General features: G+C 72.6%; 45 protein-coding genes and 1 tRNA gene (1 of these 46 running past the window's edge). 20 read left to right on the top strand and 26 right to left on the bottom strand.

Translation table 11 applies throughout. From position 1 onward, the window contains the following. The 6 genes from BXY45_RS00245 to BXY45_RS00220 form a co-directional block, all read left to right on the top strand. Nucleotides 1–448, top strand: the 3' end of a protein-coding gene (locus BXY45_RS00245; protein WP_109772299.1) for a glycosyltransferase family 2 protein. 554 nt of this gene lie to the left of the window's left edge; the window shows 448 of its 1,002 coding nt (coding positions 555–1,002); its start codon lies beyond the left edge, outside the window; the stop codon is at nt 446–448. A 146-nt stretch (nt 449–594) separates the two neighbouring features. Continuing rightward, nucleotides 595–1,620 (top strand): NAD-dependent epimerase/dehydratase family protein, encoded by a 1,026-nt coding sequence (locus BXY45_RS00240; protein ID WP_109772298.1) that lies wholly within the window; start codon nt 595–597, stop codon nt 1,618–1,620. Then, nucleotides 1,617–2,168: a dTDP-4-dehydrorhamnose 3,5-epimerase gene (gene rfbC / locus BXY45_RS00235; protein ID WP_109772297.1), complete on the top strand. Its 552-nt coding sequence runs from the start codon at nt 1,617–1,619 to the stop codon at nt 2,166–2,168. Before BXY45_RS00240 ends, rfbC begins: the two co-directional genes overlap by 4 nt. Then, entirely contained in the window at nt 2,165–3,454 is a 1,290-nt protein-coding gene (locus tag BXY45_RS00230) for an NAD(P)H-dependent oxidoreductase (RefSeq protein ID WP_109772296.1), read from the top strand. Before rfbC ends, BXY45_RS00230 begins: the two co-directional genes overlap by 4 nt. Before the next feature lie 73 nt (nt 3,455–3,527). Then, on the top strand, nt 3,528–4,685 hold the full coding sequence (locus tag BXY45_RS00225) for a glycosyltransferase (protein WP_146211023.1): 1,158 nt from the start codon (nt 3,528–3,530) through the stop codon (nt 4,683–4,685). Nucleotides 4,686–4,745: 60 nt separating this feature from the next. Continuing rightward, a complete protein-coding gene (locus tag BXY45_RS00220; RefSeq protein WP_146211022.1) occupies nt 4,746–5,900 on the top strand; it encodes a glycoside hydrolase family 26 protein in 1,155 nt (384 codons plus the stop codon). Between the two features lie 55 nt (nt 5,901–5,955). Here BXY45_RS00220 and BXY45_RS00215 read toward each other — a convergent pair whose 3' ends face one another. The 9 genes from BXY45_RS00215 to BXY45_RS00175 form a co-directional block, all read right to left on the bottom strand. Further along, nucleotides 5,956–6,909, bottom strand: coding sequence for a hypothetical protein (locus BXY45_RS00215; RefSeq protein ID WP_146211021.1), 954 nt, complete (start codon nt 6,907–6,909; stop codon nt 5,956–5,958). Between the two features lie 7 nt (nt 6,910–6,916). After that, nucleotides 6,917–8,179, bottom strand: coding sequence for a DegT/DnrJ/EryC1/StrS family aminotransferase (locus BXY45_RS00210; RefSeq protein WP_109772292.1), 1,263 nt, complete (start codon nt 8,177–8,179; stop codon nt 6,917–6,919). Further along, nucleotides 8,176–9,150 carry a hypothetical protein gene (locus BXY45_RS00205; protein WP_146211020.1) on the bottom strand — a complete coding sequence of 325 codons (975 nt, stop codon included), beginning with the start codon at nt 9,148–9,150 and terminating at the stop codon, nt 8,176–8,178. The genes BXY45_RS00210 and BXY45_RS00205 overlap by 4 nt, the downstream gene beginning before the upstream one ends. Before the next feature lie 220 nt (nt 9,151–9,370). Next, a complete protein-coding gene (locus tag BXY45_RS00200; RefSeq protein ID WP_146211019.1) occupies nt 9,371–10,216 on the bottom strand; it encodes a hypothetical protein in 846 nt (281 codons plus the stop codon). A gap of 90 nt (nt 10,217–10,306) precedes the next feature. Further along, a complete protein-coding gene (gene mfd, locus BXY45_RS00195) occupies nt 10,307–13,936 on the bottom strand; it encodes a transcription-repair coupling factor (protein ID WP_109772644.1) in 3,630 nt (1,209 codons plus the stop codon). 67 nt (nt 13,937–14,003) lie between these two features. After that, the gene (locus BXY45_RS00190; RefSeq protein ID WP_211319106.1) at nt 14,004–15,836 is read right to left on the bottom strand and encodes a GMC family oxidoreductase N-terminal domain-containing protein; all 1,833 of its coding nucleotides are present in this window, start codon (nt 15,834–15,836) and stop codon (nt 14,004–14,006) included. A gap of 197 nt (nt 15,837–16,033) precedes the next feature. Continuing rightward, nucleotides 16,034–17,203 carry an alpha-hydroxy acid oxidase gene (locus tag BXY45_RS00185; protein ID WP_211319105.1) on the bottom strand — a complete coding sequence of 390 codons (1,170 nt, stop codon included), beginning with the start codon at nt 17,201–17,203 and terminating at the stop codon, nt 16,034–16,036. 5 nt (nt 17,204–17,208) lie between these two features. Then, nucleotides 17,209–18,048, bottom strand: a complete 840-nt coding sequence (locus tag BXY45_RS00180; protein ID WP_245961563.1) for a sugar phosphate nucleotidyltransferase — start codon at nt 18,046–18,048, stop codon at nt 17,209–17,211. Nucleotides 18,049–18,180: 132 nt separating this feature from the next. Continuing rightward, nucleotides 18,181–18,462, bottom strand: coding sequence for an isoamylase early set domain-containing protein (locus BXY45_RS00175; protein WP_170131235.1), 282 nt, complete (start codon nt 18,460–18,462; stop codon nt 18,181–18,183). 267 nt (nt 18,463–18,729) lie between these two features. Here BXY45_RS00175 and BXY45_RS00170 point away from each other — a divergent pair, with 267 nt between their 5' ends. The 3 genes from BXY45_RS00170 (at nt 18,730) to BXY45_RS00160 (ending at nt 22,469) form a co-directional block, all read left to right on the top strand. After that, complete coding sequence (locus BXY45_RS00170) at nt 18,730–20,241, top strand: tyrosine-protein kinase domain-containing protein (protein WP_109772289.1); 1,512 nt, start codon at nt 18,730–18,732, stop codon at nt 20,239–20,241. Between the two features lie 29 nt (nt 20,242–20,270). Beyond that, the gene (locus BXY45_RS00165) at nt 20,271–22,034 is read left to right on the top strand and encodes a DUF4012 domain-containing protein (protein ID WP_146211018.1); all 1,764 of its coding nucleotides are present in this window, start codon (nt 20,271–20,273) and stop codon (nt 22,032–22,034) included. Nucleotides 22,035–22,124: 90 nt separating this feature from the next. Beyond that, nucleotides 22,125–22,469, top strand: a complete 345-nt coding sequence (locus tag BXY45_RS00160; protein WP_109772287.1) for a hypothetical protein — start codon at nt 22,125–22,127, stop codon at nt 22,467–22,469. A 73-nt stretch (nt 22,470–22,542) separates the two neighbouring features. On the opposite strand, the gene BXY45_RS00155 is transcribed toward BXY45_RS00160, so the two are convergent. The 6 genes from BXY45_RS00155 to BXY45_RS00130 all read right to left on the bottom strand — a co-directional run bounded on the left by BXY45_RS00155 (nt 22,543) and on the right by BXY45_RS00130 (nt 27,417). Further along, nucleotides 22,543–23,181 carry an arsenate reductase/protein-tyrosine-phosphatase family protein gene (locus tag BXY45_RS00155; protein WP_211319104.1) on the bottom strand — a complete coding sequence of 213 codons (639 nt, stop codon included), beginning with the start codon at nt 23,179–23,181 and terminating at the stop codon, nt 22,543–22,545. A 16-nt stretch (nt 23,182–23,197) separates the two neighbouring features. After that, the gene (gene pth, locus BXY45_RS00150) at nt 23,198–23,770 is read right to left on the bottom strand and encodes an aminoacyl-tRNA hydrolase (protein ID WP_342799489.1); all 573 of its coding nucleotides are present in this window, start codon (nt 23,768–23,770) and stop codon (nt 23,198–23,200) included. A 98-nt stretch (nt 23,771–23,868) separates the two neighbouring features. Further along, on the bottom strand, nt 23,869–24,519 hold the full coding sequence (locus tag BXY45_RS00145) for a 50S ribosomal protein L25/general stress protein Ctc (protein ID WP_109772284.1): 651 nt from the start codon (nt 24,517–24,519) through the stop codon (nt 23,869–23,871). 222 nt (nt 24,520–24,741) lie between these two features. Continuing rightward, nucleotides 24,742–25,722 carry a ribose-phosphate diphosphokinase gene (locus BXY45_RS00140; protein WP_109772283.1) on the bottom strand — a complete coding sequence of 327 codons (981 nt, stop codon included), beginning with the start codon at nt 25,720–25,722 and terminating at the stop codon, nt 24,742–24,744. Beyond that, entirely contained in the window at nt 25,719–27,218 is a 1,500-nt protein-coding gene (glmU, locus tag BXY45_RS00135) for a bifunctional UDP-N-acetylglucosamine diphosphorylase/glucosamine-1-phosphate N-acetyltransferase GlmU (protein WP_109772639.1), read from the bottom strand. The genes BXY45_RS00140 and glmU overlap by 4 nt, the downstream gene beginning before the upstream one ends. Nucleotides 27,219–27,346: 128 nt before the next feature. Further along, a tRNA-Gln gene (locus BXY45_RS00130) sits at nt 27,347–27,417 on the bottom strand. A 240-nt stretch (nt 27,418–27,657) separates the two neighbouring features. Between BXY45_RS00130 and BXY45_RS00125 the strand changes: the two genes are divergently transcribed. From BXY45_RS00125 to BXY45_RS00110, 4 genes are read left to right on the top strand one after another with little or no spacing between them, the layout of a single operon-like run. Next, entirely contained in the window at nt 27,658–28,491 is an 834-nt protein-coding gene (locus BXY45_RS00125; protein WP_109772282.1) for a CDP-alcohol phosphatidyltransferase family protein, read from the top strand. Continuing rightward, nucleotides 28,488–28,907: an FAD synthase family protein gene (locus BXY45_RS00120; RefSeq protein WP_109772281.1), complete on the top strand. Its 420-nt coding sequence runs from the start codon at nt 28,488–28,490 to the stop codon at nt 28,905–28,907. The genes BXY45_RS00125 and BXY45_RS00120 overlap by 4 nt, the downstream gene beginning before the upstream one ends. 2 nt (nt 28,908–28,909) lie before the next feature. Next, a complete protein-coding gene (locus tag BXY45_RS00115) occupies nt 28,910–29,992 on the top strand; it encodes a glycosyltransferase family protein (protein ID WP_109772280.1) in 1,083 nt (360 codons plus the stop codon). Next, nucleotides 29,989–31,116: a glycosyltransferase family 4 protein gene (locus tag BXY45_RS00110; protein WP_109772279.1), complete on the top strand. Its 1,128-nt coding sequence runs from the start codon at nt 29,989–29,991 to the stop codon at nt 31,114–31,116. The genes BXY45_RS00115 and BXY45_RS00110 overlap by 4 nt, the downstream gene beginning before the upstream one ends. Here the strand turns inward: BXY45_RS00110 and BXY45_RS00105 are convergent. From BXY45_RS00105 to BXY45_RS00095, 3 genes are read right to left on the bottom strand one after another with little or no spacing between them, the layout of a single operon-like run. Further along, nucleotides 31,108–32,511, bottom strand: coding sequence for an MATE family efflux transporter (locus tag BXY45_RS00105; protein WP_109772278.1), 1,404 nt, complete (start codon nt 32,509–32,511; stop codon nt 31,108–31,110). The two genes, BXY45_RS00110 and BXY45_RS00105, sit on opposite strands and share 9 nt — an antisense overlap. Beyond that, the gene (locus BXY45_RS00100; RefSeq protein WP_170131234.1) at nt 32,508–33,428 is read right to left on the bottom strand and encodes a glycosyltransferase family 2 protein; all 921 of its coding nucleotides are present in this window, start codon (nt 33,426–33,428) and stop codon (nt 32,508–32,510) included. The genes BXY45_RS00105 and BXY45_RS00100 overlap by 4 nt, the downstream gene beginning before the upstream one ends. After that, nucleotides 33,421–34,434: a glycosyltransferase family 2 protein gene (locus BXY45_RS00095; protein ID WP_211319103.1), complete on the bottom strand. Its 1,014-nt coding sequence runs from the start codon at nt 34,432–34,434 to the stop codon at nt 33,421–33,423. The genes BXY45_RS00100 and BXY45_RS00095 overlap by 8 nt, the downstream gene beginning before the upstream one ends. Nucleotides 34,435–34,562: 128 nt before the next feature. Here BXY45_RS00095 and BXY45_RS00090 point away from each other — a divergent pair, with 128 nt between their 5' ends. Then, nucleotides 34,563–35,948, top strand: a complete 1,386-nt coding sequence (locus BXY45_RS00090) for a tyrosine-protein kinase domain-containing protein (RefSeq protein ID WP_170131233.1) — start codon at nt 34,563–34,565, stop codon at nt 35,946–35,948. Between the two features lie 2 nt (nt 35,949–35,950). Beyond that, nucleotides 35,951–37,441, top strand: a complete 1,491-nt coding sequence (locus BXY45_RS00085) for a hypothetical protein (protein WP_109772274.1) — start codon at nt 35,951–35,953, stop codon at nt 37,439–37,441. A 16-nt stretch (nt 37,442–37,457) separates the two neighbouring features. Here the strand turns inward: BXY45_RS00085 and BXY45_RS00080 are convergent, their stop codons facing one another. The 8 genes from BXY45_RS00080 to BXY45_RS00035 form a co-directional block, all read right to left on the bottom strand. Further along, a complete protein-coding gene (locus BXY45_RS00080) occupies nt 37,458–38,717 on the bottom strand; it encodes a glycosyltransferase family 4 protein (RefSeq protein WP_109772273.1) in 1,260 nt (419 codons plus the stop codon). Between the two features lie 207 nt (nt 38,718–38,924). Further along, on the bottom strand, nt 38,925–44,627 hold the full coding sequence (locus BXY45_RS00075) for a PKD domain-containing protein (protein ID WP_146211017.1): 5,703 nt from the start codon (nt 44,625–44,627) through the stop codon (nt 38,925–38,927). Nucleotides 44,628–44,816: 189 nt separating this feature from the next. Next, a complete protein-coding gene (locus BXY45_RS00070) occupies nt 44,817–45,458 on the bottom strand; it encodes a hypothetical protein (protein WP_146211016.1) in 642 nt (213 codons plus the stop codon). A 237-nt stretch (nt 45,459–45,695) separates the two neighbouring features. Beyond that, nucleotides 45,696–46,877: a DUF1972 domain-containing protein gene (locus tag BXY45_RS00065; RefSeq protein ID WP_211319102.1), complete on the bottom strand. Its 1,182-nt coding sequence runs from the start codon at nt 46,875–46,877 to the stop codon at nt 45,696–45,698. Between the two features lie 154 nt (nt 46,878–47,031). After that, nucleotides 47,032–49,170 (bottom strand): alginate lyase family protein, encoded by a 2,139-nt coding sequence (locus BXY45_RS23055; protein ID WP_170131232.1) that lies wholly within the window; start codon nt 49,168–49,170, stop codon nt 47,032–47,034. A gap of 126 nt (nt 49,171–49,296) precedes the next feature. Beyond that, on the bottom strand, nt 49,297–51,435 hold the full coding sequence (locus BXY45_RS00045) for an acyltransferase family protein (RefSeq protein ID WP_109772267.1): 2,139 nt from the start codon (nt 51,433–51,435) through the stop codon (nt 49,297–49,299). Further along, nucleotides 51,436–53,007 (bottom strand): sugar transferase, encoded by a 1,572-nt coding sequence (locus BXY45_RS00040; RefSeq protein ID WP_109772266.1) that lies wholly within the window; start codon nt 53,005–53,007, stop codon nt 51,436–51,438. Nucleotides 53,008–53,149: 142 nt separating this feature from the next. Next, nucleotides 53,150–53,395, bottom strand: coding sequence for a hypothetical protein (locus BXY45_RS00035; RefSeq protein WP_146211015.1), 246 nt, complete (start codon nt 53,393–53,395; stop codon nt 53,150–53,152). A 169-nt stretch (nt 53,396–53,564) separates the two neighbouring features. Here BXY45_RS00035 and BXY45_RS00030 point away from each other — a divergent pair, with 169 nt between their 5' ends. The 5 genes from BXY45_RS00030 to BXY45_RS00010 all read left to right on the top strand — a co-directional run bounded on the left by BXY45_RS00030 (nt 53,565) and on the right by BXY45_RS00010 (nt 57,512). Beyond that, nucleotides 53,565–54,191, top strand: a complete 627-nt coding sequence (locus tag BXY45_RS00030; RefSeq protein WP_211319101.1) for a TetR/AcrR family transcriptional regulator — start codon at nt 53,565–53,567, stop codon at nt 54,189–54,191. Beyond that, entirely contained in the window at nt 54,188–54,688 is a 501-nt protein-coding gene (locus BXY45_RS00025) for a MarR family winged helix-turn-helix transcriptional regulator (protein ID WP_109772264.1), read from the top strand. The genes BXY45_RS00030 and BXY45_RS00025 overlap by 4 nt, the downstream gene beginning before the upstream one ends. 59 nt (nt 54,689–54,747) lie before the next feature. Continuing rightward, a complete protein-coding gene (locus BXY45_RS00020) occupies nt 54,748–55,365 on the top strand; it encodes a dTDP-4-dehydrorhamnose 3,5-epimerase family protein (RefSeq protein ID WP_109772263.1) in 618 nt (205 codons plus the stop codon). Then, on the top strand, nt 55,362–56,231 hold the full coding sequence (gene rfbD, locus BXY45_RS00015) for a dTDP-4-dehydrorhamnose reductase (protein ID WP_109772262.1): 870 nt from the start codon (nt 55,362–55,364) through the stop codon (nt 56,229–56,231). Before BXY45_RS00020 ends, rfbD begins: the two co-directional genes overlap by 4 nt. A gap of 153 nt (nt 56,232–56,384) precedes the next feature. Further along, entirely contained in the window at nt 56,385–57,512 is a 1,128-nt protein-coding gene (locus tag BXY45_RS00010) for an LCP family protein (RefSeq protein WP_109772261.1), read from the top strand. The last annotated feature ends 159 nt before the right edge of the window (nt 57,513–57,671 follow it).

Genomic DNA, 57,671 nt, shown 5'->3' with positions numbered 1-57,671 from the left:
CCGCGCCAACCAACCACTGCGCGTCGACTGGGTCAGCGGCGGCTGCATGGCCGTGCGACGAGAGGTGTTCACCGAGCTGGGCGGCTTCGACAGCGACTTCTACGTCTACAACGAGGACATGGCCTTCGGCCGGGCCAGCCGCGAGCGCGGCCTGCACGAGAAGCTACGCACCGACGTGCTGGTGCCCGGAGCCAGCGGCGGGTCCGGAGCACCCAGCCTGGAGATGATGCGGCTCCGCGGCGCCTCCATGGCCCGCTACGTGCGCAAGCACCACGCGCCGCTGCCGGCACTCGCCATGCGCGCACTGACCGCGGCCGGCTACGCCGTGCGCGCCGCCGAGCAGGTCGCCCGCGGTGACCGCCGACGCGCTCGCGAGCACTGGGCGTACGCCGTCGGGGCGGCGACGACGACGGCGACCGTCGGCGGACGGGTCGTGACTCGTGGCTGACGCACGGGGGTGATCGCGCACGTTCGGACGTGACGCACTGTGGAGAGTCACCCGTCCGCAGGACCGCAGGACCAGGGGTTTGCTCACGGCCCGTTAGCGTGGGCGACGTTCCGGAGACGACCACGACATGCGGGGGCCGCAGCACCATGAAGATCCTTGTGACGGGCACCGAGGGCTACCTGGGATGCCTGCTGGCTCCCCTGCTGGTCGAGGACGGCCACGACGTGACGGGCCTGGACACCGGCTACTACAAGCACGGTTGGCTCTACAACGGGGTCACCAGCACGGTGGCCACGCTGGCCAAGGACATCCGCGACGTGCAGGTCGAAGACCTGCGCGGCTTCGACGCCGTCGTCCACATGGCCGAGCTGAGCAACGACCCCCTGGGCGACCTGCTGGGCGAGGTCACCTACGAGGTGAACCACAAGGGCTCCGTGCGCCTGGCCGAGGTGGCCAAGCAGGCGGGGGTGAGCCGGTTCGTTTACATGTCGAGCTGCTCGGTGTACGGCGTGGCCGAGGGCACCGTCGACGAGACCAGCCCGGTGAACCCGCAGACCGCCTACGCGATCTGCAAGGCGCGCGTCGAGCGCGACGTGACGCCCCTGGCCGACGACACCTTCGCCCCGACCTTCCTGCGCAACGCCACCGCCTTCGGCGCCAGCCCCCGGATGCGCTTCGACATCGTGCTCAACAACCTCGCCGGTCTGGCGTGGACCACCGGCAAGATCGCCATGAACAGCGACGGCACCCCATGGCGTCCGCTGGTTCACGGCCTGGACATCGCCCAGGCGATCCGCCGGGTGCTCACCGCGCCGGCGGAGACCGTGCGCGCCGAGGTGCTCAACGTCGGTTCCGACGAGCAGAACTACCAGGTGCGCGACATCGCCGAGAAGGTCGCCGCGGCGTTCCCGGGCTGCGAGCTGACCTTCGGCCCGCCGAGCGCGGACAACCGCTCCTACAAGGTGAACTTCGATAAGATCAAGAAGGTCCTGCCGGACTTCGAGTGCCAGTGGGACGCCGCCCGCGGCGCCCAGCAGCTGCACGACGTCTTCGAGGCGATCCAGCTCGACGAGGCCACCTTCACCGGCCGCGGCCACACCCGCCTCAAGCAGCTCGAGCACCTGCTCGCCACCGGGCAGATCGACGCCGGGCTGTTCTGGACCAGCAAGTGAAGATCCTCAGCACTCCCATCGCGGGCGTCGCGATCGTCCACATCGAGCCGCACACCGACGAGCGCGGCTTCTTCGCCCGTTCCTTCGACAAGGCGGCCTTCGCCGAGGCCGGGCTCGACACCGAGCTCGTCCAGGCGAACATCTCCTTCAACAAGAAGGCCGGCACGCTGCGCGGCATGCACTACCAGCTGCCCGTGGCCCCCGAGGCCAAGCTGGTCCGATGCACCCGCGGGGCGCTGTACGACCAGATCGTCGACGTCCGCCCGGACTCCCCCACGTACCTGCAGCACGTCTCGGTGGAGCTCACCGCGGACAACCACGTGGCCCTGTACGTGCCGCCGATGTTCGCGCACGGGTTCATCACCCTCGTCGACGACACCGAGGCCACGTACAACGTCTCCGCTCCCTACACCCCCGGTGTCGAGCGCGGCCTGCGCCACGACGACCCCGACCTCGGCCTGTCCTGGCCGGTGCCGGTCGCCGTCATCTCCGACAAGGACGCCTCCTGGCCCCTGCTGGCCGAGAACGGCGGAAAGGCCCCCTCGTGATCATCACTGACAGCGCCCTGGCGAAGCGGCAGCGAGAAGGTCGCCCCATCCGCGTCGGCATGGTCGGCGCAGGGTTCCAGGGGCGAGGTCTGGCCAACCAGATCATCAACAGCACCCCGGGCATGGAGCTGGTGGCCATCGCCAACCGCACCGAGGCCAAGGGGCTGCGAGCCTACGAGGAGGCCGGGACAGCGGCGAAGGTCGTCGACTCCCGCGCCGAGCTGGAACGCAGCATCCGTGAGGGCACGCCGGCCGTCGTCGCCGACGCCCTCGAGCTCGTCGCCGCTGACGGCATCGACTGCGTGGTCGACGTGACCGGTGCCGTCGAGTTCGGGGCGCAGATCACCCTGGCGGCACTCGAGGCCGGCACCCCCGTGGTGACCATGAACGCCGAGCTCGACGCAACGGTAGGCCCGGAGATCGCCCGCCGGTTCGCCGCGGCGGGCGTCATGTTCACCGGCGCCGACGGCGACCAGCCGGGCGTGACGGTCAACCTGCTGCGCTTCGTGCGTGGCATCGGGCTGACGCCGCTGGTGGCCGGCAACATCAAGGGCCTGCAGGACCCCTACCGCACCCCCACCACGCAGCAGGCGTTCGCCGAGCGGTGGGGTCAGGACCCGTGGATGGTCACGAGCTTCGCCGACGGCACGAAGATCTCCTTCGAGCAGGCGATCGTGGCCAACGCCTGGGGCATGACGGTGCCGAAGCGCGGGATGAACGGCTGGGACCACCGTGGCCATGTGGACGAGCTGATCTCCCGCTACGACGTCGAGGAGCTGAAGGCCAAGGGCGGTGTCGTCGACTACGTCGTCGGTTCCCAGCCCGGCCCAGGCGTCTATGTGCTCGCCACCCACGACGACCCCAAGCAGCAGCACTACCTCAACCTCTACAAGCTGGGCGAGGGACCGCTGTACTCCTTCTACACGCCATACCACCTCTGCCACTTCGAGGTGCCCACGACGGTGGTCCGCGCGGTCGACTTCGGCGATGCCGCCCTCGTGGCCGCCGGCGACCTCAAGGTCGAGGTGCTCACCACCGCCAAGACCGACCTGGCTGCCGGCACCACCATCGACGGCCTCGGCGGGTACCACGTCTACGGGCAGGCCGAGGACGCCACCACGGCTCGTGAGCAGCGCCTGCTGCCGCTGGGACTGGCTCCGGGCTGCAGGCTGTTGGTCGACGTCCCGAAGGACGCCGTCATCACCTACGACATGGTCGACGTGCCCTCCGGGCGCCTCGTGGACGAGCTGCGCGCCGCGCAGGACGCCCGCCTCCCCGTCGGCTGAAGTGCACACCCGTCGCTCCGCAGAACACCACCCCCTGCGGCACCGCCCCCGGGGAGTGCGCCACAGTGTCGCCGTGAGCGACGCCGCCGGGCCGGCGCCCCGTCCCCCCCGAACGCTGCTCGTCGCCGATGCCCTGTTCCGCACCGGAGCCACCCGCGTGGTGCTCTCGCTGCTGGAGCGGTGGGGTCATGGCAGCGGTGAGCTGGTCGTGCTCCAGCAGCCCACGGACGCACAGATCCTCGAAGCGCCCCCCGAGGCGCCGGTGGTCACCCTGGGGAGGCCGGGGCAGCGGCTGCGGGCCACCGCCGTGCCGTCGCTCCTGCGTCTCGCGAGGATGGCGCGCCGGCACGACGTGGTCCTGGCGACCTCGGAGATCGGCCCCGGACTCGTGCTGGGCTGGCTCGCGGCGCGCCTGGCACACCGCCCCTTCGTCGTGTCGGTGCACGCTGACCTCGACGACGCCCTCGAGGAGTGGGTCCCGAGGTCGGCTCAATGGGTGATCCGGATGGTTCACCGCCGCGCCGACGCCGCCGTCTGCATCGACGCCGGGGTGGTGGCCCCCGTGCTCGCCAACGGCTTGCCGCGGTGGAAGCTCCACGTGGTGCGCAACGGCGTCGATCTCGCCGCCGTGAGAGCGGCGGGAGCGGCCCAGCCCGTGGCGGACGCGCCGGCGGCCGCCCTCGCCGACCTACCGGTGGTCGTGGCCACCGGCAGGCTCGCCCCGCAGAAGGGCTATGACCTGCTGCTGCAGGCCCACGCCACGGCCGTACGCAGCGTCCCCCACCGGCTGCGCATCCTCAACGACGGTCCCGACCGCCAGGCGCTGGAGGCGCAGGCCGCGCGGCTCGGCGTGAGCGGGACCGTGGAATTCGCCGGCGCCATCGACGCGCCGCTGCCCGAGGTGGCGCGTGCTGACCTGTTCTGCCTGCCCTCGCGCCACGAGGGACTGCCCCTGGCGCTCATTGAGGCCGTCGCGCTGGGTGTGCCGTGCCTGGCCACGGACTCCAGCGCCGGGGTACGCGAAGTGCTCGACTCCGGCCGCACCGGCGAGCTGGTGCCCGTCGAAGACGTCCCCGCTCTCACCGAGGCGTTGCTGCGGCACCTGCGCGACCCTGCCCCGCTGCGCGCCAAGGCCTCCGCGGGCCTGGAGCACGTGGAGCAGTTCGACGTGGCAGCCATGGCCGACGGGTGGGCCGGGGCCCTGCAGGCCGCCGCGCGCCGCTCCCGCTGACCTGTTCGCCCGTTTCATCCCCTCCGCCCCACGAGATCCGGTCTGCGGCATCATCGCTGCGTGACGCTCGATCAGCACCGCCCCGTGAGCGCCCCCTCGACCGGGCCCGTCGCCGGCTCCGGGACCGCCCCCACCCGCCCGCCCGGGCGTCGCGCTCTGCTGGCCTGTGCCGCCACGGCGCTGGGCGGGGCGCTCGTGGGAGCCGCGACCGGCCCCGCGGCCGCAGCCCGTCGGCCCACCAGGAGGCGCCGAAGGGTGGCCACCGCCCGGACCGTCGCGGCCGTGAGCCCTGCCGCACCCAGCCTGCTCCAGTCGGCTGCCAGCGGCCTGCCCTTCATGCTCGGCGCCGCGGGTGACGGAGTGGCCACGGGTGAGTACGAGCGCCTGCTCGGCCGGCAGCTCGACCTCACGGCCACCTGGGCCGACAGCACCTGGTCGAGCACGCACCTGCCGGTGCTGCAGCCCGGCGGCGAGCTTGCCGGCTGGACCCGCGCCCTCGACGTCGCCGTCGGAGCGTTCGGCGCGGGCACCACGTGGGCCCAGGCAGCCAGCGGTGCCTGTGACGAGCTCTGGACCGCCTCGCTGCGCGCCCTCGCCGCGGTCAGGGGCTCCGCGCCAGGCACCACGTTCATCCGGTTCGCCCATGAGATGAACGGCAACTGGTACCCGTGGAGCGTGCGGGCCGCCGAGGTGGGTGACTTCCAGCGCGCCTGGCAGCGGTACCGAGCCCTCCAGCGAACGCTCTTCCCCTCGGCGCAGCTCGTCTTCTCCCTCAACCACAACACCGTGGGCCTGGACGCCGACAGCTCAGTCCTGCACCCCGGCCCAGGGCAGCTCGACGTGCTCGGCGTCGGCTACTACAACCGCTACCCCTACCTGGCCACCGCGGAGGACTTCGCCCGCTGGCTCCCCGCGCACGACAGATGGGGTGGTCCCGCCGGGCTGGACGCCTTCCGCGACCTCGCCGGCAGGTGGGGTGTGCCGCTGGCGCTGCCGGAGTGGTCGGTGTGCGCTGACAGCTCCGGCGGCGACTCCCCCGCCTTCGTGACGTCGCTGCGCGCATGGCTGGGAACGCACGCCGGCGCCGGGCCCGGCCAGGTTCTCTACGCGTGCCAGTTCAACGTGAGCAGCGGCTTCGGCGGAGCGTTCACGCTGCTGCCCTCCGGCAGGTTGCCTGCATCCTCCGCCGAGTTCCGCCGCTCGTTCGGGGGCTGACCGACAACTGGCTGGCTGCTGGACCGATGACGGGTCGCCACCGGTCAGCGGGAGGTCAGGGGCGGACGAGCTGGCGTTGCTCGGCCCAGGCGACGACGCTGGCCGCCTCGGCGGCCCAGTCGTGGTTCGGGGGCAGGAGCTCGATCTCCATGTGCGCGATGACGTTCGGATCCGCCGCCATGAGGAACCGGCGGTGCTCCGGCCTGCGGTGTGAGCGCAGGTTGCTCGCCACGAGGAACGGCGCGAGGTAGACGCGCCGCAGCTTGCGCATCAGGCTCCCCTCCCCGCGCAGCGCGAGCGTGCGGGCCAGGTCGCTCCAGCGGTGCGTCTCGTAGCCCTGGACGCCGTGGAACATGTCATGGTCGCGGTACATGCTGCGGTGAGGGATCATCGCGAGCCTGAAGATGCCGACGTCCTGCGCGAGCGCGTTCGCCCGCACGCCGAAGGTGCTCGCTGTGGAGTCGATGCGCTGCCACCGCTGACCACCCACGAACTCCTCGCGGTCGGTCCAGCCGCGCGGCCTCGGCTGCTCCAGCCCCGGCGGCAGGTACCAGGAGTTCTCGGTCACGCCGTACAGGGCGAAGTAGTCGACGTCGGGCAGCGCCGCCGCCGCCTCGACCAGCGTGGCCAGGGACTCCTCGGTGTAGAGGTAGTCGTCCTCGGCGAGCCAGACGAGGTCGTCGCCCCAGGTGGCCGCCAGTTTCAGCATCGTCAGCCAGGAGCCCTGCATGTTCGTGGGGCCGATGCTGACGATCTCACCGCGACCCCGCATGAGCGCCAGGCGATCCTCGGCGATGGGGCCGTTGTTCATGAAGACGACGTCGGCCTCCACGCGGTCGAGCGCACGCAGGAACGACAGCAGCGACGTCGTCTTCGAGTAGTACTCGGGGCGCCGCTTGAGGTTGTCACCCCCGTAGGAGCGGTAGATGACGCGCAGACGACCGGTGCTGCCGCCGCGCACCTGCGCCAGCGTGGCGGTGTGCTCCCACCCGCCCACTCTGACGTTCACGGGACCCTCACTGGAAGAACGTGCGCACACCATCGACGACGCGGTCGATGGTGGCGGAGTCCATGTACGGGTGCAGCGGCAGCGTCAGCACCTGGCTGGTGGCCAGGTCCGTCACCGGCAGCGGTCCGCGGCGCGAGTCGGCGTAGAAGGAGAACTCGTGGGCACCGAGGAAGTGGATGCCGGACCCGATGCCCTTCGCCTTGAGGTGGGCGATGAGGTCGGCGCGGCGCACGGCGTCGCGAACGCGGATGACGTAGATGTAGGGAGCCACGCCCTCCCAGTCGGTGTCGAACAGCTGCAGGTGGCCCGCCTCGGCGAGGTCGGCGAACGCGGCGTCGTAGGCCTTGCAGTACTCGCGACGGTTGGTGATGAACTCGTCCACGAGGGCGAGCTGCGCCAGGCCGATCCCGGCCGGCACCGAGCCGAGGTGGCAGCGGAAGCCCTGCCGGACCACGTCGAACTCCCAGTTGCGCTGGTTCTTGTACCGCGCGTCGGTGTCGGCGTCGATGCCGAGGTGTCGCAGCTCGTGCAACGTCTGGACGTCGGCGGGGTCGGAGGTGATGATCGCTCCGCCCTCGAGGGTGGTGATGGTCTTCACCGGGCCGAAGCTGAAGCACGTGATGTCGCCGAAGGAGCCGACGGGACGTCCAGCGGAGACGGTGCCGAAGGCGTGCGCGGCGTCCTCGATGACGCGCAGCCCGTGCTCGGAGGCGATCTCGAGGAGCTCGTCGAGCTGGCAGGGCAGACCGAGGTAGTCGACGGCGAGGATGGCCTTGGTGTTCTCGGTGATGGCCTCGCGGACCCGCTGGGGGTCGAGGCAGAGGCGCCGGTCCTCGATGTCGGCGAAGACCACCGATGCTCCGGTACGGCTCATCGCCTGGTGGCCGGCCACGTACGTGAACGACGGCGCGATGACCTCGTCGCCGGGGCCGAGACCGATGAGCTGGCCGGCCAGGTGCAGTGCCTCGGTGCAGGAGTTGGTGGACACCGCGCGCCGGCCGCTCGGACCGAGCCCGAGGAACGACTCCAGGCCGAGTTCGAAGTCCTGGCTGAGCTTGCCCATGCCGAGCCAGCCGGCCTCCAGGGCCGAGCGAGCCGCCTCCTGGACCTCCGCGCCGAGGTAGGGGCGGTAGACCGGGACGGGGTCAGCCGGGCCGAGCGCCGGGTAGCGGAGCTCGGTCAGGGGGGCGACGCCGAGAGCCGACACCTCGCCCTGGGATGCCCCCAAGGTCGGGTCCAGGCTGCTGTCGAGGCTGGTGTCGGTGCTCATCGTTCTCCTTCTCCCCCGTGCAGGTGCCCCTGCCGATGCTCGCTGACGGTAACCACTCCGCCGGGGCTTGCGTCGACCGCGGCGGTCCTTCCGAGGGAAGGATCACCCCCCAGACCCCCCGAGTGGCGCACAGCACCCGCGGTGACGCTCTGCGAGACGCCCACCACGGCGACTCCCCCGTCGACGACGCGCAGTCGTAGCTCGGCAAGCACAGCGGCGAGCGCGAGCAGCGCCCCCAGCATCTCTGCCCCCTCCTCCACGGCGTTGAGGAGGATGTAGGAGACCGGCTGCGGTGCGGTGAGTTCCGCCGTCCCCGGCAGGTCCACGAGGAAGAAGCTCGTGACGTACTCCATGACGAGTGCACCGAAGAGGTAGACCGCGCCCGCGCCCATCAGCCGCAACCTCAAGCGCCGCGGCAGCGCCCTGGCCAGTCTGAGGACGACGACCCCGCCCGCAGCCGCGACCAGCACGCCAGGGACCAGCCAGGCGAAGTTGTGCAGCCCGAGGGTGGCGTGCAGGTGCTCGGCGACGAGCGCGAGCGACTCGTGAAGCTCGGTGGCCTCGTCCAGGCCCAGGTATCCCGCGACCGCCGCCAGCACCACCACCGGCCGCGCACGCTCGCCCCGGGCACGCCGCACGCCCGCGAGCGCGAGCAGGGCCACCCCCACGAGGGCCAGCAGGACGGCGCTGAACGTCGCGGGGAGGTTCGCCTCGCCGTCGAGGTCGGTCTGCCGCTTGGCCTCGTCGAGCCAGGCCAGCGGCAGCGCGGCGTCACCCTGCACCGCCTCCACCGCGATGCGGACGGTCGGTCCGACCACCACCAGCACGACGACGACGACGGCGAGCACCCGCACCAGCGGGGTCAGCGAGACCTCGCGCCCCCGCGGCCGATGCGGGTGTGCCCCGCGCCACCACCTCGCCGGCGCTGCCTGCCCCGCCGGCCCATGCCCTGCGCTGCTCTCGTCGTTCACTGCCGTCCCCCTCCGACGCGGGACGCCCGCAGCCCACCGTCGGGCGCCACCGGCGACATCGTGGCCGCCGGGGGGCACGCAGGTGAACAGCGGGTGCACCCGAGGGTGGTGTGCGGGCGCAAGCACCCGCCGACAGGGTGACGCTCGACCACGCAGCGTGATGTCAGGGCACCCGCGGCGGACTCTCACGGGGGTGCCAGGGCGAGTGCCGGCGCAGGTCTCAGCGGCGCACCCCGACACGGCGCAGGGCCCGCTTGGCGGTGTCCTTGGCGCGGCGCTGCAGCGTGGGGCGCGGCCTGCGGCCCCAGAGCCGCTCGAACCGCTCCTGGGGCGAGTGGCGGCTCGCCCTGTCGTCGGCCAGAGCCGCTCCGAACGGCTCGCGCATCTCAGAGGGCCAGTAGTGGATGACGGCGTCGCGGGACTCGGAGACCGTGGTGCGGGAGGCCAGGCCCACCGCGAAAGCCAGCTGCTCGGAGGTGTGCGAATGGTCGTCGAAGCCGTGCTCGAGCAGCTGGTCGGTGAGGTGGGCGACCTCGGCGCAGACCGCGGCGTCCGCCGGGTGCAGGCCGATGACTCCGGCGTTCCAGGAGTCGCGGTCGGCCGGGAAGGCCCAGGGGCGACCGGTCAGGTCCAGCGGCTCGTGGCGCCCCAGCACATGCTGGAGCGCAGCGACCTCGGGCGCGGGAGGGCGCCCCTCGCGCAGGTGCATGACACTGCGACCGGGACCGATCCTGTCGAACACCACCGACGGCGACCGCTTCCACCAGGTGTCGCCGTCGACGTAGAGGCAGCGCCCGCCGCCGGAGGCCTCCAGCGCGGCGCTCAGCACCTCGATCTTGGCCCGCCAGACGTACTGGTGCGGCCCCATCCACGCGCGCGCCTGCTCGGAGGAGACCTCGACCACCTCGACGGGCAGGTCCTTCCACTGCTCGGGCCGGTCGGTCCACAGGGTGATGCGCCAGCTGCCACCGCCTGTCGGCAGGTGCCGGGCCGCCGTCTGCACCGAGAAGCGCACTTCGTCGACGTGGCGCCCCTCTCCGAAGCTGATGTACACGAGGTGATCCACATCCCCCATGGTGGGGCATGCGCCTGGGAGGACGGTGCAGACGGGTGAGGCGCTGGCGGAGGGTGGCCCTCAGCCGCACGCACCCCGCCGTCAGCTCGCGGCCGCCGGCACGAGCTGATCGACCGGCATCACCGCGTCGAGCAGGGCCGTGGCCCACTCCAGTACGGCCCTGTCGCGCAGCGGCTGACCGCCCACGCGCGAGGTCATCGGCTGCGGCACGAGGATCGTCCGTAGCGCCGGCTTGACGAGCGTGCCCGGGTAGAGGCGCTGCACTCGCAGTTCCTGGCTCTCGCGCAGCTCGACGGGCGCGAACCTGACGTTCCGGCCCTGCAGCGACACCTCGCTGATGCCCGAGGCCCGCGCGCGCACCCGGAACCGCGCCACCGCGAGGAGGTTCTCCACCTGCTCGGTCGGCTCGCCGTAGCGGTCGACCAGCTCGGCACGCACGGCGGCGACGTCGTCGTCCGAGGTCGCCGCGGCCAGCTTCCGGTAGGCCTCCAGACGCAGCCGCTCGTGCGGGACGTAGTCGTGCGGGAGCAGTCCGTCCACCGGGAGCTCGATCTTCGCCTCCGGCAGGCCCTCCTCCTTGGGGCCATCGCGGAACTCCGCCACAGCCTCGCCCACCAGGCGCACGTACAGGTCGAAGCCGACGCCGGCGATGTGCCCGGACTGCTCCCCGCCGAGCAGGTTGCCGGCGCCGCGGATCTCGAGGTCCTTCATGGCCACCTGCATGCCCGCGCCGAGGTCGGTGTGGGACGCGATGGTGGCCAGCCGGTCGTGGGCGGTCTCCGTCAGCGGCTTCTCCCCCGGGTACATGAAGTAGGCGTAGGCGCGCTCGCGGCCGCGACCCACGCGGCCGCGCAGCTGGTGGAGCTGGCTCAGGCCCAGCAGGTCGGCCCGCTCGAGGATGAGCGTGTTCGCGTTGGAGATGTCCAGCCCGGTTTCGACGATGGTGGTGCAGACCAGCACGTCGAAGCGCTTCTCCCAGAAGTCGACGATGACCTCTTCCAGGCGGTGCTCGTTCATCTTGCCGTGCGCGGTGGCGATCCGGGCCTCGGGCACGAGCTCGGCCAGCCGCGCCGCGGCCCGGTCGATCGACTCGACCTTGTTGTGCACGTAGAAGACCTGGCCCTCGCGCAGCAGCTCGCGGCGGATGGCGGCGGCCACCTGCCTCTCCTCATAGGGCCCCACGTACGTGAGCACCGGGTGGCGCTCCTCCGGCGGGGTGGCCAGCGTCGACATCTCGCGGATGCCGGTGACGGCCATCTCCAGCGTGCGCGGGATCGGGGTGGCGCTCATCGCGAGCACGTCCACGTTGGTGCGCAGCGTCTTGAGCAGCTCCTTGTGCTCCACCCCGAAGCGCTGCTCCTCGTCGATGATGACCAGACCGAGGTCCTTGGCGCGGTACTCGCCCCCGAGGAGGCGGTGGGTGCCGATGACGACGTCGACGGTGCCGTCGGCCAGGCCCGCCTTGACCGCCTCGGACTCCTTGGCGGACACGAAGCGGGACAGGGCGCGCACGGTGACGGGGAACGGCGCGAACCGCTCGGAGAACGTCTCCAGGTGCTGCTGCACGAGCAGCGTGGTGGGCACGAGCACCATGACCTGCTTGCCGTCCTGCACGGCCTTGAAGGCGGCGCGCACGGCGATCTCGGTCTTGCCGTAGCCGACGTCGCCGCAGATGAGGCGGTCCATGGGCACGATGCGCTCCATGTCGGCCTTGACCTCGTCGATGGTGACCAGCTGGTCGGGGGTCTCGACGAAGGGGAACGCGTCCTCCAGTTCGCGCTGCCACGGGGTGTCCGGCGCGAAGGCGTGGCCCTTGGTGGCCATCCGGGCGCTGTAGAGCTTGATGAGGTCACCGGCGATCTCCTTGACCGCCTTGCGGGCCCGACCCTTGGTCTTGGCCCAGTCGGCGCCGCCCATCTTGTTGAGCGCCGGCGCCTCGCCGCCCACGTACCGGGTGACCTGGTCGAGGGTGTCGGTGGGCACGAAGAGCCGGTCACCGGGCTGGCCGCGCTTGGAGGGCGCGTACTCGATGACGAGGTACTCACGCGTGGCGCCCTGCAGCGTGCGCTGGACCATCTCGACGTACCGGCCGACGCCGTGCTGCTCGTGGACGACGTAGTCACCGGTCTTGAGCTGCAGCGGATCGACGGCGTTGCGCCGCTGACGGCTCGGCATGCGCTTGGCGTCCTTGGCGGACATCGGCCCAGAGGTGCCGAGCACGTCGGCCTCGGTCAGCAGCGCCAGCTTGAGCCCTGCCGCCACGAAACCATGGCCGAGGCTGGCGGTGGTCACCTGGACGACGCTCGACGGGATGCCGGCTCCGTCATCGTCGCCTCCTCCCACAGTGCCCACACCGTCCACGCGGGCGGCAGGCACGTCCGCGTCGCGCAGCACCTCCGCGAGACGGTCGGCGGAGCCGTGGCCGGCGGCGGTGGCCACCAGGCGCCAGCCGTCGCTGACGAGGGCGCGCAGGTCGGCGAGGGCCTTCGGTACGTCACCGGCGTACCCCTCCACCTCGCGGGCCCCGACCGTGACGACGACGGCGCCGTCCTCGCCGTCGAAGCTGGCGGTCTCCTCGTCGGCGGTGAACGAGCTCAGCGACCACCACGGCCGCCCGGTGGTCAGGGCATGCGCGCGCGTGGCGGCGAACGTCGTGTAGCTGGCCCGCTCGAGCCCGAGGTCCACCGGGACCTGCCCGCCGGAGGCCGCGTTGGCCCACGCCGCGGCAAGGAACTCCTCGGAGGTGGCCACGAGGTCGTGCGCGCGGCTCCGGACGCGCTCAGGGTCGAGGACGACGACGTGCGTGCCGGTGGGCAGCACGTCCAGCAGGGGCTGCATGTCGTCGACGAGGGCGGGTGCGAGCGACTCCATGCCCTCCACGGCGATGCCACCGGCGATCTTGTCGAGCATCTCCGCCGCGCCGGGCAGCTTCTCCTTGAGAGCGGCGGCGCGGGCCCTCACCTCCTCGGTGAGGAGCAGCTCGCGGCACGGCGGCGCCCACAGGCCCTCGGGCACCACCTCGAGGGAGCGCTGGTCGGCCACGGAGAAAGCGCGGACCTCGTCGACCTCGTCGCCGAAGAACTCCACCCGCAGGGGGTGGTCGGAGGTGGGCGGGAAGACGTCGAGGATGCCACCGCGCACGGCCATGTCACCGCGGCGCTCCACCATCTCGGTGCGCGTGTACGCCGCAGCGGCCAGGTCGGCCACGACCTGCTCGAGGTCGACGACGTCGCCCGCCCGCAGCTGCACCGGCCGCAGGTCTCCCAGACCCGCCACGAGCGGCTGCAGGACGGCCCGAACCGGGGCCACGACCACCCTCACCCGCGAGCCCTGGCCGTCCTCACTGGCCTCGGGGTGGGCCAGACGCCGCAGGACGGCGAGCCGGCGGCCCACGGTGTCCGAGCGGGGCGAGAGGCGTTCGTGCGGCAGCGTCTCCCAGCTCGGGAACTCCACCACGGAGGCCGGGTCGAGGAAGCAGCGCAGCGCGGCGGCGAGGTCCTCGCACTGCCGGCCGGTGGCGGTGACGGCCAGCACGGTGCGCCCCGCGCCGCCGGCCTCCTCGTCGGCCGCGATCGCCGCGAGCAGCGCGGGACGGGCACCGGGCGGGACCGCCGCCTCGAGCAGCGGGACGCCGCCGGTACGTGCGTTCGCGACGGCGAGGGAGAATCCCCGGTCGGGCAGCAGGGCGGAGACGATCCCAGTCAGCGGCACGAGCACCCAGGGTAGGTCGCTCCCCTGACAGCCGCTAACACCCGCTCGTGCGCCGCCCTCCGGCCGTTCAAGCGGCGGGCTGACCGCCGGCTACCTCGGGGCGCACGGGCAGGCCGTGCCGATCCGCCAACGACCCGTCACCCGCGAGGGTGCCGTCGGGCAGCGGCGGTAGCGCACCCGGCAGGGCGCGGGCCGCGACAGGCACGACGCCGGGCGCGGGCGGCGTGGCCCCCGAGATGAGGTCGGCGGCCTTCTCGGCCAGCACCATGACGGGCGCGTAGCTGTTGCCGTTGGGGATGAGCGGGATGGCGGAGGCGTCGACCACTCGCAGGCCACGCACGCCGTGCACGCTGAGGGTCGTCGGGTCGAGCACCGCGGCGTCGTCCATGCCCATCCGCGCCGTCGAGGTCGGGTGCAGCCCGGTGCGGGCGGTGCGCTGCACGAAGGCGAGCAGCTCCTCGTCGGAGACGACGTGCGTGCCCGGGACCACCTCCCCGCCGTCGTAGGGCTCGAACGCGGGCTGGGAGAGCACCTCGCGCACGGCGCGCAGCACGCGCACCCAGGCCTGCCGATCGCTCTCGGTGGAGAGGTAGTTGTTGCGGATCACCGGCATCGCTGCGGGGTCCGCGGAGCGCAGCGTGACGGAACCGCGGGAGGTGACGCGCCCCGGGTAGGCGTACAGCTGATAGCCGTGGCCCTCGACCACGGGCATGCCGGCCACCGGCCAGACCAGGCTGGAGAAGAAGACCGTCGCCTCGGGCACGAGCTGCTCGGGGCTGGTGCGCAGGAAGCCGCCCGCCTCGATGTGGGTGCTCGCCCCCGGCCCCGACCCCAGCGCCAGCCACTGCGCGGCGGCGGCGAGCAGGTGGGGCTTGTGCTTGATGGTGGTCATGCTGACCGGCTGGCTGCACCGGTGCTGGACGAAGGCACCGAGGTGGTCCTGCAGGTCACGCCCCACGCCGGGCAGGTGGTGCACGCTCGCAACGCCGGCGGCAGCCACCTCGTCACGCGGCCCGATCCCGGACAGCAGCAGCAGCTTCGGGGTCTCGAAGGCGCCGGCGGCCAGCACCACCTCTCCGGCGCGCACCTCCTGCTCGGGGCCGGGCACACCCGACGCGTCGAGCACGCGGTAGCGCACCCCCACCGCACGACCGCACTCGACGACGACGCGGGTGACCAGCGCCCGGGTCTGCACCCGCAAGGCGCGGTTCCCCGCACGCAGGTGCGGGGAGAGGTAGGCGTCGGCGGCGGTGACGCGCCGCCCGCGGTGCTGGGCCTTCTCGAAGCGTCCCACGCCGTCCTGGACGTCGTTGGGGTCGGCCGCCACGGGGTGACCGGCCTGGCGGGCGGCTTCGAAGAACGCCTCGTGCAGCGGGCTGCTCGCGGGGTCGGGGGTGAGCACGTGAGCGCCGATGCGCCCGCGGCTGGGGCCGGCGGACGGGGTCAGGGCCGCCTCGACACGCTGGAAGTACGGCAGCAGGTGGGAGTAGTCCCAGCCCTGCTCGCCGGTCATCGCGGCCCAGCCGTCGTAGTCGGCAGCGTGACCGCGCTGGTAGAGCATGCCGTTGATGGCGCTGGACCCGCCCAGCACCTTGCCACGCGGCAGGGAGATCTTGCGTCGGAAGAGCCAGGGCTCCTCCTCGGAGGTGTACTTCCAGTCGTACCGGGGGTCGCCCACAGCGCGGTACATGCCCAGCGGCATCCGCAGCTCGACGTCCCACGGATGCACGGGGGCGCCCGCCTCGAGCACGAGCACCGAACCCACGCCACGCTCCACGAGGCGCCCGGCGACGACGCTGCCCGCCGAGCCACCGCCGACGACGACGACGTCGACCCGTTCTGCCGAGCCGGACCCACCGATGTGGCGGGCGCGCGGGATGGCGTGTCCGTGAACTCGCACGGCGGGCCTCCTCGTAGTGATCAGCGCCTAGGGCGCACTGGGCGCGGGGGCGGTCTCCGTCGCCCGCTGGTCAAGACGGTAGCCCTGCGCGGATCGCGCCCTCGACGCGTCGGGAACCGTCCGCCAGCACATCACCCGAACGGGGGGAAGACCACCATGAACGGTGAATGCGCTGGTCAACAGTGGGTCAAGAAAGGTCACGCCCCACGGGAAAGGACAGCACCCGATGGGTGCACCAGGTCGGGTGTGATCCCCGAGAGGCTAGCGGCCCCGGCGAGTGCCATCGCATGTTTGAGGTCGGACACGACCTCGGCGATGCAGGCGCCCGCCGCGTCAGCGCCGCCGGCGGCCAGTGCCCAGAGCAGGGGCCGCCCGACCAGAACGCCGTCGGCGCCGAGCGCGAGCGCCGTGAGCACGTCGGTGCCGGTCCGCACCCCGCCGTCGACGAGAACGACGGGCGCGTACCCGCCGGGCAGCGGACCACTCACCCGTGCGTGCTCGCGGACGGCAGCGGCCACCTCGGGCAGCGCGAGCGCGCTGGGCACCGACCTGTCGAGCTGGCGGCCACCGTGGTTGGACACGACGACGCCAGCGGCGCCTGCCTGTAGGCACGCCACGGCGTCATCGCCCCGCAGCACGCCCTTGACGAGCACCGGCAGGCCTGACACCTCGGCGAGCCAACCGATGGTGGCGAGGTCGATGGTCGGGTCCTGCTCGGCGGCGGCGCGCTGGGCGGCCACCGTCAGCTCCGCTCCCCCGGCGTCGACGCGCTCGGCGAAGTGCGGGGCCAGGTTGACGAGGAAGTGGTCGTCCGGGACGGACAGCCGGGTGCCCGTGACGCGGCGCTTACGGCCCACGTACGGCGTGTCACCGGTGAGCACCAGCGCACCGGCGCCGGCGTCGACGGCTCGCCGCACCAGCGCCTCGGTGAGCGATCGGTCCTTCATGACGTACACCTGGAACCACCACGGTGCGCCGTGCTGAGCGGCAGCGGCCGCTACCTCCTCCAGGCTCCGCGAGGAGCGCGTGGAGAGGCCGAGCAGTCCGCCGTTCGCCCCGGTGGCCGCCGCGGTGGCGAGCTCGCCGTCGGGGGTGGCCAAGGCATGGAAGGCCATCGGCGCGACGCCCACCGGGTGCGCGAGGTGCTGGCCGAGCAGCGTCGTCTCGGTGCTGACCGTGCCGACGTCACGCAGGACGCGCGGGCGCAAGCGGTAGGAGGCCCACGCCAACGCGCCTTCGCGGCGGGTGACCTCGTCGCCGGCCCCGGCGTCGTAGTAGTCGAGCACCTCGGGAGGCAGCCGCTCGGCGGCCGCCTCCCGCTGGGCTCGCAGCAGGGGCAGCCCTCCCCCGCTGAGAGAAGCGAGCACGTTGCTCAGTCCTTCCAGACCTTCCACTCCGCCTTGCCGGCGTCCCACAGGCCGTTGAGCTCCTTCCAGTCACGGAAGGTGTCCATGCCCAGCCAGTAGCCCTCGTGCTTGTAGACCCCGAGCTGGCCGTCGCGGGCCAGGCGACCCAGGGGTGCGTGCTCGAGCATCTCCTCGGTGCGGTCGGCGTCGAGGTAGCCGTCCACGAAGGACCGCTCGAAGAAGAAGAAGCCGCCGTTGACGTAGTCGGTCTGGGTGGTGGGCTTCTCGTTGAACTCCTTGACCACGTCACCCACGACCTGCATCTCGCCGTAGCGACCGCTGGGGTGCACGCCCGTGAGGGTGCCGGTCAGGCCCGAGGCCACGTGCTGGTCCAGCGCGGCGGAGATGTCGACGGCGCCGATGCCGTCACCGTAGGTGAGGGCGAAGCGGGGGGCGTCGAGGTACTTGGCGGCGCGGGCAATGCGGGCGCCGGTGGCCGTGGTGAGGCCCGTCTCGACGAAGGTGATCTCCCAGTCCTCGTCGGAGGTGTCGGTGTGGAACTCCAACGGCTTGGAGCCGTTGGTGTGCAGCGTGAGGTCGGAGGAGCGCACCCGGCTGTCCAGGAAGTACGACTTGATCATGTCGCCCTTGTAGCCCAGGCACAGCACGAAGCGGCGGAAGCCGTAGTGGGAGTACGTCTTCATGATGTGCCACAGGATCGGACGGCCGCCGACGTCGACCAGGCCCTTGGGCAGCTGCTCGCTGGCCTCGCGCAGGCGGGTACCCATGCCTCCGCACAGGATCACCACTGGGATGTCGGCGGTCGGGACTGCCGACGGGTGGCTCTGCTGATCTGCTGCGGTCACGGAACGTCCTCCTCAGGGGCCTGCGGTGCTTCACGGCCACTCTAAAGAGGCCCCCTGAAGGTCACTGAGCGCAATGGACCCGACCGGGCGACGCCCGGTCGGGTCACGCACTGCCGCCCGGGAGACGAGCGATCAGACCTCGTAAGTGCTGCCCTGGTCATCGACGACGGCGTCCTCGTCGTCGAACCAGTGGCCGTCGTGGCCGAGGTAGCGGAAGTGCACGGTGGAGCCCTTCGGCACGACGACCGTGGCCGACCGGCTGCCGTTGGAACGCTTCTTCATGACATGGGCGAACGGGCTCCAGTCGTTGAAGTTGCCCACGACCGAGACGGGCTCGGAGTACTCGGCGGCGGACAGGGAGAACGTCACCTTGACGTCGTCGGACCCCTTGGTCGTCTTGGTGGTGATCGTCACTGTCGGTCTCCTCGGCGGTGTGGTGCCCGCCACCGTTCGGGTGGCGGTGTGGCGCACCGTACCGGAGGCCGACACGCCGGAGCACCTGCGACGACACACCGACCCTTGACGACCTGCCCGTTAACCCTTTTGCCGCAAGGCCCTCTCATGGGCTTCACCGGCTTCCGATGGATCTCCTGAGGAATCTTCCGGGGGATGAACTGGTGCGAACAGTGACCCGCTGGTCACCGCTGTGCCACGATCAGCGCCACCGACGAGGGGGAGAGTGTGGAGCTCACCGACTACCTGCGCGTGCTGCGCAAGAGGTGGCTGTCGATCGTCGTCCTGACGGCGCTGGCCCTGGCCGGCGCCGCAGCGGCGACGCTGGCGGCCACCCCGGAATACCAGGCGGAGACTCGTCTGTTCGTGCGCGCGCAGGGCCAGGGTTCGGTCTCCGACCTCCAGCAGGGCAACAACTTCGTGCAGCAGAGCGTGCAGTCCTACGCCGACGTCGCCCGCACGGACATCGTCCTGGGGCCTGTCATCTCCGAGCTGGGCCTCCAGACCACACCGGGCCGGCTGGCGCAGCAGATCACCGCCGAGGCGCCGCTCGACACCGTGCTCATCAACATCACGGTGACCGATCCGTCGCCGCAGCAGGCCGCGCAGATCGCCAATGCCGTCGGGGCCTCCCTCATCACGACTGTGGCCACGCTGGAGGGCAACGGCACGGGCACGGCGACGCCGGTCCAGCTCACCACTACTCAGCCGGCCGTCGTGCCGGCCGCGCCCTCCTCCCCGAACGCTCCGCTGAACTTGGCGCTCGGCCTGCTCGTCGGCCTGGCCGTGGGTGTCGGTCTTGCCGTGCTGCGCGAGACGCTCGACACCACCGTGCGCGGCGAACAGGACCTGTCCCAGTTGGGGCTGCCCGTACTCGCAGGCATGCCCTACGACGACGAAGCGCGCGAGCACCCTCTCGTCGTCGTCGACCAGCCGCGGGGCGTGCGCGCCGAGTGCTTCCGCCAGCTGCGCACCAACCTCCACTTCGCCACCGCTGCCTCAGGGGCTCGCTCCGTGGTGGTGACCTCCTCCCTCGAGGGCGAGGGCAAGAGCACCACGGCCATCAACCTCGCCCTGACGATGGCGGGGGCTGGCATCCGCGTCGTCCTCGTCGACGCCGACCTGCGCCGCCCCATGGTGGCCACCTATCTGGGCCTCGAGGGCGCCGCCGGCCTCACCACCGTGCTCGTCGGACAGGCTTCTCTCGACGACGTGCTCCAACCCTGGGGAGACTTCGAAGGTCTGTCGGTGCTCACCTCGGGCGGCGTGCCGCCCAACCCCAGCGAGCTCCTGGCCTCCGACCACATGACCAAGCTGCTGCACGAGCTCGAGCAGCGGTTCGACGTGGTGCTCCTCGACGGCGCTCCCCTGCTGGCCGTGACGGACTCGGCGGTGCTCTCGGAGGTCGTCGGCGGTGCGCTGCTCGTCGTCGGGAGCGGCCGGGCGCGGCGCCCGCAGGTCGCCCGCGCGCTGCAGGCCCTGTCCGCTGTCGAGGCGACGGTGCTGGGCGCCGTGGTGACGATGCTGCCCACGAAGGGCGTCGACGCGTACCAGACGTACGCGTACAAGTACCAGCCCCTCGACGCGTTGAAGACCCCGAAGAGCCGGCGTTCCCGTGCGCCGCGCTCCGGCGGCGAGACGGTCACCGGTGAGCTGCCGGCCGAGGGTGGCGCGAGCGCCCCCCGTCGGCCTCGGCCCGCCGGCCCCAGGACCACGCGCTCCGGCTCAGCGGAGCGGTGAGTTCAGCCAGGAGCTCAGCCAGGAGCGCGGTGAGTTCAACCGGGACGGCGCGGCGCCGAGCGAAGCCCGCTCGGCCCCCGTGGCGTCGGCCCGCGCTCGTGGCGCTCGGAGTGGCAGCGCTCCTGGTCGTCGGCTGGGCTGTCTGGGGCGGCATGGAGGCACGCGCCGCCGCGGGCCACGTCAGGGCCGCGACGGCTGAGGTGTCCGCGGTACGCGCCGCCGTCGCGAGTGGCAACCTCTCCGCAGCCTCCCGAGCTACCGAGCAGGCGGCACTGGCCACTGCCGACGCGCGCGCCGCCGTCGACAGTCCTCCCCTGGCGTTGGCGTCCCACCTGCCGGGCAAGGCCGGCGAGGTGGTCGCGGCGGTCCGCACGACGGTCGCCGCCGTCGATGCTGCCGTGGGAGCCGGAGCCATGCCCGCCGTGAAGGCCGGGGAACGCGCACTGTCGAGCGGCGGTGCGATCCGCGCGGACGGCACCCTGGACCCTGCCGGCATCGCCGACCTCGCGGTCTCCCTCGAGCCGGCAGCCGCCGCCGCGCGCGATGCGCAGGTGCGGGCGGCATCCGTTGACGCTGCCGGCCTGCCCCCCGGCCTGTCCGAGCGGGTGCGGCAGGCCCAAACCGGCGTCGCGGAGCTCTCCGGGGGCCTCTCGCGCGCACAGGCACTGCTCACAGCCCTGCCCGTCGTGCTGGGCGGTGACGGACCTCGGACGTACCTGGTGGCCTTCCAGAACACCGCCGAACTTCGCCCCACCGGCGGGATCATCGGTACCTGGGCGCTGCTCGACGTCAACGATGGCCGTCTCTCCCTGTCCGACGCCGGGTCCAACGACGACCTCGAGCGCCTCAGCGGCCCCGTCCGCGACCTCGGACCCGAGTACCGAGCCCTCTACCCGGCCGAACAGGTCAGCTACTCCCAGAACGTCGGCCTCAGCCCCCACTTCCCGTACGCCGCGCAGCTGCTCGTCGACCTCTGGACGGCACAGGGCCGCCCCGCCCCGGATGGCGTCATCGCCGTCGATCCCGCGGGGCTCGCGCCGCTGCTGCGCGGCGCCGGGACCGTCGAGGTGCCCGACGGGCCCAGCGTCACCGCCGACACCGTCTCCGACGTCGTCCTGCGCCAGGCCTACGAGGTCTTCGGCGACGACAACGCCGCGCGCAAGAACTACCTCACGGCGCTGGTGGGCTCCGCGTTCTCCCGGGGCCTGGGCGGCGGGGCCTGGGACACCTCCCGCTTGGTGTCCCTCGGTGAGGCCGTGAGCGGTGGCCACGTCCAGCTGTGGACGGCCGACCCCGCGCAGCAGGAAGCCCTCGAGAAGGGCGGAGCCGCGGGGGCCCTCCCGGCTCCCGAGGAGGACGCGGCGGGCGTCTACCTCACCAACATCTCGGCGTCGAAGTTGGACTACTACCTGCGCGAATCCGTGCGAGTCACCGGCGCCTGCAACGCCTCACCCGAGATCACGATCGAGCTCACCAACGACGCGCCGGCCGAGATCCCGTACTACGTCTCCACCAAGGTGGAAGGGCAGGCACCGACCACGGAACTGCTCACGATCGCCCTCTACCTGCCTCCGGGGCGCACGGTGACGAGCATGACCGTGGACGGGCAGATCGCAGACATCGAGGTGCTGCCCGAGCGCGGCTGGAGCGTCAACCGGCTGGCGGTGGCCGTTCCGCGCGGCGCCCCGGTGCAGATCGTCGCGACGACCGCGGGGCTTGCGACGCCGATCACGTCGGTGCACACGCAACCGCTCGTGCACGACGCCTCCGTCGCCGCACAGGTCTGCTCCTGACGAGACGCCCGGATTTCGGCGTCGTGGTCCGCAAATGGGTGATCTTCTGCCATGATTCCCAGGAACCCGTCAGCCGACGAGAGGTCCACCATGTCCGCTAGCACCACCCTGCGCCGGGGACAGCGCATCGTCGTCGCGGCGGTTGGCCTCGGCCTCGCTGCGGCAACCCTGGCACCGGCCGCAAGCGCGGCTACCTCCCAGCCCGCCGGGAAGATCTACGTACAGCCCACCTGCACCAAGGGCTCGTACAACTGCAACACGCCGGGCAACCCCAAGCCGACCACGCCGACGACGCCCATCGCCTCAGGCGGCGGCTACTCCCAGATCATCAAGGCGCCGGTCAAGTGGTACATCGGCAAGGCACCCGGCAACAAGGGCTTCGTGATCGGTGTCGCGGCGAAGGGTTACCGCGTCATCTACTGGCTCTTCCGCTGATCACAGCACCACCCAAGATTTTGACGAGGGGCTCCGCTGCAGTGCAGCGGGGCCCCTCGTCGCGTCCCGGTGGTCAGCGAGTGGTGAGCGCCCTGCCGGAGGGAACGAGGGCGCCGACGATGGCGCGCACGGCCTGGGTCACCTGCTCCTCGCTGGTCGCCCACTCCTTCGGACCCCGACGGTAGGGGTCGAGCACGTCGTCGTCGCCGGGTTCCTTCGGCATCACCCTGCCGCGGGCGCCTGCCAGAATGCTGGCGGCCGAAACCAGTCGCTCGGCGACTCGGTCACCCTGCACCTGGTCTCCCACAGCCTCGAGAAGACGCGCGGCCTCGGGGAGCGTGAACGTGCGGCGCACGGCGGCTGGCACGAGCCGCACCACGGCGCCGCGGTGGTCACGCGCCGCGGTCAGCACCAGGGCCGCCTCGCGGATGAGGGTGGAGGTGAGGTAGGTGGCCTCATGGCCCGTGGGGTCCCCCCCGGCGCGCCGCACGGCGTCGGCGGCTTCCGGCTCCATCGGGGCTCCTGTGAGCGCTGACGTGCCAGCGCTGGCCACGCGGACGCGCAGCGCCGGGTCGGGCTCGGCGGCGTCGAAGGCAGCCTTCAGGAGGCGCTCCGCCATCGGCGATCGGCAGATGTTGCCGGTACAGACCACCAGCAGCAGCGGCCCTCCGGTCGGCTGCTGCCCCTCGACTGTGGCGGGCGCTTCGCTCACACGGTCCTCCAGATCGTCATCGTGGTGCGTGAAACCGCTGCTGCGCCGCTTCGAGGCCGTCGGTGATGACGGCCTCGACGGCATCCGCCGCGTCAGAGAGCAGGAAGGGCAGCTCTTTGCGCTCGGCGGCCGAGAAACTGCGCAGCACGAAGTCCGCCGGGTCCATGCGCCCGGGCGGCCTGCCGATGCCGACGCGCACGCGGACGTAGTCCTTGGTGCCAAGGGCCTTGCTGATGTCGCGCAGGCCGTTGTGGCCACCCTCGCCGCCGCCGCGTTTGAGGCGAACGGCGCCGGCGTCGATGTCGAGCTCGTCGTGGACGGCGATGACGCGCAGCGGATCGACGCCGAAGAAGCGGGCGAGCCCGGCCGTCGGCCCCCCGGACTCGTTCATCCACGAGGTCGGCTTGGCGAGCACCACGCGCTGGCTCGACGGGCCGGGCGGGCCCAGGCGCACCTCGGCGATGGCCGCGCGCTGCTTGGAGGCCTTGAACCCCGTCCGTAGCCGTGAGGCGAGCTCGTCGACCACCATCGCCCCGACCGTGTGCCGATCGGCGGCGTGCTCCGGGCCGGGGTTGCCCAGACCCACCACGAGCCACGGCCCCTCGACGGGCCGACGTCCCTCGACGGGCTCGCGCCCGGCGGCGGGGGTGGTACCCCCGCCGCCGGGCGCGGCGCTCGAGGAGCTGCTCACTCCTTCGAGGACTCCTCGGACGCCTCAGCCTCAGGGGCGTCCTTCTCGATGCCGGCCTCGGCCTCAGCCTCGGCGAGCTCGGCGTCGAGGTCCTCGGCGGTCGGAGCGGCGGAAATGTTCACCACGCCGGCCTCGGGGTCACCGGCGAGCTGAACGCCGGAGGGCAGCGAGAGCTGGCCGGCGGTGAGGAGGGTGCCGGCCTCCAGGCCCTCGACGTCGACCTCGATGACCTCGGGCAGGTGGGTCGCCTCGGCCGTGACGGCCAGGGTGCCGGCCTCGACGGAGACGACGGTCTGCGGAGCGGCCTCACCGATGGTGCGAACCGGGACCTGGACCTCGATGCGCTCGCCCTTGCGGACGACCACCAGGTCGACGTGCTCGATCTCGCGGCGCACCGGGTCGACCTGGACGGCCTTGACGACGGCGAGCTGCGTGCCGCCGCCGTCGAGCTGGAGGTCGACGAGGGCGTTGGGGTTCTTGACCAGCAGCATCGTCTCGTGGCCCGGCAGGGTCACGTGCAGCGGGTCCTGGCCGTGGCCGTAGACGACGGCGGGGATCTGGTGCGCGCGGCGGATGCGGCGGGCAGCGCCCTTGCCGAACTCGGTGCGGGCGACGGCGGCCAGCTGGGTGCCGGTGCTCTTGGCCATGGTGTCTCCTGGTGATCGGACGGTGGTGCGGCGGTCTCCACTGCCCCGGCGCGTGACCGGAGGCGGGCCGAAGACGACCGGCCACCGCGTCGATCACGGAGTGCGCACCTGAAGTGCGCCTCCCTCGCCGAGGAGCCCGCCTAGCCTACCGGTCGGGCGGAGGCACCACGACGAGCCGGACGACCGCCCGGTGTGCAGCGCTCAGGAACCGGACCAGCGACCTCAGCTGTTGCCGTCGAAGAGGCTGGTCACCGAGCCGTCGTCGAAGACCTCGCGGATCGCGCGCGCGATGAGCGGGGCGATGGAGAGCACCCGAAGGGTGGGGAACTGGTGCGCCGGCGGGATCGGCAGCGTGTTGGTGACGACGACCTCGGAGATCGGGCTGTCCTTGAGGCGTGCGGCCGCCGGGCCCGACAGGATCGGGTGCGTGGCAGCGACGATGATCTCCTTGGCGCCGTTGTCCTTGAGCGCCTGCGCTGCCTGCACGATGGTGCCGCCCGTGTCGATCATGTCGTCGACGAGCACACAGGTGCGCCCCGCCACCTCACCGACCAGCTCGTGCACCTGCACCTGGTTGGGGCGGTTGGGGTCGCGGCGCTTGTGGATGATCGCCAGCGGGGCGCCGAGCTTGTCCGACCACACATCGGCCAGCCGCACGCGCCCGGCGTCCGGGGACACCACGGTGATGTTGCTGGCGTCCGCGACGCGACCGCGCACGTAGTCCGAGAGCAGCGGCAGCGCCCAGAGGTGGTCGACGGGCCCGTCGAAGAAGCCCTGGATCTGCGCGGTGTGCAGGTCGACCGACATGAGGCGGTTGGCGCCGGCGGTCTTGAACAGGTCCGCCATGAGGCGGGCGGAGATCGGCTCGCGGCCGCGGTGCTTCTTGTCCTGGCGGGCGTACCCGTAGAACGGGCAGACCACGGTGATGCGCTTGGCCGAGGCGCGCTTGAGCGCGTCGACCATGATGAGCTGCTCCATGATCCACTGGTTGATGGGCGCGCAGTGGCTCTGGAGGACGAAGGCGTCGCAGCCGCGCACGCTCTCCTCGAAGCGCACGTACGTCTCGCCGTTGGCGAAGTCGTAGGCGGAGGTCGGCACGAGCGCGGCGCCGAGCTCGGAGGAGACCTCCTCCGCGAGCTGCGGGTGCGCACGCCCGCTGATGAGCACGAGCCGCTTCTCGCCCTGGGTGGTGATGCCGGTCATGCCCGCTCCTCCTGCTCGGCCCGCGCGTCCGCGGGACCGTTCGTGGTTGCCGCCCGCGCCGCTGCCGCAGCGCGCGCCGAGGCGCTGCCGGGGCGCTTGCGCTCCGTCCAGCCCTCGATGTTCTTCTGCCGGCCTCGGCCGACCCCGATCGCTCCCGGCGGCACGTCGTCGGTGATGACCGAACCCGCTGCGGTGTAGGCACCGTCCCCGATGCTCACCGGTGCGACCAGCACGCTGTCACTGCCGACGAAGGCGGCGTCACCCACGCGTGTGCGGCTCTTCGTCTGACCGTCGTAGTTGGCGAAGATCGTCGCGGCACCGATGTTGGCACCCTCGCCGATCTCCGCGTCTCCGACGTAGCTCAGGTGCGGCACCTTGCTGCGCGCGCCGATGTCGGCGTTCTTGGTTTCCACGAAGGCGCCGATCTTGCCGCGCTCCCCCAGCCGGGTGCCCGGCCGCAGGAACGAGAACGGCCCCACGCTGGCCCCGGCCCCCACCACGGCCAGCTCGCCGTGGGTACGCGTGACCACGGCCCCCTCCCCCACCTCGCAGTCGGTGAGGGTGGTGTCCGGGCCGACGACGGCGCCCGCGGCCACGCTCGTGGCACCCAGCAGCTGCGTGCCGGGCAGCAGCGTGACGTCGGCGCCGAGATCGACATGAACGTCGACCCACGTCGTCGCCGGGTCGACCACGGTCACGCCCGCGCGCATGTGCGCCTGCAGCGTGCGCCGGTTCAGCGCCGCACCGAGCGCCGCAAGCTGGACCCTGTCGTTGACGCCCTCCACCTCACCGGCGTCGGCCACGGGGCGCGCGGCCACGCGGTGACCGTCGGTGCGGGCGAGGGCCAGCACGTCGGTGAGGTAGACCTCGCCCTGGGCGTTGGCGCGACCGACCTTCGGCAGGGCCGCCGTGAGGACGGCGGCGTCGAAGGCCCAGATGCCGGTGTTGACCTCGACGATGGCGCGCTGGGCGTCGGTGGCGTCCTTCTGCTCGACGATGGAGGCGACGGCACCGTCGTCGTCGCGAACGATCCGGCCGTAGCCCGTCGGATCGGGCAGCACCGCTGAGAGCACCGTCACACCGTTGCCCTCCGTCTCGTGGGCGGCCACGAGGTCGACGAGGGTCTGAGCGCGCAGCAGCGGCACGTCACCGAACGTCACCACGACGGTGCCCGTCAGCGGCTCGGCGCCCTCGCCGCGCTCGCGCACCAGCGCGTCCAGGCCGCACTGGACGGCACGTCCGGTGCCGGGGACGTCGTCCTGGTCGGCGATGAGCACGTCGGCGTCGATGCCGAGGGCGTGCGCCGCGACGCGCTCCCGCTCGTGGCGCACGACGACGACGAGCCGCTCGGGCTCGACACCGCGAGCTGCTGCCAGCGCGTGCCCGAGCAGCGAGCGACCGCCGATGGTGTGGAGGACCTTGGGGATCGCCGACCGCATCCGGGTGCCCTCACCGGCGGCGAGGACGACGACGACGGCCGGGCGGGTCGAGCTCACGCGCACGCGCTCCCTGGCGGAGGGGGTGGGGGTCCGTCCCGGACCCTACCCGTGCCCACGAGCAACCAGCGCCGGGGCCCGAGCAGAGCACGTGGCCCTACCCAGTGGTGTCGAACCCCAGATCACAGCTCCCCCGCGAGGATTCGAACCTCGACAGAATCATTCAAAGTGACTCGTGCTGCCTTTACACCACGGGGGACCACCGTCAGCGGGGACCTACCCCCGCCGATGCAACCACACCATTCCACGTCCCCTGGGGCCGCCGGTACGGGCTCGCCCCCTCGGGTCGCCCGCCGCCTCCTGGACTGCGCATCCGTGCGCGGGAGCGCACCTGATGGACACGGACGGCGTAACCGGTCACGCTCCGCATTGGTGCGGTTAGGTGAGACTCCTGTGACAGGCGTGACGGGAGGTGATCTCCCCTGCAACTGTCCTCGGCATGACCACGGACCTATCGCGCCCCGCTGGCGCCAGTGCAGCGCAGGAGCGGCCCCGCCCACGCTACGCCGCGTCGCTGCAGCAGCTGCTGCGCGCGCAGAAGTCCGCCAAGGGCGCCCCGGCGTACTCGCGCTTCGTCAACCGCCCCCTGGGCCGGCGGCTCGCGGCCGGCGCCCATGTGCTCGGCATGACCCCCAACCAGGTCACCGCGGCGTCGGCCGTGGCGACCGGCACGGGCATCGCCGTCATCGCCCTCGCGCCGTCGGTGTGGTGGAAGGGCCCGCTGGTCGCGGCGCTGCTCGTGCTCGGCTACGCGCTCGACGCCGCGGACGGGCAGCTGGCCCGCCTGCGCGGTGGCGGCTCGAAGGCCGGCGAGTGGCTCGACCACGTGGTCGACGCCGGCAAGATTGCCACCCTGCACCTCGCCGTCGCCGTGGGCGCCTACCTCACCGTCGCCCCGCAGCCGACGGCGTGGCTGCTCGTGCCGCTCGGCTTCGCCGCGGTGTCCACCACGTGGTTCTTCACGATCATCCTCAACGACCACATCCGCCGCCTGGCCGGGACCCGCGACGGCCAGGCGATCGTCAGCGCCGGTGAAGCGCGCCAGCACTCCGCGCTGCGCTCCCTGGCCTCGGCGCCCGTCGACTACGGCGTGCTGTGCGTGGTCTTCGTCCTCATCGGCTGGCCGGCCCTCTTCCAGTGGGCCTACGGCCTGCTGGCACTGGGCTTCGCCGTCGTCGCCGGGGCCTCGATGGTCGTGTGGTACCGCCAGGTCGCCGCGCTCGACTCACCCGTCACCGTCTCGCAGAACACTCTCCAGGAGGTGCGCGCATGAGCGTCATCGGCTACGTGCCCGGCGTCTACGACATGTTCCACATCGGGCACCTCAACATCCTGCGGCGGGCCCGTGAAGGCTGCGACCTGCTGGTGGTCGGAGCGGTGACGGACGACGTCGTCGAGCGCACCAAGGGCAAGCGGCCCGTGGTGCCCCTGACGGAGCGGATGGAGATCCTGGCGAGCGTCGGCATCGTCGACAGGGTGGTTGCCGACGACTGCGGCAGCGACAAGCTCCCGATGTGGCAGCGCCTCCACTTCGACATCCTCTTCAAGGGTGACGACTGGAAGGGCACCCCCAAGGGAGACCAGCTCGAGGCCGGTATGGCCGCTGTGGGCGCCAGGGTCGTGTACTTCCCGTACACGGAGACCACGTCGAGCACGCTCCTGCGCGAGCTCATCACCGCGCACGGCTGACCGTGGCCGTCCCCGCGCCGGACCGGCTGCGTGTGCTGGAGTCCTTCCGGCAGCCGCGGCCGACCACCAACCCGTACCTGAGCCTGCTGCTCGGCGCCCTGCGCGCCGAGGGGCACGACGTGCGCACGTTCTCGTGGCGGGCTGCGCTGGCGTGGCGCTACGACGTGCTGCACCTGCACTGGCCGGAGGTGCTGCTGCGCGGCACCTCCGGGCCGAAGACCGCGGCCCGCCAGCTGCTCTTCGCGGGGTTGCTGCTGCGGGTGGCGCTGCTGCGCACCGCCGTCGTCCGCACCGTCCACAACCCCGTGCCCCACGAGTCCGGTGGCCCGGTGGAGCGCGCACTCCTGGCGCTGTGCGACCGGCTCAGCACCGCCCGGGTGCACCTGGTCGCCTCCACCCTGCCGGCGGCGTTGAAGGACGACGACGACGAGCGCGAGCTGCTCGTGCCGCACGGCCACTACCGCGACTGGTACCCGGCCTCGGACGCGCCGGTGGTCCCGGGCCGTCTGCTGCACTTCGGCATCCTGCGGCCGTACAAGAACGTCGAGGCACTGCTGGCCGCGGCGCACGACGCGCCCGGAGACATCTCGCTGCGGGTGGTCGGCGCGCCCGCCACCGAGGCGCTGCGCCACGCCGTGCAGGACGCCTGTGCCAGCGACCCGAGGACGACCGCGTCCCTCGGCCACTGCCCCGACGCCGAGCTGGCCGCCGAGGTGGCCGCCGCCGAGCTCGTGGTGCTTCCCTACACCGAGCTGCACAGCTCCGGCGCCGCGCTGCTGGCGCTGTCCCTGGACACCCCGGTGCTCGTGCCCGCGAACCCCACCACCGCGGCGCTGGCCGCCGAGGTCGGCCCGGGGTGGGTGCTCACCTACGAGGGCGAGCTGACCCCGGAGCACCTCGTGGACGCCCTGGCGACCGTGCGCCGCCCCGGCCGCAGCGACCGGCCCGACCTGTCGGCGCGCGAGTGGCCGACGGCGGCGCGCACCCACGCGACAGCGTTCCGCGCCGCCGCAGCGGCCCGCCACGCGACAGCGGCGGCTCACCAGCCCGCAGCTCGACCCGCAGCTCGAGGAGAGCACCGATGAGCACGCACGCCCTCGACGTCCTGTACACCGCCGAGCGCGACGTCACCGCCTGGGAGCAGCGGCACGGCCGCGGCGAGGTCCCCGGGCGCTGGCCGTACGGCCTGCACGAGCTGGCCGGCGGCGACGTCGCCGTCCGCGCCGTCGGGCTGCCCGAACCGGGCCGCCTGCGCGGCGCCGCCGCACGGCTGGCCGCACCGGCCCTGGCCGCTCTGCAGCGATCCGCAGGCACAGGGGTTGGCTCCGGCGCCCGGCGGACCGCACTCGCGTGGGACGAGAACCTCGCCCACCGGGCCTCCGTGCTGGCCCCGCGCACCCCGCTGCACGCGGGGGCGATCTGGATCACCGACGCCCTCGCCCGCGGCCGTGACGACGACGCCACCCGCGCCCGGGTGCGCGCGCTGCGCCGCGCCGAGGGCGTGTGGTGCCTGAGCAGCGCGCAGGTGGAGCCGCTGGAGCGGCTGCTGCCCGGCGTGCCGGTGTCGATGCTGCGGTTCGGGGTGGACGCCGACTTCTTCCGTCCGCAGCCCTACCCGGACCGGCCGCTGGTGGTCAGCGCAGGCCGTGATCGCGACCGCGACGCCGAGACGCTGTTCGCTGCGCTGGCCGAGGTGCTGCGCGCCCACCCGGACGCCGAGGCCGTGGTGCAGACCCGCTCGTCCGCGACGCCCCCGCCGGGGGTACGCGTAGTGGAGCACATGCCGCACACCGAGCTGCGGGCGCTGTACGCACGGGCCAGCGCGGTGGTGGTGGCCACCTCCCCCAACCTCCACGTGTCCGGGATGACGGTGGCCCTGGAGGCCATGGCCTGCGCACGCCCGGCAGTGCTTACCGCGACGGCAGGAGCGGCCGACTACGTGCGCCACGGCGAGACGGGGCTGCTGGCAGCCCCGGGAGACGCCGCGGGCCTGGCCAACGCGCTGGTCTCGCTGCTGGACGACCCAGCCGCCGCGGCCGCGATGGGCGAGCGCGGGCGCCTCGCCGTCGAGAGCGACTTCAACACCTCGCGCATGGTCCGTGACCTGCGGGAGCTGGTGGGCCTGCCCGCCATCCCCTCCGTCGCCGCCGTACCCGTGGCTCCGCCGGCGGCTGCCCGGGTGGGCGAGCGGACGCCGTCGTCAGTCTGACGACGCCGACGCCGACGCGGGAGCGGCGGCGGCGAGCTCGGCGCGGCGACGGGCGAGGTCGCGGCGGACGAGCACGGTGTAGTAGCAGACCTGGCACACCAGCACCGCCACCACGGAGCCCACCACGGGGCCCGCCGCGCCCATCGGGCCGACCAGCGCCCACGAGATGCCCAGGTTGATGACCACCATGAGCAGGACGGCGGGCACCTGCGCGCGCAGGCCCCGGCCGTCGGTGAGGTACATGCCGAGCGGGTACTTGGCGGCCTGGACGACGACGAACGCCGCGAACGCCCACGCCGTCCACGGCGAGATGGCGATCTTGCCGTCCGAGAGCAGGTGCGACGCGAAGGGCATGAGCAGGGCCAGGGTGCCCGCGGCGAGCGCGGCCACCCCCGCGAACGCCCAGGCGAGGCCGAACGGCGAGGAGACGTCGGCGCGGGCGCGGGCCCGGGCGAACACGGGCCACAGGGCGATGCCGGCGGCGCTGATGGTCTGCAGGAGCAGGCTCGCCAGCGACCAGGACAGGTTGTACTCGGCGAGCTCGTCGGTGGTGGCGAGGTGGCTCAGCAGCAGCCTGTCGGTCTGCATCGCGAGGGCCTCGGCGACCATCGCCACGAGCACCGGCCAGGCGAGCCCGACCACGGGGATGCTGGGGACGGTGCGCACGCGGGGCACGTCGCGCAGCACGCGGCGCGCGGTGGTCGGCAGCCGGCGCGCGGCGAGCAGGCAGCCGGTGGCAGCGATGGCGGCGGCACCGAGGTAGGAGAAGACGGCGAGGTAGGCACCGGCGTTGGTCCCGGTCGCCACGAGCACGAGCACGGACGCGGCGAACAGCGGCGACGCGAGGCCCTGCGTGAGGATCTGCAGGTGGTTCAGGCCGAGGGCGGTGAGCACCCGCTGGCCGACGGCCAGCGGGAGGGTGGCGGAGAACACCACGACGCACAGCAGCGCCGCGACGGGTCCGGAGCCCGGCATGAGGCCGCCGCCGAGCAGGGCCGGCCACCACCCGGCGAGCGTGATGCCCAGGCCGAGCGCGGTGATGACGGCCGCCGAGCACAGGATGACGCGGACGGCGCTGACCAGGGAGGTGCGCACGGCGTCGTCGTGGTCGGGGTCCTCGGAGGAGGACACGGCGTTGATGACCACCGAGGCGAGGCCGAGGTCGGCGAACGGCAGCAGCGCCGCGACGGAGACGAGCAGTCCGTACTGGGCGTAGGCCTCGACGCCGAAGTGGCTGATGACGAGGTGGATGGTGACGATCGAGATGGCGCCGCTGAGGGCCATCACGACGAGCTTGGACCCGGCGCTGCGGCCCACGGTGCGGTAGGCGCCCGAGCTGCCGCGGGGCTTCGTCGAGGCGGGGTTCGAAGCCGGGCTGGGTGCGGTGGCGGTCATCGCAGGCTCTGCCGTGCCACGCACACCAGCCCGGAGGCGGTCCCCCCGACGAGGGCTCGCAGCGCCCCGCGGCGGCCGAGGGTCGCGCGTGCTCCCCCACGCAGGCCCACGGACACCGCGTAGCGCGGTGCGCCGAGCGCCCAGGCCAGCGCGGTGCGCCGGGGCAGGTGCTTGGCGGCGAACAGCAGCCGGTTCCGGCAGCTGTGACGCAGGTAGACGGGCGACTTGCCGGAGCCCTCCTGGGTGCCGCCGACGGCGTGGACGACGGCGAGGTCGTCCCGCAGCCGCAGCTCGCCACCGGCGACCAGGCAGCGGTGGGACAGGTCGATGTCCTCCCAGTAGAGGAAGTAGTCGTCGTCGAAGCCGCCGAGTTCCTCCCACAGGTCCGCCGGGACGACGAGGCAGGCGGCGGTGAGCCACGGCTCGAGGTCGGGGCCGCTGCGGCGGCCCGCCCGGCGGGTGGTGCCGTCGCGCAGGGACAGGTCGGCGCCGGCGAACCAGGAGGTGCCGTCCTCGCGCAAGATCCGCGGGGTGGTCAGGGCGCGCGGGTGGGCGAGGGCATCGGCCAGCAGCTCGCGCAGCACGGGGGCCTCGAGCTGGGCGTCGGGGTTGAGGACGACGACGGCGTCGCAGCCGGCGTCCAGGGCGCGGCGGGCACCGGCGTTGGCCCCCGCGCCGAAACCGCCGTTGGTGGGCATGAGCACGAGGTCGAACCCGCGACGGCGGCAGACCTCTTCCAGCGTCGCGCGGTGCTGCGGCTGCGAGGGGTTGTCGACGACGACGACGTGGCCGAGCCCGCCCCACCCGGCCACCCGCCCCTCGTCAAGGGCGTGGTGCAGCAGCACCGCGGGGTCGCCGTAGTTGACGACGACGACACCCAGGCGCGCCCCGCCCAGACCGGTGGCCGGCTCAGCCACGGCGGTACTCCGCATAGGCCATGCCCCAGGCGCCCATGAGCATGCCCGCGCCGCGGGCCGCGGTCCGGGCTCCGGAGGCCCGCCAGCCGGTCCGGCCGGTCGCCGCGCCCGCGCAGAAGCGCAGCGCCCCGGCGGCGGCGCGGGTGGTGCCGAGCGCGGTGAGGCGCGCGCGGGCCACTGCGCGGCCCGTCGGAGCGGGCTGCAGCACCAGCGTGGTGCGGCTCCACGCGTTGCCGCTGCGCAGCGCACGACGCAGCACCCAGGAGCGGGTGGCCCGGGCGACGGGGACGACGTCGGTGACCACGGCCTCGTCGCACCACAGCATCTGCATGCCCCGGGCGTGCAGCTCGCGGGTGAAGAGCGTGTCGGAACCTCCGGTGATGCCGAACCGCTCGTCGAAGGTGGTGCCCGCAGCCTTCAGCTGGCGCAGGTCCAGCAGCAGGTTGTTGGTGGCGGCCACCTCCACCGCGGTCCCGGTGGGCAGCCGTCGGCGGTCGAAGAAGCCGCCCGCGGCGATCCACGGGTCCAGCGGCGCGGGGAACCGGGAGACCACGGGCCCGACGACGGCGCCGGCGCCGGTGCGCTCGTGCAGGGTGACCAGCGCGCGCAGCCAGTCGCCCTCGGGCCGCTCGTCGTCGTCGATGAAGACCAGGAGGTCGTCACCGGCGGCGAAGGCCTCCGCCAGCGCTCGGTTGCGGGCGGCGGCGATGCCGGGGCGGGGCTCGTGCGTGTGGACGACGGGCACGACGGGGGCCGTCAGGGTGGCAGCTGTACCTGCGCCAGCGGCGCTGACGGCGCCGGCGGCCTCGGCGGTGCGGGCGGCCTCGGCGGTGCGGGCGGCGTGCTCGGCGACGGTGGCTCGCGCGCCGGCGTCGGGGTCGTTGTCCACCACCAGGACGCGCACGTCGTGGTGCTCGACGGACGTCGCCTGGGCAACGAGCTGCGGCAACACCTCGGCCAGGTCGACGGGGCGCCGGTAGGTGAGCACGGCGACGACGGTCTTCACGCGTTCCACCTGCGCTTCTTCGGCGTTTCGGCGACATCCCTTGAGGTGCCGTGGGGGCTCAAGGGATTCCACCGTTCGGCCGATGCCCCGTGAGGACGTCGCTGGGGCGGGGCCGGAGGAGGTCGTTGGTGGAGCTCGTGGACTACGTGGTGCTGCTGCGGCGGCGCTGGCTCGTGCTGGTGCTCGGGGGCATGCTGGGGGGTGTCCTCGGTGTGGTCTCGACGGTGGGGCAGCCCGACAGCTTCCGGGCCGAGGCGACGGTGTTCCTGTCGTTGGACCGCGGCGGGTCGGTGAGCGAGCTCGCGCAGGGCTCCTCCTACACCCAGGGCATCATCCAGTCGTACGTGCTGCTGGTGACGACACCGACGGTGCTGCAGCCGGTCATCGACGAGCTCGGCCTGGACACCACGCCGCAGCGCCTGGCCAAGAACATCACCGCCAGCAGCCCCGTGGAGACGGTCGTCATCGAGATCGGCGCCACCGCCGGTTCCGCCCGCGGCGCTGCGGACGTCGCCAACGCCGTGGCCTCCCAGCTCGCGGTGGCCGTGAGCGACCTCGAGCCCAGTGCCTCCAGCAACTCCGAGCGCATCAAGGTCACCACCATCGCCCCCGCCAGCCCGCCGCCCTTCGCGTTCGCCCCGCAGCGCAAGCTCATGGCCGTCCTGGGTCTGGCCGCGGGTCTGGGCCTCGCCGTCCTGTTCGTGGTGCTGCGCGAGCTGCTCGACACCAAGGTCCGCACCGAGGAGGACGTGGCGCTGGTCACCGAGGCCCCGGTGCTGGGCGCCATCAGCGAGCGCGCGGGCTCCGAGCCGGAGCTGGTGCCGTTCAGCGGTGACGCCGGGAGCCCGCGGGGCGAGTCCTACCGGCGACTGCGCAGCAACGTGCAGTTCATGAACCTCGAGGGCACCAGCCAGGTGGTCGTGGTGACCTCCTCCTCTGCCGGCGAGGGCAAGAGCACCACGGCGGTCAACCTCGCGGTGACGATGGCCGGGGCCGGGGCACGCGTACTCCTCATCGATGCGGACCTGCGCCGTCCGACGGTCGCGAAGATCCTCGGGCTGGTCGGTGAGGCCGGCCTCGCGACGGTGCTGTCCGGGCGGGCAGCGTTGGCCGACGTCCTGCAGCCCGTCGGCCCCCAGAGGATGGACGTGCTGACCTCCGGGGAGACGCCACCCAACCCCAACGAGCTGCTCGGCTCGCACCAGATGGGGGTGCTGCTGCAGGCAGCGCGCGAGCAGTACGACGTGGTCGTCCTGGATGCTCCGCCGCTGCTGCCGGTGTCCGACGCCGCCGTCCTCGCGGCTCAGGCCGACGGCGCGCTGCTGGTCGTCAACGGGTCGATGACCACGCGCAAGCACGTGGAGACGAGCATCCAGAGCCTGCTGATGGCACGGGCGCGGCTCATGGGCGTCGTCCTCAACCGCGTCAAGGGCCAGGTGTCGAGCCCGTACTACTACGGGCCCACCGTGGCGCAGAAGCCCTGGGGGCTGCGCCTGCGCCGCAGCCCCGCCTGATCGTGCGGGTCACCGTCGAGGCTCAGCGGCGCGCCGTCTCGCGCGTGCTCGACCTGGAGCAGGCAGGCACGTCCCGCTCCGACGCCAGCCGCAGCGTCGCCTCCCAGGCCGGGCTTCCGGTCGCTCGGTTGGAGCGCTGGCTGGAGGACCAGGAGGCCCTCGCCCGGCGCAACGGCGGGGGCTCCCGGCGCGACCGCTCGCCGCGCGCGCGCTGGAGCCAGCGACCCGGGCTGAGGCCCGTCGCGATCCTGCGCTCCGCGACCGCAGGCATCACCGCCCTGGCCGTCGGCGCCGACGTCATGCTGAAGTTCCCCATCACCACCACGACGGTGCTGTCGGTACTCCTGCTCCCCGTGTGGCTACCTCGTCTCAGGCGCTACCGCGGTGCCACGACCGTCGTGGCCTTCGGGGTGGTGGCGCTGCTGGCCGGGTGGACCATCGCGGAGCTCACCACGCAGCACGTCATCGATCCCAAGCTGGCGCAGTCCACTGCGGTGGGCGTGCTGAGCGCGCTGGGAGCTGTCGGGCTGCTGCTGTGGGTGCGGAGCGCCCTGGGCGTCGAGACGATGGCCCTGATCGTGGGTGTCGGCATGCTCGTGGCGGTGGGCCTGGACGGGTTCAGCCCCATCAACGCCTGGAAGTACCAGCTGTCGCTCCCGGTCACGACCATCGTGCTGGCCGTCGTCGCCCGCTGGCGCCAGCCCGTGCTCAGCGCCGCGGCGCTGGTGCTCCTGGCGGTGGTGGGGCTCGCCTTCGACTCCCGCAGCTACGCCGGGTTCTGCGTGCTCACCGCGGCGGTGATGCTGTGGCAGGCGTTCCCTTCGGCCGTGGCGGGGCAGGCGCGCAGCGCCTGGCACCGTGTGCAGATGGGCATGCTGCTCGTACTGGCCATCACCGGAGCCGGGGCCATCGGTCAGCAGCTGCTCGTCGGGGGCGCACTCGGCGAGGAGGTCGCCGCACGCTCGCAGGCGCAGGTCACCGCGGGCGGCGGATCGCTCCTCGTGGGTGGCCGCCCCGAGATGCAGGCCACCATCTCCCTGGTCCCCTCCCAGCCGTGGGGCTTCGGGCTGGGCGCAGTGCCCAACCAGGAAGACGTGCTGCTGGCCAAGCAGGGTATGGCGAAGGTCGGCATCCAGCCCGGCAACGGCTACGTCGACCACTACATGTTCGGTGGCCACATCGAGCTGCACTCGATCATCGCCGACCTGTGGGCCAGCTGCGGCGTGGTCGGTGCGGCCTTCGGCCTGGCCATGGCGTTCCTGCTCCTGGACGCCCTGCTTGCCGACGCCGTCTCCCGTCGCGCGAGCGCCCAGTCGGTGTTCTGGGTGGCGTCAGCGGTGTGGTTCCTCGGCTTCGGGCCGCTCTACACCAACATGCCGGACGTGGCGTTCGCCCTGGCGGTGGCGCTCACCCCCGCCGTCGTCGCTCACCGGCGCAGGAAGAGGACCACGTCCTGGAGCCCGCTCCACACGACGCCACCGCTGAACCCCTAAGTGTCCAGGTCCGTGCTCACGGGCGTCCTTCGGCGAGGTCAGCGACGGACGCCGTACCGAACGCACCGGACACGTGGTCTGCGGTGTCGGTGTGGAAGATGCCGGTCAGGTCACTGACGGAACCGGCGATGTCGCGCCGGTACCGCTGTGGGGAGAAGCGGAAGACCGCGTCCTGCGCATCGCGGATGGCGCACTGGGAGAACCTGTCGAGGTCGCTGCTGACAGCGAGGACGGCATCGGCCAGGGCCGACGCAGACCCCGGCTCCACCAGTTGAGCACTGGCGACACCGGCGACGGCCTCGGGCAGACCGCCCAGGGCGCTGGCGACGACGGGTCGGCCGGCGAGCACGCCCTCGACCGCGGTGTTGCCGAACGGCTCCGGCAGCACCGACGGGACGAGGACGACGTCGGCGGCGGCCAGGTGGTCCCAGATGCCGATGCTGAAGCCGCTGCGGTGCACGCGGCCGGCTATCGCCGGGGCGGCGAGACGCTGCTCCAGCTGCTCGGCGACCTCGACGTGCTCGCCGAAGACGTCACCGACGAGGGTCAGCTCGACGTCCTGACCGCTCAGCACGAGCCTCTCGAACGCGTCGAGGGCCACGAAGACGCCCTTGCGCTCGGAGAGCCGCCCCACGTAGACCAGCTGCAGGGACTCCTCGCTGCGCCGCGGGCGAGGGACCGGCGACGCTTCGGGCCCCCGGACGCCGTTGAGCACCACGCTCGAGCGCGTCCGCAAGGACGGCACCGACGACAGCAGGACGTCGAGGGCGTAGCGGCTGTTGACGAGGATCCGGTCGGCCAGCAGCAGCGGCGCCGTGAGGACCAGGCGCACCAGCGGCCGGGCGTTCCCCTCGGCCTCGTGGACGTGGCAGATCACCGGCACGCGCGCCGTCTTGGCGAGCAGCAGCCACAGCGGAGTGGTGAGTGTGCTGACGTAGACGGCCGCGGGACGCTCCGCCCGCAGCAGCCGCCAGGCCGCCGGCGCTGTCCGGAGCACGGACGCGGCCAGCGAGATCAGGCCGCGCGGCGTGGCGGCCGACTTGCGCAGCACCGGCGTGGGCACGGTGCGGCAGTCGGCGCCGGCCGCAGCCAGCAGCGCCGTGAGGGGGCCCTCGCCAGGGAGCGCCACGGTCACAGTCCAACCGTCCTCGAGGAGCCCCTGGACGGACTCCAAGACCATGCGGTCCGAGCCATACAGTTCGGCCCCCGGGTGCGTCACCAGGACGCGGCGGCTCGTGGCCACGTCGCTGGCTCCGAGGTGCGGCAGTGCTGCCATGTCATCTGCTCCTGTCCTCGCCGGAGTGACACCCGGCCTCGCCCGGACCATCGGCTGATGCCTGTGGTCCTCCGCAGGGCTCCCCCGTCGGAGCCCACCGATCGGACGAACGATCACGCCCGTCCGGCCCTCACCACAGCGGGCCCGCTCCCCGAGGGGAGCGGGCCCGCTGTGGCGTCACGTCCGCATCAGCGGTCAGTCAGCGACTCAGGAACGGATCGCCTTCAGGTTGCTGACGGACACCGTGGTGGGGGCGTTCGTCGAGCTGCCCGACAGGTAGGCGACGACCCCGATCCCGCCCGCGGTCTGCAGGCTGGGGGCCGCGTCGGTCGCCGTGACCTGGAACGCGCTCGGCTCTGCGGAGCCGGCCAGCCACGCCTTGGCGCTCAGCGTGGTGGTGCCGCTTCCCGTGGTCTGCAGCCGGACCACGAGCTGCTGACCGGCACCCACCGTCACGCCCGGCACGGTCACCGCCTTGAGCGTGGTGGAGGTCCCACCGACCACCTTGCCCAGGATCAGCGACACCGAGCCGTTGGCCAGCTGGCGGGCCGTGACGCGGTAGTCGTCGTTGCCGACCTTGCGGCCCTGCAGCGTCAGGTAGACGCCGCCACCCGTCGCCGCCCTGTCGACGGAGAACGTGGCCTGCAGGTCAGTGCCCGAGGCGCTGACGCCGCCGAGGGCGGCCGACAGCGTGGCGCCCGGCTTGGCGATCACCATCCGGCCCGTGCCCCCGCCGGTGGAGAAGGCGCTGGCACCTCCGGAGGTGGTCCAGGCGCCGCCGGTGTCGGCGGTGCCCCAGCCGCCCGACGTGGTGCGCCCGAAGGCGTCCGCGGCGACCGTGCCGTTCGTCGGCTGCGGCTGCACGTCAGCGCTCGCGGTGACCGAGGCGGTGCTCGTGCCGGTCGCGCCCTTGTTGTCGGTCACGGTGAGCGTCACCTGGTAGGTGCCGGCCGCGGCGTAGGCGTGGGTCACGGTCTTGCCGGTGCCGGTGGTGCCGTCTCCGAAATCCCAGGCGTAGGAGGCCACGGTCCCGTCGGCGTCCTTCGACGCGCTCGCGTCGAGGTTGGCCTGGAGCTTGGTGACCGCGCTGGTGAAGGACGCGGTGGGGGCCTGGTTGGCGACCACCGGAGCGGTCACCACCACCGTGTCGGTGGAGGTGCCCGTGGCGCCCTTGTCGTCGGTGACGACGAGGGTGACGGTGTAGGTGCCCGCCGCCGCGTAGGTGTGCGCCGCCGTCACGCCGGTGCCCGACGTGCCGTCCCCGAAGGTCCAGGCGTAGGAAGCGACCGTTCCGTCGGAGTCGGCTGAGGCCTTGGCGTCGAAGGTGGCGCCCAGGTCCTTCGACGCGCTCGCGAACGAGGCCGTCGGGGCCTGGTTGACCGGGGCGGTGACGGTGAGCGCCGAGCTGGTGGTCCCCGTGGCGCCCTTGTCGTCGCTCACCACGAGCTTGACCGTGTACGTCCCGGCCGCCGCGTAGGTGTGCGTCGGGGTGGCCCCGGTGCCGGTGGACCCGTCACCGAAGTCCCAGGCGTAGGAGGCCACGGTCCCGTCGGCGTCCTTGGACGTCGAGGCGTCGAAGGTGGCCACCAGGTCCTTGGCGCCGCCGGTGAAGGCCGCCGTCGGAGCCTGGTTCGGCGCGGTCACCGTCACCGTGCCGGTAGTGGTGCCGGTGGCGCCCTTGTCGTCGGTGACGACGACCTTCACGGTGTACGTCCCGGCCGCCGCGTAGGTGTGCGTCGGGGTGGCCCCGGTGCCGGTGGACCCGTCACCGAAGTCCCAGGCGTAGGAGGCCACGGTCCCGTCGGCGTCCTTGGACGTCGAGGCGTCGAAGGTGGCCACCAGGTCCTTGGCGCCGCCGGTGAAGGCCGCCGTCGGAGCCTGGTTCGGCGCGCCCTTGGCGAAGTGATCGGCCACGGTGCTCGCGCTGATCGCCTTCGAGTAGAAGGCCACCTCGTCGATCGCACCGGCGAAGAAGCCGTTCTCGGTGTCGCCCCAGCTCGAGTCACCGCCGACCCGCCAGTACCCGGAGTAGTTCTGGGCCTGCGTCTGGCCGTTGGTGCCGACGACCTTGCCGTCGACGTAGAGCACCATGCCCGCGTCGCCCTGCGTCGCGACGACGTGGTGCCAGACCCCGTCGTTGTACGCGGTGGTGGTGTCCACGGTGTTCGCGTAGCCCGTCCAGGTACCGAAGTGCAGCGTGCCGTTGCGGTCCATCCAGACGTGGCGGTCGTAGCTGCCGCTGTAGCCGGACTCGGCATCGCCGAAGCCGACGAGCTTGCCGCCGAGGGTGCTGGTGGTGTTGAACCACAGCTCGGTGGAGTACTGGCTCGGGGCGTCGATGCGGCGGGGATCGACGATGATGCTGCCGACCTGGCCGTCGAAGGTGGACCCGGTGCCGGCGCCCACGGACTGCGCGACGCCCGGCGTCCCGGTGCGCACGCCGCCACGGACGATGCCCGTGCTCTCGAAACCGCTGGAGTCAGCAGCGGTCGTCGTGCCGGCGGCGTCGTCGAGGCGGTAGTACGCGTCGGGCCCGGCGTCGTAGACGGCCTTGCCGTAGGCGTCCGCGGGAGCGACCGCCGAGGCGGACCGGACGCTGACGCGCTGCTGGGACGTCGCGGTAGCGCCCTTGTCGTCGGTCGTGGTGAGCGTGACCGTGTAGATGCCGGGGGCGGCATAGGTGTGCGTCGCGGTCACCCCGGTCCCCGTTCCGCCGTCGCCGAACGTCCAGGCGAAGGAGGCGACGGTGCCGTCGGAGTCGGTGCTGCCCGAGCCGTCCACGGCGAGCGCCAGGGCGGTGGGGGTCGCAGTGAACGAGGACGTGGGCGCGAGGTTGCCGCCGCCGGCCTTGAAGTGGGCCGACACGTCGGCCGCGGTCAGCGCGCGGCCGTAGATGGCCACGTCGTCGATCGAGCCGGTGAAGAAGCCGTTCTCGGTGTCGCCCCAGCTCGCGTCACCGCCGACGCGCCAGTACCCGGAGTAGTCCTGCGCGCCGGTCTGGGCGTTGCTGCCGACCAGCTTCCCGTCGACGTAGAGCGCCATGCCCTGCGCCCCCTGCGTCGCGACGAGGTGGTGCCAGGTGCCGTCGTTGTAGGCCTTGGTGGAGTCGGCCCGGTTCTCCTGTCCGGTCCAGGTGCCGAAGTGCAGCGTGCCGTTGCGGTCCATCCAGACGTGGCGGTCGTAGGCGCCGCTCCTGCCGGACTGGGCGTCGCCGAAGCCGATGAGCTTGCCGCCGAGGGTGCTCGTGGTCTTGAACCACAGCTCTTCGGAGTAGACGGACGGGGCGACGGTCGCCGCCGCGCTGGCCACGGTGTTGTCAGGGTTGCCGTCGAAGGACACGGCGGTGCTCCCGGTGATGCCGGGCACGCCCGGGTCACCCAGAGCGGGGCTGCCGTTGACGACGGCAGGCACAGCGCCCTCGGGGCTGGAGTCGGCCAGCGCGGTGCCGGACGTCTCCTGGAGGCGCCAGTAGGCGTCAGGGGCGGAGTCGTAGACGGCGCCGCCGTAGGTGTCCGACGGCTTCGCCGGGGTGAGCACCGCGCGGCCGGTCGCCGCGTAGTGCGCCCGGATCTGCGCACCGGTCAGCGCGGTCGGGTAGATCGCGACGTCGTCGATGCTCCCGGCGAATCCGGCGCTGGTGGGCTGGTTGGGCCAGAACGAGACGTTGTCGCCACCGATGCGCCAGTAGCCGTGGAACGGCTGCGCCTGCGTGGCGGCGCCGTTGGAAGCCACCTTGACGCCGTCGACGTAGAGGCTCAGGCCGTTCGCGCCGAGGGTGGCCACCACGTGGTGCCACTGGCCGTCGTTGTAGCTCTTGGTGGAGGTGACGGCACGAATGGACCCGTCGTAGACCCCGGCGACCAGGCGGCCGTCGTCGGTCATGTAGACGTGCCGGTCGTAGCTGGAGCTGTAGTCGCGCTTGGAGTCACCAAAGCCGATGATCTTGCCACCCTTGGTGGTGGTGGTGTTGATCCAGGCCTCGGTGGTGTAGGTCTGCGGCCCGTCGAGGGCGTAGGTGGTGGCCGCCGGGATGACGGCCTTGTAGCTGGGGCCGAAGCGGTTGGGCGCATCGACCTGGGTCACACCGGTGAAGCCGATGCTCGTGTCGCCGTCGGCGGTGGCGCCGGCCTGGGCCCGCTGCTCGCTGGCGTCGACGGTGAGGTCGTGGCCTCCGATCGAGGCGGTGCCCACCACACCGCTGCGGTCGTTGAGGCGCCAGTAGTCGCTGGCGCCGTCGGTCTTGACCAGCTGCGCGTACGCGCTGGCCGCGGTGGTGGCGGTCACCGAGCTCGCGGCACCGGTGACGGTGTTGCCGGAGGGATCCGTGACGCGCACGCGGTACAGCTGGGCGCCCGCCAGCGGCGAGGGGTCATCGAGGGCCACGGGGGGCCGGTCCCACCACTCGGAGGACGCCGTGGTGGTGGCCACCACGGTGGTGTTGCCCGCAGGGCCGCGCAGCAGCTCGTAGGTGAGCGTCTTGTCGTCACGGTCCCACGCGGCGCGCCACGTGACGCGCACCTGGCCGGGGTAGGTCGAGGTGGCCGACGGCGTGAGGTCGCCCGCGCCCTGCGGACCCTGCACGTTCGGAGCCGCGCTGCGCACGGCGAAGCGGGCGATGCCCTGCTGCCCCACGCCGTTGACGCTGGGGAACTCGCCGCCGTACAGGAGGTACTGGCCGTTGCCCGTCACGTTCCAGGTGGACTGCGACTGCCCCGTGTACGTGCCGGCTGTGAAGCTCGGTGTCCAGTGCAGCTGGGTGTTGGCGGGCGTGCCCTCGGCCCAGCCGTAGGCATTGCGCGGGTTGAGCTTGCCGGACGCGGCCGTGGTCGCGGCCAGTGCCCACTGGTACTGCCGCGGGGTGAGGTCTGGGAGGCCGCCCATCGCGGAGCAGTCGTGCGCGTGCCCGGCGGTGTACAGGACGCCGCCCAGCGGGTAGCTGCCGTAGGTGTCACCGAGGCACGGGTTCAGCCACTGGAACGTCCCGCCGTCGGCGGCCGCCGAGAAGCTGTTCTCGAAGTTGCCGTTGCTGCCGTAGTTGTAACCGGTGCCGAAGACGCTCGTGCCGTCGGTGGACAGGCTGTACACGGCGGCCGCGTCGCCGTAGTTGTAGACGTGGTTCTGCACGTCCCACGGCAGGTTGGCGCCGCTACCGAGGTCGAGGGCAGCGCTGCCGCGCCACGCGTCACCGTTGACCAGGCCGAAGCGCCCGGCGATGACCAGCTCGGGCTTGGAGGACGGGACCACCATGGCCAGCACCTCGGCGTCGGCCGTGGGGGCCCAGCCGGTGACCAGCGCGCCGGTGGTGGCGTTGACGGCAGCGAGGCGCGCGCGCGGCGTGGAGCCGACCTTGCTGAAGATGCCGCCGGCGTACAGCGTGTTGCCGACGACGGCGATGGTGCGCACGCGCGCGTCGAAGACCGGCCTGAAGCCGCTGATCAGTGCGCCGGACGTCGCGTCGAACGCCGCCACGCGGTACTGCGTCTGCCCGTTCGCCTGTGTGAAGCTGCCGGAGACGTAGATCTTCTTGCCGTCGGCGGAAGCGGCGAGGCCGTAGGCGACACCGTTCACCGTGGGCGCCCAGCTCGAGATGAGGTTGCCGGTGGTGATGTCGTAGGCGAGCAGGTTGGAGCGGGGGGTCTCGTTGCTGCCCAGCGGGGAGCCCGCGGGCCGCGCCGACGTGAACTGGCCCGCCACGTAGACCGTGTTGCCGACCACCAGCTGGTTCCAGACCACTCCGTTGATCTGGACCGTGGGCAGCGAGTCGGCGCTCACCGTGGCCGGCAGCTGCTCGGCGGCGGTGGGGACCGCGTCGGCCGCCAGGGCCGGAGCGGCGCCAGTAGGCAGAGCCAGTGCGGCAGCCAGCGCACTCGCGGCCACCGTCGCGCGGCGGCGCAACCTCTTCACAGACATAGCACTCCCGTGCTTCCGCCACCGGTCCCCCGGCGGTCCACCGCAGCCGGGTTGTCCCGGACGCGCATAGCAGAAGCGTCACGGAAGGTAATGCTCTCTGTCGATGGGATCTCACTCTGAGTAAGGGCCGACAGGGTGGGTGAGTGCACATAGAGTGACGAGACGTCACTCTGCGCTGATGCCTTCTGGTCAGGAAACGACCGTCACCACGGCCGCCGAGCTCAGACTGCCGACGCTGACCCGCACCGGGTCGGCGCCGCTCGCCGGGCGGGAGAAGACCCAGGTACCCTTCACCGAGGCCCCCGGCTCCAGCACACCGCTCGGCACGTCGGCCGGCGCCGACGCGCTGGGATCTCCGGGACTGCCGTCAGCGTACGTCGCGTCGACGACGATGCCCCCCAGGTCCACGCGCGCGGAAGTCCCATTGCTCAGGGTCAGGCTGACGGCGGTACCCGGACCGGCGACCTCGCCGGGGCCCTCGCCGTCGAGCTGCACCTGCTTCACGGACGTCACCGTGGCCACCAGGCCGTCGCCGAAGGGCGCGGGACTGGACACACCCACCGCAGGAAGCGTGGTCACACCCACCTCGGGCGCGGTGCTGGCCGGCGGCCCCGGCGGCGTCGTCGGTGTGGGCAGCGGCGTCGTGGCGGGAGCTGACGCGGACGTGCGCCCGGTGCCCGTCGGCGTGGCCGAGGGGTCTCCCCCGCCAGGGGCGGGGTCGGCGGTGCAGCCGGTCGCCACCGCGAGGCAGCTGGCGACCACGGCGACGCCCCACCAGCGCAGCGACGTCACAGGGGTGGGGGCGCCGGGGCGCGCAGGGGGCGTCGTCACCCGGCGGACGCTACCGGCGCCGGCTCGTCGGCGCGGACGATCCGCACAGCACCTGCCACCATCGGCCGGGCTCGCCTTGCCACGGATCAGCGGAGGCCGCAACCCCCTACCGGCCGCACATGACGGTGTGTGAGCGCACGCCGGCCGCGACACCGCGACATTGCTCACGCTGGGTGACGCACGCGGAAAGCCCGGATCCGCAGCGCGGATCCGGGTCTCCCAGCGTGGGCCGGTCTCTCAGACGCGGGCGCCGGCCTTCGAGCGCAGGGACGCGAGCTGGAAGCACAGCGACTCGTAGCCGTCGGCCACGAGGTCCCAGTCGTACAGGTCGGCGCGCATCCCCGAGGCGAGGGCCCGCGACAGCGTGCCCTCGGGGTCGGCCTCGGAGGCCTCCACGACGGCGCGCACGTCAGCGGGGGTGGTCCAGTAGCGGCCCGCCTCCTCGAGCACCTCGCGGTTGAAGGAAACGTCGAAGGCGCTGACCGCCGCGCGGGCGCCGATGGCGCGCAGCAGCGAGGGGTTGGTGCCTCCCACCGAGTGGCCGTGCAGATACGTGTGGGCTCCGGCGTAGAGCTGGTCGAGCAGGTCCTGGTCCCAGACGCCCCCGAGGAACCGCACGCGGTCGTCGGCCAACGAACGGACCCGGCTGGTGTAGGCGTCCGAGTAGGGCGCGGAGCCGACGACGACGAGCGGCTTGCTCGCACTGCTGGCGCTGTAGCCCTCGACGATGACGTCGACGTGGTTCTCCGGCTCGAAGCGCGCGACCACGAGGTGGTAGCCGCCCGGGGTCAGACCGAGCTCCGCCAGGCGGGCGGGGTCGCCGTCGCCCTGGACCCGCGGAGCCCCGTAGGAGATCAGCGTGGTCGGCACACCGAACCGCTCGGTGTAGTAGTCCTGGATACCGACCGCGTCCGCGATGAGGGCGTCCGAGAAGCGCACGGCCAGCGCCTCCGCCTGGCGGTAGTAGCGCTGCCCCACGGGACCCCACTTGGCGCGCTTCCACTCCAGACCGTCCACGTGCGTGGCCACCGGGATGCCGCGGGCCTTGATGACCGGCAGGTAGGGGGCATTGGCGGCGTTGAAGACGAGTGCGACGTCCGTCGGGCGGCGCACCAGGTGGGCGACCGATGCGCCGGTGTGGCTCAGGGTCTCCAGCGTGCGCGAGCGCAGGGCCGGCAGGTGCACGAGGCGCATGCCGCGGTACTCGGAGAGGCGGTCGCCGTCGTCGTCGTCGCTGGCCCGGCGGCAGTACACGACGACGTCGTGACCGCGCTCGACCAGCCGCGCGCCGACCTCCTCGACACAGGTCTCGAAGCCCCCGTAGTGCGCGGGCACGCCACGGGTCCCGACCATGGCGATGCTGAGGCGGGGCTCGGTGCCCGCAGCCGCCCCAACGAGGTGCCGGTCCAGGACGCTCATGATCACTCCTCCGTCGCGCCAGGGTGGTGCTCCCCTGATGTCCAATGGAGTGAACGGTCGGTGAACTGCGTACCTGGAGCCGCGGGATAGAGCAGGCACCCGGATGGAGTCTTCGGGTCACCCGGACGAAGGATCACCTCACGCGGTGACGGCCCTACGAACCGTGCGTGAGCGTCTCCCAGTTCATGAAGATGCCGGACCGGGTGGGCCGGTTGCGCTCCACCCACGCCCGCGTGGAGGGCAGCGCCAGCCCCTCCTGGGCCCCGTAGTGGCGCAGACCGATCTCGAAGGTGAGCGCCCCCGCCGTCCCTCCGGCGTCCGGAGGTCTCGGGCACACCCAGCCCGGCGCGGACGGGTCCGCCAGGTAGCGAGAGTTGTACTCCATCGCAGCGACGAGACGGCGGCGCTGCTCCCCGTACAGGTCGACGCCCTGGATAGCGGCCGTCTCCGCGGCGTTGAGCGCCGCGCCCAGCCCCATGGCTGTGTGGCCGAGGTCTCGGCACGTCTCCTGGCCCTGGCCGTCGACGAAGGCCAGCGGGTTGAACCAGTAGGTGGGCACGTAGTCGGCCTTGACGTAGGTACCCAGCGGCGGGATCGGCTGCGGCCCGTCAGAGGTCAGGTAGAACGCCGACACCACCTGGGCGCGCCAGTCACCCACACCGTCGTCGAAGACGGCGCGGTCGTCGAGGAACACGCCGATGTTCATCGTCGCGTCGGCCATGGACAGCTGCCAGTTCGCGCCTCCACCGGTCCAGCCGTCCCGGACCATCGGCAGGAAGGCGGTGCGCAGCATGCCCTCGAAACGCGCCACCTTCTCCGGCGCCCAGCCTGCCCGGCTGTACCGGACGAGCTCGGCGGCCTTGGTGAAGGTCTGCCCTGCCCACGCAGCCTGCAGGCGCCCGTTCTTGTACAGCGTCGTATCGAAGCTGTGGCCCTGCAGCACCGCGGACCAGGCGTCAAGGATCTCGATCGCCTTGTCCGCGTAGGGGCGTTCGCCGGTCAGGGAGAAGAGCAAGGCGTTGGTGTAGGCCGCCTGCGCGTCATCGGTCTCCGCGGTGCACCCGATGTCGGGGTTGTTGCGTGAGCCGCACTGAACCAGCGCCACGGGCCGGGGGGTCCAGCTCGACCTCGCATACCAGGAGCCTCGCGCACGGGCCAGCGCGGAGGTCCAGGGCTCACGTCCCGCGGCGATCTGGGAGCGCACGAAGACCAGCTGCTCGGCGCTCATGACGATGCCGGGATGCGCGAAGCCAGCCGCCGTCGACCCGTCAGTGGGCGAGAGGGACGGCCCCGCCGACGAGGAACCCACCGATGAGGACCCGGGCAGCGGGGTGCTCGAGGGCTCTGCCGTGGCGCCGGTCGCGGCGGTCGCGCTGGCCGTGGTGCCCGTCGGCGCGGTCGTGAGCTCCGTCGTCGGATCGGTCGTCGGGTCCGTCGCGGGCTCGCTGGTCGGATCCGTCGTCGGGTCGCTGGTCGGCGACGCGGTGACCGGAGCCCCGGTCTCGCTGCCCTCCACCAAGGACCACGCCTGCACCGAGTCGACGCTCAGTGCCACGTCGGACGCTGAGCGGGACAGGTAGCCGTTGACGCCCACACCACCCGGTCCGGCGATCTCCTCCTGGCTGTCGTCATCCGTGGTGAGCTGCCAGGCGGGCGGGGTGGTGCCGTCAGCCCACGCGCGGGCCTTCACCACGGTGGGGTCGCTGCCAGTCGCCTGCAGCTCGATGACCAGCGGGGTGCCGAGCGGCGCGGAGGTAGAGGTGCGGCCCAGGGGCGTGGTGCCTGACGGCCCGACCCGGCCCGCGACGAGCGCCACCTCGCCGTCGGGGCGCACGACCACCGTGAGTGCATAGCGGCGTCCGTCGGGCTGGACCCTCGCCGAGGCGCCTGCGTAGTAGGCACCACCGGTGGGGACCGCCAGGACCGTCGAGGAGACCCGCACGTCCGCGGCCTGGGCCTCCCGCGCGGTCAGCGCGAAGGACGCTGCCGCGCCCATGCCATCGATGCGGAGCTGGCCCTCGCCGGCCGTCAACGAGACGCCTGGGGATGCCCAGGGCGACCACGAACCCCCCACGGGAGGGCGACTCGGTCGGCCGTCGGCGTCGAAGGGCTCGTCGAGGACCTTCACCGCCGGGGACCACTGCCGCTCCGCTTCACCGGCGCTCGCGATGTGCGGTGCGACGAACATCGCTGCCACCGTGGCAAGGACCAGACCCGCGCCCAGCTGTGCCCGCGTGGAGGCCCGTGCCCGGTGTGCTGCCGGGCGCCGCGTCGCACCCTCGTCGTCCGCCATGGCCAGCACCGTAGGACGATCACATCGTCCCCCGTGGGCGATTCGACCCGTTGGTCCGGCTCGACGACCACGGAGGACGAGGGAGGGCGACGGGTGAACCTCCCTCCCCTCGGGGCGGATGACCGGTCAGGCAGCGTCGAGGACGCGCTGCCCCACCACCCCCGCGAGGGCCCGGGACGCCGTCGCCGTGAGGTGCCCTCCGTCGAAGAAGAGGAGGGTGTCGCCGGCGATCCCCCCACAGACGTCCTGATCGCACAGGCGGTCGGTGAAGTCCGTGTACCGGCCGCCGGCGGCGGTGACGGTCGCCGCAAGGGCCCGGTTCCACTCGTCCGGGACGGTGGTGGCGCGCGGTCGCCAGCAGGTGCTCGCGTCGTCCAGGTGGGCCGAGAAGCAGGCGTTCACGGTGTCCGGCGGGACGGGGTTGTCGCCGATCGCGACGACGCGTGACTGCGACGGCAGGGCAGCGAGGGTGCGCGCCAGCCCCTCGTTCCAGCGAGCGGTCCTCGTGCTCGGGTCACCGGGGAGGACCACGCCGGCGGCAGCCCCCAGGACGACCACTGCCGGCGGGTCGGCGGCGAGGCGGCGGAGGACCTCCGCGCGCCAGGTGGCGCAGGAGGTCAGGAGATTGCCCTGCGCCACCGGCACGACGTCGGCGGCCGCGCATGAGCCCTTGACGTAGACCACCAGACGCATGGACCTGGCGGCGGCGGCTGCGTCCAGGGCCGGCATCCAGTTGCCGGCGTGGGAGTCTCCGAACAAGACCACCGTCGTCGTACCGGCGGGGTCTCCGAAGACACAGCCGTCACGCACGTGGTCGTCATGGCCCTGGAGCATGCAGCCGTCGTCGTAGATCGCAGGCCGGTCCGCAGCCGCGGCCGTCAGCGAGGGGCGGAGGTTGGCGGGCACGTAGGTGGGGAAGACAGGAGCATCGCTCGGGTCCCACGCGGCGGCCGTGCGGTCGGAGGTGAGCCTCCGCTGGTCGGAGGCCCAGCCCGTCAGTCCGGTGGCACCGGCGACGAGTGCGGTCGCGACAAGCCCGCACACCACTACCGCACCGGGACCTGCAGTGAGTCGACGAAGCGCCGCAGATCCACCCGCCTTCGGGGTCGCGCGCACTCGACCGCGAAAGGGCTCCTCCACGAAGCGTGTGGTGAGCGCGGACAGCAGGACGGCCACGGCAACCAGGGCGAGCTTCTGCCCCAGGCCAAGGTCGAGCCCCGCCGCGGCTGGCAGCAGGAGGAGCGGCCAGTGCCAGAGGTAGAGCGAGTAGGAGATGTCGCCCACCCAGGTGAGGGGGCGCAGGCCCAGCACTCGCCCGACGCCGGCGGGCGCGCCCGGTGCGCCCCCCGACCCCGCAAGCAGGATGAGCCCCGCTCCCAGCACCGGCACGACGGCAGCGGCCCCCGGGAAGGAGGTCGAGTCGTCGTAGAGCGCACCAGCCACGGCCACGAGGGCAAGCCCCACCCAGCCGACGACCGCGAGAGGGACCGCCGCCCACGCGCTGCGCAGTGCCGCTCCTGCGGGACCAGCCAGGACGAGGGCGACGAGGGCCCCCACACCGAGTTCCCAGGCACGGCTCGGCAGGAGGAAGAAGGCGTAAGGCTGGGACATCCCCGTGAGCACGATGCAGCCGGCCAGGGACAGTCCGACGAGACCGGCCACGAGGACGGTCAGGACAGGGAGTGACCTCCGTGACACCCACCACAGGAGCACGAGCCCGACGGGCCAGAGGAGGTAGAACTGCTCCTCCACGCCGAGAGACCAGTAGTGCTGGAAGAGCGACGGGTCGTGGGATGCCAGGTAGGACGTCCCACGGGCGGCGAAGAGGACGTTCGGGACGAACAGCGCGGCCGCCACGGCTTCCCGGGCCACCGCGGCGTAAGCCAGCGGCGGGACCACGAACCATGCCGCGATCAGCGTGACCAGGACGACGAGCAGCGCCATAGGGAACAGACGGCGGACCCGGCGGGCGTAGAAGTCGACCATCCCGACCCTGCCGGTGGAGCGCAGCCGCTTCAGCAGGTGGGCGGTCATCAGGAAGCCGGAGACGACGAAGAAGACGTCGACCCCCACGTAGCCTCCCGAGAGGCCGGGGAGCCCCGCGTGGTAGAGCACCACGAGGAGGACGGCGACCGCGCGCAGACCCTGGATGTCCTTGCGGGTGCTCCGAGCGGCACCCTGGACCGGAGTCTCGGATCGGCGGGGCGCTGCCCCATCACCGGCTGCGCGGGTCTCCGGAGGAGCACCCAGCTCGTAGGTGGACACCTAGTAGGCCCCTCGGCTCCGGAGGACCGCACCGACGGTCTTCCACAGGATCATGAAGTCGTACGCGAACGACCAGTTCTCGACGTAGCGCAGGTCGAGCCGCAGCGACTCTTCCCAGTCCAGGTCGGACCGCCCGTTGATCTGCCACAGCCCGGTGAGACCAGGCTTGACCAGCAGCTTGCGGCGTGCGTCGTGCTCGTAGACGGCCACCTCCCGCGCCAGGGGCGGCCGTGGCCCCACCAGGGACATCTGGCCCACGAGCACGTTGAACAGCTGGGGCAGCTCGTCGAGGGAGTAACGCCGCAGGAAGCGGCCGACCCGTGTGACGCGCGGGTCGTGCTTCATCTTGAACAGGACGGCGTTGCCCTCGCTGGACCCGGCGAGCTCACGCAGGCGCGCCTCGGCGTCCACCACCATGCTGCGGAACTTCAGCATGCCGAAGGTGCGGCCCTCCAGGCCGATGCGCTCCTGGCGGAACAGCACCGGCCCGCGGCTGTCGAGCTTCACCGCGAGCGCGATAGCCAGCAGCCCAGGGCTGAGCAGCGCGATCGCGACGGCGGCGGCGACGCGGTCCACCGTCTGCTTGGCGATGCGCCGGGAACCGGTCAGCTCGGGGCGCTCCAGGTGCAGCAGCGGCAGCCCGCACACGGGGCGGATCGCCACGCGGGGTCCTACCACCTCGGTGACCGTGGGGGCCACGAAGAGGTCGGCGTGGGTGTCTTCGAGCTCCCAGCCCAGGTGGCGCAGGAAGGCGGCGTCGGTCTCGGCGGTCGGCAGGATGGCGACGGCGTCGACGCCGTGGCGGAGGCTGACCTCGGAGACGTCGGCGAGGGTTCCCAGGACGGGCACGTCCATCTCGGCGAGCTGCGTGAGCACCGAGGCCTCGCCGCCGCGGCGTCCGCCGTGGGCGTCGGGCAGGCAGACCCCGATGACGACCATGCCGTGGTAGCGGGCCCGGCGGACCTGGCGCACCGTCGCAAGGACGCCCTCGTGGTGGCCGGCCACCAGCAGCGACTGTGTGTGCAGGCCGCGCTCGCGCTGGGCGTGCAGGTGCTGGCGCGTCAGGTAGCGCAGCACGAGCAGGAGCACCGTGCCCACTGGCAGGGCGAGCAGCACGTAGCCGCGGGCGATCTCCAGCTGGAACGCCCACGAGGCGGTGGCCAGCAGGGCCAGCACGGCCGTGCTGGCACGCCCCACCCGGCCGTACTCCTCGCTCCCCAGGCCCATGAAGCGCGACTCGTAGGCGCGGTTGACGTACAGCGCCCCGAACCACAGCGCGGGGACGCCGAGCAGCAGCAGGGCGCCCTCCCACGCAGAGGTGGAGACGGCGCCGAAGCGGAAGACGTAGGCGAGGGACGTCGCCGCGAGGATGGCCACGGCGTCCGCGGCGACCACGCGGCGCAGGTACGCGGTGGTCCAGTGGGTGCGGGGCCGGGGGACGCGGTGCAGGCGTCCGGGCGCCCCGTGGTCAGGCGCCCTGCGGTCGGCACCTCCGGCACCACCGGTGCTACCGGCGTTCTGCCGCGGCAGGGTGCCGATCGCCTCCTGTGGCGGGTGCACGACGTGAGTCATGGCGCTCCTGGGGTGTGGGAAGTCTCGAGGGTGAGATCAGCGACGGACGCCGCCCCGCCTGAGGAGACCGCGTGATCATGCGGTGACTCAGGGGTCATCACCTGTTCAGGTGCTCGGGGCAACTGGCCTTAGTCGCTGGGGGTCAGGGGCGCGGTGGCAGCGCCAGGTGCAGCACCTCGTGGGTGGGCGTCGCCTGCGTCGGCACGAGGCGCAGGTCCGGGCGCACCGCGGGAAGCGGCCCGTCGACCACCGACGCTGCGGCGGCCGCGGCGCGTGCCAGGTCAGCGCTCTCGACCCTGTCAGCACGGGAGATCACGACCCCGACCAGCACCCCGAGCACCAGGCCCGCCACCAGCCACGCCGCGACGACCGCCAGCACAGTTTCCACAGGAACCTCCGTCGATAGGTCGGCCGGTCGGCACGGAGCACGCCGGGACCGGCGCAGCCGGCCCCGACGGGTGCTGCATCGGCAGGTGCGTCGACGTACCTGAGCGCGCGGCGCCCCGCCCGCGGCGGCTCCACCCGTCCGGAGCAGCGCCGTAGGGCACGATGGCCGGATGGGCCGCACGCGGATGACCGGCGCTGAGCGGCGCGAACAGCTGCTCGTCGTCGGGCGCGGCCTGTTCGCCCAGAAGGGCTTCGAGGGCACCAGCGTCGAGGAGGTCGCGGCGCGCGCCCACGTCTCCAAGCCGGTGGTCTACGAGCACTTCGGCGGCAAGGAAGGGCTGTACGCCGTCGTCGTCGACCGTGAGGTCCGCGCCCTGCTCGACGCGATCAGCGCCGCGCTCGACGCCCGTGCCCACCCCAAGGTGCTGCTGGAGCGCGCCACGCTCGCGCTGCTGGGGTACGTCGAGGAGAACACCGACGGCTTCCGGATCCTCGTGCGCGATTCTCCGGTCGCGCAGACCACGGGCACGTTCGCGAGCCTCCTCGGTGACGTTGCCACCCAGGTGGAGGGGATGCTCACCGAGGAGTTCGCCCGGCTGGGGATGGCCGTCGACGCCGCCCCCATGTACGCGCAGATGCTCGTGGGCATGGTGGCCCTCACCGGGCAGTGGTGGCTCGGCTCCCGCACGCCCGACAAGGCGGTGGTGGCCGCCCACATCGTCAACCTGGCCTGGAACGGGCTGTCGGGCATGCAGGCCAGTCCCAGCCTGACGCACCCCGCAAGCTCATCGGCGTGAAGACCCCCCGGCCTGACGAGGTCGACAGGCTCGTGGCCGCCTGGGCCCGCGAGCGCCCCGACCTCGACACCTCCCCGCTGCACGTGCTGTCGCGTGTGACGCGACTGGGGCACCACCTGGAGCGGGCGCGTGCCGAGGCGTTCGCCGCCACCGAGCTGGTGCAGTGGGAGTTCGACGTGCTCGCGGCCCTGCGGCGCTCGGGGGCGCCGCACGAGCTGTCGCCGTCGTCCCTGGCTGCGGCGACCCTCGTGACCAGCGGCACCATGACCACCCGCATCGACAGGCTGGCGGCCCGGGCGCTCGTGGAGCGCCGTCCCGACCCGGCGGACCGGCGCGGCGTCATCGTGCGCCTCACCGAGGAGGGGGTCGCTCGCGTCGACACGGCCCTGGCCGACCTCCTGGCGCGGGAGCGGTCCGTGCTGGACTCGCTGGAGCCGGAGCAGGCGGAGCAGCTGGCGGTGCTGCTGCGCCGTCTGCTGGCGCCCTTCGAAGCGTGAGTTCAGGGGTGATCGGCGAGCACGGTCCGGCCACGTGGGGCCGCGACTAGGGTGACGAGGTGCTGATCGAGCCCCTTCCCGTGACCGGCGCCTGGTCCATCACCCCTCGGCAGTTCGGGGACGACCGCGGCACCTTCCTCGAGGCCTTCAAGAACGACGCCCTCGCCGAAGTCATCGGCCACCCGCTGCACGTGGCGCAGGTGAACTGCTCGGTCTCCGCGGCCGGGGTGCTGCGCGGGGTGCACTTCGCCGACGTACCGCCCGGTCAGGCCAAGTACGTGACGTGCACGGTGGGCGCCGTCCTCGACGTCATCGTCGACATCCGCATCGGCTCCCCCACCTACGGCCGGTGGACCTCGGTGCTCCTCGACGACGTCGACCGCCGCGCCGTCTACCTCTCCGAGGGCCTGGGCCACGCGTTCTGCTCCCTGGCCGACGGCTCCACCGTCACGTACCTGTGCTCCACCGGCTACAACCCCACCGGTGAGCACGGCGTGCACCCGCTCGACCCTGCCATCGGCATCGCCTGGCCCACCCACGGACGCGACGGACAGCCACTGACGTACGAGCTGTCCGCCAAGGACGAAGCCGCACCGACCCTGGCCGAGGCCGCGAAGGACGGGCTGCTGCCCACCTGGGACGCCGCCCGCTCCTACGCCGAAGGTGCCGGCGCGTGAAGGTCCTCGTGACCGGCGCCGCCGGCATGCTCGGGCAGGACGTCGTCGTCGCTCTCCGTGAGGCCGGCCACGAGGTCACCGCCGCGGGCCGCACCGACGTCGACGTCACCGACGCCACCTCTCTGGCGGCCGCCGTCCCGGGCCATGACGCGGTGGTCAACTGCGCGGCGCACACCGCCGTCGATGCCGCCGAGACCGATGTCGCCGCGGCGGAGCTGCTCAACACCACGGCCGCGGGCCTGCTCGGTGCGGCGTGCGCCGCCGCGGGGGCCCGCCTGGTGCAGGTCTCCACGGACTACGTCTTCTCCGGTGACGCCGATCTCGACGACGACGGCGCCCCGCTCCCCTACCCCGAGGACGCGCCCGTCGCGCCGCGCTCGGTGTACGGGCGCACCAAGGCCGCCGGCGAGGCCGCGGCGCGGGCCGCGCAGCCCGACACCCTCGTGGTGCGCACGGCGTGGCTGTACGGCGCGGGCGGCAGATGCTTCCCCAAGACCATCGCGCGGGCTGCCCGTGAGCGCGGGGCCGTGAGCGTCATCCATGACCAGGTGGGCCAGCCCACGTGGACGGTGGACGTCGCCCGGATCATCACCGACCTGCTGACTGTCGGCGCCCCTGCCGGCGCGTACCACGCGACCTCCAGCGGGCAGACCAGCTGGTACGGCTTCACGCAGGCGGTGCTGGCTTCCGCGGAGATCGACCCGGCGGTGGCCAGTCCCACCACGAGCGCGGAGTACGTCTTGCCGGCGCCGCGTCCGGCATGGTCGGTGCTCGGGCACGACGCGCTGGTCGCAGCCGGGGTCACGCCCATCGGTGACTGGGCCGACCGCTGGAACGCCGCCGCCGGCGTCGTTCTCGCCAGCTGAGTCGCACCCCGCTCCTCTGAACGGGGGAATCCCCCTCGTATCACTGGGTGATCGCTTGATCACTCCCTGTCGCTTCCCTCGGGCGCCGACCTAGCGTCCCCGGCCAGACGGGTCGGCCTCTGCCGCCCCCTCGGGCCCGAGGAGGGGGCGCTCATGAGCATCGTCGAGGACCACCGCGACGCGTTGGACCAGCTGCTCGCACCGGCTCCCGAGGCACCTGCGCCCCCCGCGCCGCCTCGGAAGAAGCGGTGGGCACGTCTCGTGCTCCTCGTGGCGGCCGTGCTGGTGGTGTCCCTGGCTGTGGGGGCCGTGGCGCTGTGGCGCTCCGCCCCGGCCGTCGGGCACCTGGGAGACCCGTTCTCCGCCATCCCCGCCGCTGACCGCCCCACCGTCGAGGCCGCGGCCGGCACCGCGCAGAACATCCTGCTCATCGGTTCCGACAGCCGCGCCAACGGCACCGGTGACAAGGGCGACGAGGACGACGACGACGGCGCGAGCACCGCACCGGAGGTCGACTGGACGCGCGGTGGCCAGCGCAGCGACGTCCTCGCGGTACTGCACCTGTCGGCCGACGGCCGCAGCGCGGCCATGATCTCCATCCCGCGTGACTCCTGGGTGCCCGTCCCCGGCTACGGCACCACCAAGGTCAACGCCGCCTTCGCCTACGGCGGCGCCGAGCTGGCCGTGCGTACCGTCGAGCAGCTCACCGGCGTCCGCATCGACCACGTCGTCGCCATCGACTTCTCCGGCTTCGCCCGCATCACCGACGCCCTCGGCGGCGTGAAGATCTGCGTGCCGAAGACCGTGACCGACCACCTCGGCACCGTCGCGGCGGGCTGCCAGGTGATGGACGGGCAGCAGGCCCTGACCTACGTGCGTCAGCGCAAGACGTTGGCCGGCGGCGACTTCGACCGGGAGCGCCGCCAGCAGAACTGGATGCGCTCGGTGCTCGCGGGCGCCACTGACCGCGGTCTGCTCTCCGACCCGGCGAAGCTCGCCGACGTCGTGGGCGCGGTAGCGGCGTCCGTCCGCACCGACGACGGCCTCGGCGAGCCGCAGCTGCTCGCGATGGCCGTGGACCACCGCGACCTGCGCGCCGCCAACGTCGCCTTCCTGCAGGCGCCGCTGGCGTCACCGGCCACCGGGCGTGAGGGCTCGCAGTCGGTGGTCTACCTCGACCCCGCTGCCGGAGCGGAGCTCTGGCAGGCGGTCAAGGCCGACGACGTCGCCACCTGGGTGGCCGCCCACCCGACCGCGACGCTCGGCGACACGGTCCGGTAGCGAGACCCAGGTAGCGAGACCCAGGTAGCGAGACCCAGGTAGCGAGAGCTACCTGCCGAGCTGGGCGTACTTGGCTTCGGTGGCGGCCTTGCGGGGCCGCCACCACGCCTCGTTCTCCTTGTACCACTCGAAGGTGGCCTTCAACCCCGACTCCAGATC

It is taken from the genome of Quadrisphaera granulorum (genome assembly GCF_003149145.1).
Lineage (GTDB): Bacteria > Actinomycetota > Actinomycetes > Actinomycetales > Quadrisphaeraceae > Quadrisphaera > Quadrisphaera granulorum.
This window is presented reverse-complemented; position numbering and strand designations above follow the sequence as displayed.

What these genes read in the sequence shown, in the direction of transcription:
- BXY45_RS00065 (WP_211319102.1), bottom strand. Translation starts at nt 46,877, where the DNA reads ATGAGCGTCCTGGACCGGCACCTCGTTGGGGCGGCTGCGGGCACCGAG.
- BXY45_RS00105 (WP_109772278.1), bottom strand. Translation starts at nt 32,511, where the DNA reads ATGACCGCCACCGCACCCAGCCCGGCTTCGAACCCCGCCTCGACGAAG.
- BXY45_RS23055 (WP_170131232.1), bottom strand. Translation starts at nt 49,170, where the DNA reads ATGGCGGACGACGAGGGTGCGACGCGGCGCCCGGCAGCACACCGGGCA.
- BXY45_RS00075 (WP_146211017.1), bottom strand. Translation starts at nt 44,627, where the DNA reads ATGTCTGTGAAGAGGTTGCGCCGCCGCGCGACGGTGGCCGCGAGTGCG.
- BXY45_RS00210 (WP_109772292.1), bottom strand. Translation starts at nt 8,179, where the DNA reads ATGAGCACCGACACCAGCCTCGACAGCAGCCTGGACCCGACCTTGGGG.
- BXY45_RS00110 (WP_109772279.1), top strand. Translation starts at nt 29,989, where the DNA reads ATGAGCACGCACGCCCTCGACGTCCTGTACACCGCCGAGCGCGACGTC.
- BXY45_RS00125 (WP_109772282.1), top strand. Translation starts at nt 27,658, where the DNA reads ATGACCACGGACCTATCGCGCCCCGCTGGCGCCAGTGCAGCGCAGGAG.
- BXY45_RS00040 (WP_109772266.1), bottom strand. Translation starts at nt 53,007, where the DNA reads ATGACTCACGTCGTGCACCCGCCACAGGAGGCGATCGGCACCCTGCCG.
- BXY45_RS00030 (WP_211319101.1), top strand. Translation starts at nt 53,565, where the DNA reads ATGGGCCGCACGCGGATGACCGGCGCTGAGCGGCGCGAACAGCTGCTC.
- BXY45_RS00160 (WP_109772287.1), top strand. Translation starts at nt 22,125, where the DNA reads ATGTCCGCTAGCACCACCCTGCGCCGGGGACAGCGCATCGTCGTCGCG.
- BXY45_RS00240 (WP_109772298.1), top strand. Translation starts at nt 595, where the DNA reads ATGAAGATCCTTGTGACGGGCACCGAGGGCTACCTGGGATGCCTGCTG.
- BXY45_RS00145 (WP_109772284.1), bottom strand. Translation starts at nt 24,519, where the DNA reads ATGGCCAAGAGCACCGGCACCCAGCTGGCCGCCGTCGCCCGCACCGAG.
- BXY45_RS00080 (WP_109772273.1), bottom strand. Translation starts at nt 38,717, where the DNA reads ATGGCAGCACTGCCGCACCTCGGAGCCAGCGACGTGGCCACGAGCCGC.
- BXY45_RS00140 (WP_109772283.1), bottom strand. Translation starts at nt 25,722, where the DNA reads ATGACCGGCATCACCACCCAGGGCGAGAAGCGGCTCGTGCTCATCAGC.
- BXY45_RS00010 (WP_109772261.1), top strand. Translation starts at nt 56,385, where the DNA reads ATGAGCATCGTCGAGGACCACCGCGACGCGTTGGACCAGCTGCTCGCA.
- BXY45_RS00120 (WP_109772281.1), top strand. Translation starts at nt 28,488, where the DNA reads ATGAGCGTCATCGGCTACGTGCCCGGCGTCTACGACATGTTCCACATC.